This window comes from Hymenobacter sp. BT18 (assembly GCF_012273015.1).
Taxonomy (GTDB): Bacteria; Bacteroidota; Bacteroidia; order Cytophagales; family Hymenobacteraceae; genus Hymenobacter; species Hymenobacter lutimineralis.
In genome coordinates, this window is sequence record NZ_CP050954.1 from 633,086 (window position 1) to 690,208 (window position 57,123).

The 57,123-nt window shown below is 60.8% G+C and carries 50 protein-coding genes, 1 tRNA gene and 2 pseudogenes (1 of these 53 running past the window's edge); 37 read left to right on the plus strand and 16 right to left on the minus strand.

Going from position 1 to position 57,123, the window contains the following annotated elements; genetic code table 11:
* Window positions 1-522: the 3' portion of an alpha/beta fold hydrolase gene (locus HER32_RS02660; RefSeq protein ID WP_168680330.1), read on the plus strand. Its footprint begins 174 nt before the window's first position; only the last 522 of its 696 coding nucleotides appear in the window; the start codon falls outside the window, past its left edge; its stop codon occupies window positions 520-522.
* Between the two features lie 154 nt (window positions 523-676).
* Here HER32_RS02660 and HER32_RS02665 read toward each other — a convergent pair whose 3' ends face one another.
* Window positions 677-1,249, minus strand: coding sequence for a hypothetical protein (locus HER32_RS02665; protein ID WP_149069215.1), 573 nt, complete (start codon window positions 1,247-1,249; stop codon window positions 677-679).
* Window positions 1,250-1,264: 15 nt separating this feature from the next.
* Window positions 1,265-2,059 carry a M48 family metallopeptidase gene (locus HER32_RS02670; protein WP_168680332.1) on the minus strand — a complete coding sequence of 265 codons (795 nt, stop codon included), beginning with the start codon at window positions 2,057-2,059 and terminating at the stop codon, window positions 1,265-1,267.
* A 199-nt stretch (window positions 2,060-2,258) separates the two neighbouring features.
* Here HER32_RS02670 and HER32_RS02675 point away from each other — a divergent pair, with 199 nt between their 5' ends.
* From HER32_RS02675 to HER32_RS02710, 8 genes are all read left to right on the plus strand, one after another.
* On the plus strand, window positions 2,259-2,873 hold the full coding sequence (locus HER32_RS02675) for a fumarylacetoacetate hydrolase family protein (RefSeq protein ID WP_168680334.1): 615 nt from the start codon (window positions 2,259-2,261) through the stop codon (window positions 2,871-2,873).
* Between the two features lie 120 nt (window positions 2,874-2,993).
* On the plus strand, window positions 2,994-5,000 hold the full coding sequence (locus HER32_RS02680) for a M23 family metallopeptidase (protein ID WP_149069212.1): 2,007 nt from the start codon (window positions 2,994-2,996) through the stop codon (window positions 4,998-5,000).
* Window positions 5,001-5,162: 162 nt separating this feature from the next.
* A complete protein-coding gene (locus HER32_RS02685) occupies window positions 5,163-5,747 on the plus strand; it encodes a lipocalin family protein (protein WP_149069211.1) in 585 nt (194 codons plus the stop codon).
* An 84-nt stretch (window positions 5,748-5,831) separates the two neighbouring features.
* Window positions 5,832-6,281, plus strand: coding sequence for a thioredoxin-dependent thiol peroxidase (gene bcp, locus HER32_RS02690; RefSeq protein ID WP_149069210.1), 450 nt, complete (start codon window positions 5,832-5,834; stop codon window positions 6,279-6,281).
* A gap of 104 nt (window positions 6,282-6,385) precedes the next feature.
* Window positions 6,386-7,288 carry a transketolase gene (locus HER32_RS02695; RefSeq protein ID WP_168680336.1) on the plus strand — a complete coding sequence of 301 codons (903 nt, stop codon included), beginning with the start codon at window positions 6,386-6,388 and terminating at the stop codon, window positions 7,286-7,288.
* 89 nt (window positions 7,289-7,377) lie between these two features.
* A complete protein-coding gene (locus tag HER32_RS02700; RefSeq protein ID WP_149069208.1) occupies window positions 7,378-8,784 on the plus strand; it encodes a vWA domain-containing protein in 1,407 nt (468 codons plus the stop codon).
* Between the two features lie 56 nt (window positions 8,785-8,840).
* Complete coding sequence (locus HER32_RS02705; protein ID WP_168680338.1) at window positions 8,841-9,548, plus strand: phytanoyl-CoA dioxygenase family protein; 708 nt, start codon at window positions 8,841-8,843, stop codon at window positions 9,546-9,548.
* A 63-nt stretch (window positions 9,549-9,611) separates the two neighbouring features.
* Window positions 9,612-10,568, plus strand: a complete 957-nt coding sequence (locus HER32_RS02710; protein WP_168680340.1) for a transketolase family protein — start codon at window positions 9,612-9,614, stop codon at window positions 10,566-10,568.
* Window positions 10,569-10,673: 105 nt separating this feature from the next.
* Here the strand turns inward: HER32_RS02710 and HER32_RS02715 are convergent, their stop codons facing one another.
* Window positions 10,674-11,231, minus strand: coding sequence for a hypothetical protein (locus HER32_RS02715; RefSeq protein WP_149069205.1), 558 nt, complete (start codon window positions 11,229-11,231; stop codon window positions 10,674-10,676).
* A gap of 480 nt (window positions 11,232-11,711) precedes the next feature.
* Here HER32_RS02715 and HER32_RS02720 point away from each other — a divergent pair, with 480 nt between their 5' ends.
* Window positions 11,712-12,443 (plus strand): DUF481 domain-containing protein, encoded by a 732-nt coding sequence (locus tag HER32_RS02720; RefSeq protein WP_168680342.1) that lies wholly within the window; start codon window positions 11,712-11,714, stop codon window positions 12,441-12,443.
* A 145-nt stretch (window positions 12,444-12,588) separates the two neighbouring features.
* On the opposite strand, the gene HER32_RS02725 is transcribed toward HER32_RS02720, so the two are convergent.
* Together HER32_RS02725 and HER32_RS02730 are read right to left on the minus strand one after the other, a co-directional pair.
* Window positions 12,589-13,239, minus strand: a complete 651-nt coding sequence (locus HER32_RS02725) for a zinc ribbon domain-containing protein (RefSeq protein WP_197748864.1) — start codon at window positions 13,237-13,239, stop codon at window positions 12,589-12,591.
* 76 nt (window positions 13,240-13,315) lie between these two features.
* Window positions 13,316-14,146: a hypothetical protein gene (locus HER32_RS02730; RefSeq protein ID WP_168680344.1), complete on the minus strand. Its 831-nt coding sequence runs from the start codon at window positions 14,144-14,146 to the stop codon at window positions 13,316-13,318.
* A gap of 64 nt (window positions 14,147-14,210) precedes the next feature.
* On the opposite strand from HER32_RS02730, the gene HER32_RS02735 reads away from it, so the two are divergent.
* The 4 genes from HER32_RS02735 (at window position 14,211) to HER32_RS02750 (ending at window position 17,050) form a co-directional block, all read left to right on the plus strand.
* A complete protein-coding gene (locus HER32_RS02735) occupies window positions 14,211-14,756 on the plus strand; it encodes an RNA polymerase sigma factor (RefSeq protein WP_168680346.1) in 546 nt (181 codons plus the stop codon).
* A 38-nt stretch (window positions 14,757-14,794) separates the two neighbouring features.
* Window positions 14,795-15,229: a hypothetical protein gene (locus tag HER32_RS02740; protein WP_149069201.1), complete on the plus strand. Its 435-nt coding sequence runs from the start codon at window positions 14,795-14,797 to the stop codon at window positions 15,227-15,229.
* Between the two features lie 29 nt (window positions 15,230-15,258).
* On the plus strand, window positions 15,259-15,738 hold the full coding sequence (locus tag HER32_RS02745; protein WP_149069200.1) for a hypothetical protein: 480 nt from the start codon (window positions 15,259-15,261) through the stop codon (window positions 15,736-15,738).
* A gap of 100 nt (window positions 15,739-15,838) precedes the next feature.
* Complete coding sequence (locus HER32_RS02750; protein ID WP_168680348.1) at window positions 15,839-17,050, plus strand: aspartate aminotransferase family protein; 1,212 nt, start codon at window positions 15,839-15,841, stop codon at window positions 17,048-17,050.
* Window positions 17,051-17,067: 17 nt separating this feature from the next.
* Here HER32_RS02750 and HER32_RS02755 read toward each other — a convergent pair whose 3' ends face one another.
* Window positions 17,068-17,469 (minus strand): TerB family tellurite resistance protein, encoded by a 402-nt coding sequence (locus tag HER32_RS02755; protein WP_232066344.1) that lies wholly within the window; start codon window positions 17,467-17,469, stop codon window positions 17,068-17,070.
* 268 nt (window positions 17,470-17,737) lie between these two features.
* On the opposite strand from HER32_RS02755, the gene pfkA reads away from it, so the two are divergent.
* Window positions 17,738-18,709 (plus strand): 6-phosphofructokinase, encoded by a 972-nt coding sequence (gene pfkA / locus HER32_RS02760; RefSeq protein ID WP_149069197.1) that lies wholly within the window; start codon window positions 17,738-17,740, stop codon window positions 18,707-18,709.
* Window positions 18,710-18,901: 192 nt separating this feature from the next.
* Here pfkA and miaA read toward each other — a convergent pair whose 3' ends face one another.
* Window positions 18,902-19,849, minus strand: a complete 948-nt coding sequence (gene miaA / locus HER32_RS02765) for a tRNA (adenosine(37)-N6)-dimethylallyltransferase MiaA (protein ID WP_232066345.1) — start codon at window positions 19,847-19,849, stop codon at window positions 18,902-18,904.
* An 11-nt stretch (window positions 19,850-19,860) separates the two neighbouring features.
* A complete protein-coding gene (locus HER32_RS02770; protein WP_168680352.1) occupies window positions 19,861-20,997 on the minus strand; it encodes a glycosyltransferase in 1,137 nt (378 codons plus the stop codon).
* A 138-nt stretch (window positions 20,998-21,135) separates the two neighbouring features.
* Between HER32_RS02770 and HER32_RS02775 the strand changes: the two genes are divergently transcribed.
* The 5 genes from HER32_RS02775 to HER32_RS02795 all read left to right on the plus strand — a co-directional run bounded on the left by HER32_RS02775 (window position 21,136) and on the right by HER32_RS02795 (window position 28,745).
* Window positions 21,136-25,179, plus strand: a complete 4,044-nt coding sequence (locus tag HER32_RS02775; protein WP_168680354.1) for a PAS domain S-box protein — start codon at window positions 21,136-21,138, stop codon at window positions 25,177-25,179.
* A 62-nt stretch (window positions 25,180-25,241) separates the two neighbouring features.
* Entirely contained in the window at window positions 25,242-25,619 is a 378-nt protein-coding gene (locus tag HER32_RS02780; protein ID WP_149069193.1) for a response regulator, read from the plus strand.
* Between the two features lie 121 nt (window positions 25,620-25,740).
* Window positions 25,741-26,508, plus strand: coding sequence for an MBL fold metallo-hydrolase (locus HER32_RS02785; RefSeq protein ID WP_149069192.1), 768 nt, complete (start codon window positions 25,741-25,743; stop codon window positions 26,506-26,508).
* A gap of 92 nt (window positions 26,509-26,600) precedes the next feature.
* The gene (locus HER32_RS02790; protein ID WP_149069191.1) at window positions 26,601-27,125 is read left to right on the plus strand and encodes a hypothetical protein; all 525 of its coding nucleotides are present in this window, start codon (window positions 26,601-26,603) and stop codon (window positions 27,123-27,125) included.
* Window positions 27,126-27,161: 36 nt separating this feature from the next.
* Complete coding sequence (locus HER32_RS02795; RefSeq protein WP_168680356.1) at window positions 27,162-28,745, plus strand: NFACT RNA binding domain-containing protein; 1,584 nt, start codon at window positions 27,162-27,164, stop codon at window positions 28,743-28,745.
* Window positions 28,746-28,820: 75 nt separating this feature from the next.
* On the opposite strand, the gene HER32_RS02800 is transcribed toward HER32_RS02795, so the two are convergent.
* Window positions 28,821-28,902, minus strand: a tRNA-Leu gene (locus tag HER32_RS02800).
* Between the two features lie 302 nt (window positions 28,903-29,204).
* Between HER32_RS02800 and HER32_RS02805 the strand changes: the two genes are divergently transcribed.
* From HER32_RS02805 to HER32_RS02825, 5 genes are all read left to right on the plus strand, one after another.
* Entirely contained in the window at window positions 29,205-29,669 is a 465-nt protein-coding gene (locus tag HER32_RS02805; RefSeq protein WP_168680358.1) for a low affinity iron permease family protein, read from the plus strand.
* A 109-nt stretch (window positions 29,670-29,778) separates the two neighbouring features.
* Complete coding sequence (locus HER32_RS02810; protein ID WP_168680360.1) at window positions 29,779-31,239, plus strand: hypothetical protein; 1,461 nt, start codon at window positions 29,779-29,781, stop codon at window positions 31,237-31,239.
* A 10-nt stretch (window positions 31,240-31,249) separates the two neighbouring features.
* Complete coding sequence (locus tag HER32_RS02815; RefSeq protein ID WP_168680362.1) at window positions 31,250-31,804, plus strand: DUF6705 family protein; 555 nt, start codon at window positions 31,250-31,252, stop codon at window positions 31,802-31,804.
* A complete protein-coding gene (locus tag HER32_RS02820; protein ID WP_168680364.1) occupies window positions 31,804-32,355 on the plus strand; it encodes a DUF6705 family protein in 552 nt (183 codons plus the stop codon). The genes HER32_RS02815 and HER32_RS02820 overlap by 1 nt, the downstream gene beginning before the upstream one ends.
* Window positions 32,352-32,924 (plus strand): DUF6705 family protein, encoded by a 573-nt coding sequence (locus HER32_RS02825; protein WP_168680366.1) that lies wholly within the window; start codon window positions 32,352-32,354, stop codon window positions 32,922-32,924. The genes HER32_RS02820 and HER32_RS02825 overlap by 4 nt, the downstream gene beginning before the upstream one ends.
* 152 nt (window positions 32,925-33,076) lie before the next feature.
* Here HER32_RS02825 and HER32_RS02830 read toward each other — a convergent pair whose 3' ends face one another.
* Window positions 33,077-33,733, minus strand: coding sequence for a Dps family protein (locus tag HER32_RS02830; protein WP_149069188.1), 657 nt, complete (start codon window positions 33,731-33,733; stop codon window positions 33,077-33,079).
* A gap of 105 nt (window positions 33,734-33,838) precedes the next feature.
* Between HER32_RS02830 and HER32_RS02835 the strand changes: the two genes are divergently transcribed.
* The 5 genes from HER32_RS02835 (at window position 33,839) to HER32_RS02855 (ending at window position 40,992) form a co-directional block, all read left to right on the plus strand.
* On the plus strand, window positions 33,839-34,540 hold the full coding sequence (locus tag HER32_RS02835; RefSeq protein WP_168680368.1) for a VIT1/CCC1 transporter family protein: 702 nt from the start codon (window positions 33,839-33,841) through the stop codon (window positions 34,538-34,540).
* Window positions 34,541-34,980: 440 nt separating this feature from the next.
* Window positions 34,981-35,505, plus strand: coding sequence for an MOSC domain-containing protein (locus tag HER32_RS02840; protein ID WP_168680370.1), 525 nt, complete (start codon window positions 34,981-34,983; stop codon window positions 35,503-35,505).
* Window positions 35,506-35,644: 139 nt separating this feature from the next.
* The gene (locus HER32_RS02845) at window positions 35,645-35,869 is read left to right on the plus strand and encodes a hypothetical protein (protein WP_168680373.1); all 225 of its coding nucleotides are present in this window, start codon (window positions 35,645-35,647) and stop codon (window positions 35,867-35,869) included.
* Between the two features lie 431 nt (window positions 35,870-36,300).
* Window positions 36,301-40,707 carry a DUF4394 domain-containing protein gene (locus HER32_RS02850; RefSeq protein WP_168680375.1) on the plus strand — a complete coding sequence of 1,469 codons (4,407 nt, stop codon included), beginning with the start codon at window positions 36,301-36,303 and terminating at the stop codon, window positions 40,705-40,707.
* Window positions 40,708-40,779: 72 nt separating this feature from the next.
* A complete protein-coding gene (locus tag HER32_RS02855; RefSeq protein WP_168680377.1) occupies window positions 40,780-40,992 on the plus strand; it encodes a PID-CTERM protein-sorting domain-containing protein in 213 nt (70 codons plus the stop codon).
* Between the two features lie 129 nt (window positions 40,993-41,121).
* Here the strand turns inward: HER32_RS02855 and HER32_RS02860 are convergent, their stop codons facing one another.
* On the minus strand, window positions 41,122-42,558 hold the full coding sequence (locus tag HER32_RS02860) for an RtcB family protein (protein ID WP_149069178.1): 1,437 nt from the start codon (window positions 42,556-42,558) through the stop codon (window positions 41,122-41,124).
* A 333-nt stretch (window positions 42,559-42,891) separates the two neighbouring features.
* Between HER32_RS02860 and HER32_RS20180 the strand changes: the two are divergent.
* Window positions 42,892-43,146, plus strand: a pseudogene (locus tag HER32_RS20180) (endonuclease domain-containing protein); the annotation flags it as partial.
* Between the two features lie 122 nt (window positions 43,147-43,268).
* Here the strand turns inward: HER32_RS20180 and HER32_RS02870 are convergent.
* Window positions 43,269-44,672 carry an RtcB family protein gene (locus HER32_RS02870; RefSeq protein WP_168680379.1) on the minus strand — a complete coding sequence of 468 codons (1,404 nt, stop codon included), beginning with the start codon at window positions 44,670-44,672 and terminating at the stop codon, window positions 43,269-43,271.
* Window positions 44,673-46,108: 1,436 nt separating this feature from the next.
* On the opposite strand from HER32_RS02870, the pseudogene HER32_RS02875 reads away from it, so the two are divergent.
* Window positions 46,109-46,876: pseudogene (locus tag HER32_RS02875) on the plus strand (IS5 family transposase); the annotation flags it as partial.
* A gap of 29 nt (window positions 46,877-46,905) precedes the next feature.
* On the opposite strand, the gene HER32_RS02880 reads toward HER32_RS02875, so the two are convergent.
* The 3 genes from HER32_RS02880 to HER32_RS02890 form a co-directional block, all read right to left on the minus strand.
* Entirely contained in the window at window positions 46,906-47,739 is an 834-nt protein-coding gene (locus HER32_RS02880; RefSeq protein ID WP_168680383.1) for a TIGR02452 family protein, read from the minus strand.
* A gap of 126 nt (window positions 47,740-47,865) precedes the next feature.
* A complete protein-coding gene (locus tag HER32_RS02885) occupies window positions 47,866-49,395 on the minus strand; it encodes a TROVE domain-containing protein (RefSeq protein WP_168680385.1) in 1,530 nt (509 codons plus the stop codon).
* An 80-nt stretch (window positions 49,396-49,475) separates the two neighbouring features.
* The gene (locus HER32_RS02890; protein ID WP_168680387.1) at window positions 49,476-50,777 is read right to left on the minus strand and encodes a PcfJ domain-containing protein; all 1,302 of its coding nucleotides are present in this window, start codon (window positions 50,775-50,777) and stop codon (window positions 49,476-49,478) included.
* Between the two features lie 936 nt (window positions 50,778-51,713).
* Between HER32_RS02890 and HER32_RS02895 the strand changes: the two genes are divergently transcribed.
* The 3 genes from HER32_RS02895 (at window position 51,714) to HER32_RS02905 (ending at window position 54,320) form a co-directional block, all read left to right on the plus strand.
* Entirely contained in the window at window positions 51,714-52,109 is a 396-nt protein-coding gene (locus HER32_RS02895) for an NUDIX hydrolase (RefSeq protein WP_168680389.1), read from the plus strand.
* Between the two features lie 74 nt (window positions 52,110-52,183).
* Window positions 52,184-53,086 carry a histone deacetylase gene (locus tag HER32_RS02900; RefSeq protein WP_168680391.1) on the plus strand — a complete coding sequence of 301 codons (903 nt, stop codon included), beginning with the start codon at window positions 52,184-52,186 and terminating at the stop codon, window positions 53,084-53,086.
* A 214-nt stretch (window positions 53,087-53,300) separates the two neighbouring features.
* Window positions 53,301-54,320, plus strand: a complete 1,020-nt coding sequence (locus HER32_RS02905) for a J domain-containing protein (RefSeq protein WP_168680393.1) — start codon at window positions 53,301-53,303, stop codon at window positions 54,318-54,320.
* A 112-nt stretch (window positions 54,321-54,432) separates the two neighbouring features.
* Here HER32_RS02905 and HER32_RS02910 read toward each other — a convergent pair whose 3' ends face one another.
* Complete coding sequence (locus tag HER32_RS02910; RefSeq protein WP_168680395.1) at window positions 54,433-55,311, minus strand: alpha/beta fold hydrolase; 879 nt, start codon at window positions 55,309-55,311, stop codon at window positions 54,433-54,435.
* Window positions 55,312-55,532: 221 nt separating this feature from the next.
* Between HER32_RS02910 and HER32_RS02915 the strand changes: the two genes are divergently transcribed.
* Window positions 55,533-56,150: a hypothetical protein gene (locus HER32_RS02915; protein WP_149069169.1), complete on the plus strand. Its 618-nt coding sequence runs from the start codon at window positions 55,533-55,535 to the stop codon at window positions 56,148-56,150.
* Window positions 56,151-56,486: 336 nt separating this feature from the next.
* The gene (locus HER32_RS02920; RefSeq protein WP_168680397.1) at window positions 56,487-56,981 is read left to right on the plus strand and encodes a ferritin-like domain-containing protein; all 495 of its coding nucleotides are present in this window, start codon (window positions 56,487-56,489) and stop codon (window positions 56,979-56,981) included.
* Window positions 56,982-57,123 lie beyond the last annotated feature (142 nt).

The following is a 57,123-nucleotide window of genomic DNA, read 5'->3' on the forward strand; positions in this document are numbered from 1 at the left end:
CTTCAGTTTCTGGACGAGCAGCGTTGGGAGGCGGCCCACGTATTCGGCTACAGCATGGGGGGCTACGCGGCGTTGGTAGCGGCCACTCAGGCTCCGGCACGCTTTCGCAGCATCACTACGCTGGGTACTACGTTTGGCTGGTCGCCAGCCATGGCCGCGCAGGCTACGGCTTTTCTGGATGCCGGGAAGATGCGCGCGAAGGTGCCGCAGTACGCGGCTCATTTAGAGGAGCTGCACGCGCCTACTTCCCTGCCCGCGCTGCTGGAAGCCACCAGCGCGCTCATGCGGGGCCTCGGCGACGCGCCCCCACTCACCCAGGCTAACTTAAGCACCTTGAAAGTACCCGTGCAGGTGCTAGTGGGCGAGCTGGATACCACGGCCGGGGTAGATGCCTCCCAGCAGTTCGCCGGCTACCTGCCCCAGGCCGTGTTCGAAATCATCATGAACACGCCGCACCCGTTGGAGAAAGTAAATCCCGATTTGCTGGCTTCCCGCGTGGCGCAGTTTGCCGGGCAGTTTTAGGTTTAAGTTGCTGCATAAAGAAGGCCCGCCAATTGGCGGGCCTTCTTTATTTATCGGTCACTGGTCCGGGCTTGGGCCGGCGCTTGTCGGTGGTGACGAGCAGAGCCAACGCCGTGAGCGAAAGGCGCAGAATCCATTTGCGGCTGAGCATGGCTTAGCGGAAAAAGGTGTTGTTGTCTTTCACCGTCAGGTCGCAGGAGGAGCCGCCGGTGTTTTCCTCGCAGGTAGTACCCACGATTTTATTGCCCTGGAAGTTGAAAAAGCAGAACGTACAGCCCGTACCCTGCAGAATATACCGCTCCGTGTTCGAGCTTAAGTACAGAGAGTTGTCGGTGGACTTACGCAGAGGAATAGCCATTCCGCGGAACATGCCATCCTTCAAACCCAGGCCCACCAGATAGTATATCGGGGCATCCTTGGGCTTCTCCTGCACTTTTCGGATAACCACTTTGTCGACCACCGTACCATCGCCAAACTCCCGGATGAAGTTGCGGGTAAGCTGGTCGCGCGGAACGGAGTACTGGGTTTTGCCCTCGGCAATTTCGGCCACCAGCTTGCTAGTAGCTTCCAGCTGGCGCTGCTCGGTTTTGGTGGGGTCGTTCACCGGAGAGCTGACCTCGGGAAAGGCCTGCCGCCGGGAAGTTTCGCAGCTGCTGAGCAGGCCCGCCGAGAGCAGGAGCAAACCCGTCAAGAGCCGGGTAGTGTGACCGAAGGAAGGAACGTACATGTGAGCGGGCGGCAATTAGCGGGCGGTGTAATACTTGCGGGCCTCGGGCAGCTCCTTCTGAATGTCGGCAATGCGGGTGCCGTTGGAAGGGTGCGTAGAGAGAAACTCGGGCGGCGAAGCAGAGTTTTCGCGGGCATCCATGCGCTGCCAGAACTGCACGGCCCCATCAGGGTTGTAGCCGGCAATGGCCATGAAAATCAGCCCGAGGTGGTCGGCTTCCGACTCTTGGTTACGCCCAAACTTCAGCAGCCCAATCTGGCCGCCAACGCCGACGGCCTGCAGAAACACGTTTTGCGTGGCCGAGGGATTCTGGCCTACGGCCGTGGACACGACCGTGCCCAGGCCCTGGGCGGCCATCTGCTGGCTCATCCGCTCGGAGCTGTGGCGGGCTACGGCGTGGGCAATTTCGTGGCCCATAACCACGGCCAGGCCGTTTTCGTCCTGGGTGATGGGTAGAATGCCCGTGTACACGGCTACTTTGCCGCCGGGCATACACCAGGCATTTTCCTGCTTGTCGTCGATGAGGTTAAACGCCCAGGCGTAGCCCTCGAGCTGGGCCTGCTGGCCCTGCTGGCGGAAGTACTGCTCCACGGCCTGCTGGATGCGCTGGCCCACGCGTTTCACCATAGCGGCCTGGGCGCCGCTGGACACCACTCGGCTGGAAGCCAATACTTTCTGGTACTCCTGGGCCGCCATGGTATTCATTTCCGTTTCAGAAACCAGGCTGAGCTGGCGGCGGCCGGTGATGGGAACAGTGGAGCAGGCGGCTGCCATAAACAGGCACCCGGCCAAAGCAATTTTCTTAAACATGGGAACGAAGCTAGGAAAAGCGTGGAAAGAAGCCCGACGGGTACCCCGTTGCGGGCCCTTGGGTTTCGTGGGGTGCTATACGTGAAGCAGCGGGCAAAATGTTTGATTTAGGGGTCTTGGGCGCTTAGGGGCTTAGGGTCTTGCCTTTCGTTCTGATACCTTCGTTTATTGGCTTTCCCCCGACTTCAAGTCCTCCGATATGAAAATCCTTTGCATTGGCCGCAACTACGCCGAACATATAGCCGAGCTCCAAAACGAAACGCCCGACGCCCCCGTCATCTTTGCCAAGCCCGATACGGCCCTGCTCCAGCGCAACCAGCCTTTCTTCCTGCCCGACTTTTCCCAGGACATTCACCACGAGGTGGAGCTGGTGCTGCGCATCTGCAAAAACGGCAAGAACATCGAGGATAAATTTGCCCCTACCTACTTTGATGCCATCGGCCTGGGCATCGACTTTACGGCCCGCGACCTGCAAAGCAAGCTCAAAAGCAAAGGCCTGCCCTGGGAGTTGGCCAAGGGCTTTGATGGCTCGGCCCCCATTTCCCAGGAGTTCAAACCCGTGGCCGACTTCCCGGACCTGAAGAACATTGCTTTTCGGCTGGAGGTGAACGGCGAGGTACGCCAGCAGGGCAACTCCGGCCTGATGCTACACGACTTCTCCAAGATCATCAGCTACATCTCCCGGTTTATCACCTTGAAAATGGGGGACTTGATTTTCACCGGCACTCCCAGCGGCGTTGGCCCGGTGCGCATCGGCGACCAGCTGGCCGGGTTTATCGGGGAAGAGAAGATGTTTGATCTGGCCGTGAAATAAGGGCAGGCCGCCTGGGACTTTTTCTGGGACCAGGCGGCCTTCTGTATCCTATTCCGCCGTTTTTTTCGTTGAAGCCCCAAACCCGGGTTGCTTTGTGCGAGCCGCTTACCTATTGCTTGAATGCCTGATTTCTTGACTTCCCGGTCGCACCGCTTGCTGGGCGTGGCCTTGCCTTTTCTGTTGCTGATGGGCCTGCGCCCATCTTCCTGCGGTGGCCAGGAGCCCGATTCTACCGAAAAGCCCAAGCCAGCCGCCACCGCACCCGGGGCAGTGGACGCGCCTACCGCCGTGGCAGTAGCCAAAGACTATTTCCTGCTGCCCATCAAGCCCGGCCAGCAAAACTTTCTGGCCGCCAGCATGGGCGAGCTGCGCCCCAACCACTTCCACGGTGGCCTCGACATCAAAACCGATGGGCGCGTGGATTTGCCCGTGTACGCTGCCGCCGACGGCTACATTTCCCGCCTCAAGCAAAGCTCCTTTGGCTACGGCAATGTGCTCTACATCACCCACCCCAACGGGCTGACCACGGTGTACGGGCACCTCAACCATTTTCGGGGGCCGGTAGCCGATGAGCTCCGCCGCCAGCAGTACCAGAAGCAGACCTACGAGCTGGAGCTGTTCTTTCAGCCGGGCCAGTTTGCCGTGAAGCGCGGGGAAGTAGTAGCCCTATCCGGTAACACGGGCGGCTCGGCGGGCCCCCACCTGCACTGGGAAGTGCGCGACGCCCAGGACAACCAGCTGAACCCCCTGCAGTGGGGCGGCTTTTCCGAAATTCAGGACCACGTTTCCCCTACTGTGGTGGCCGCTGCCGTGGAGCCCCTCAGCATCGATGCCCGGGTGCAGGGCCGGTTTGAGAAGCGCCTGTTTACGCCCACCGGCACCCCCGGCGCGGGCTATACAGTGCCCGACACCATTCCGGCCTTCGGCACCGTCGGGCTGCTGCTGCAGGCGTTTGACCGCTTCGACCAGGCCTGGAACAAGAATGGCCTGTACCGCGTGGCCGTGAGCGTGAACGGCCAGCCTTTCTATTTCCACGTCATCAACGGCGTAGGCTTTCCCACCGAAACCCGGGAAGTCAACCAGCACATCGACTACGAGTACCTGATGACCTCGCGCCGCACCCTGGAAAAGCTGTGGGTGGATGACGGCAACCAGATGCGCATCTACAAAACCGGCCCGGGCAAAGGCAAGCTGCGGGTAGAAGCCGGCAAGGTGTACGACGTGGTAATGCGCCTGGAGGATGCTTACGGCAATGCCACGCCCCTGCACTTGGTGCTGCGCGGCCAGGAACCCGAATACTGGCAAACCCGCAGTGCCGCTGTGCGCAAGCCCACCCTGCGCTACGACGTGCTGCGCAATATTCTGCGCGTGACCGTGGATGATACTTCCCGCCAGGCCCCCAACGTCACGCTCACCCGCGGCAGCCGGCAGCGCCAGCTGCGCCCCAGCTACACCGACCAGAGCCGCACTGTGTACCTCTACGACCTGCGCGCCGGCCTCCCCGATTCCATCAACTTCCCCGGCCTGCGGCGGCCTCAGGTTTTCGACCGGGTAGCGGCCATTCCGGCCGGACAGGAGCAGCTGTTTGCCACGCCCTACATCAACCTCGCGTTTGGGCCGCGCACCACCTATGATACGCTCTACCTGCAAACGACGTACAAAGACGGACTGTGGCGGGTGCAAAGCGCCGTGACGCCCGTGCAGGAAGCCATGCGCGTCACGCTCAAACCCGAAACCCCGGTAGCCGACAAAGCCCGCACGGCGGCCTGCCTGATTCGGGGCAACGCGCGCATCTGGCAAAGTGGCCAGTGGGACGGGGAGCAGTTTAGCTTCAACACCCGCATCTTCGGCCAGTTTAAGCTGGTGACCGATAAGACGCCGCCCTCGGGTCGGCTGGTCAGCAAGGGCGCGGCGGGCGTCGTGTTCAAGGTTGGCGACGACCTCTCGGGCCTGGCCAGCTACCGGCTGGAAGTAAATGGGCAGTTTCGGATGCTGCGTTTTGAGCACAAGAACTCCACCCTGTTCTCGGAGCGCGACGACAAGCTGGGCCCGCCCCTGCGCGGCCCAGCTACCCTCACCCTGCGGGATATGGCCGGCAATGAAAAAGTCATTAGCATGACGCTGTAATAGCCCGTCAGGAATCAGTAAAGGGGCCGCACATAATGCGGCCCCTTTGCTTTGTATGCTGCTCCGTCTTGTAGAAACAGACTGCTAACAGGCTGACCGAAAGCCAAGCTTTACTTCCCGTCCGATTCTGCGTATAGTTGGGCTCTGATTCATTCTGCGTCTATGGCTTCGATTCCCAAATTCCCCAAACGCCGTCAGCCTGTGTTATTAGCTGGCGCGGCTGCCACTATTGCTGCCGGAGTTGCCGTGTATGCCTACGCCCGCCGCAAGCTGCACCCGCCCCTGCCCACCGTGGCCCACGTAGACTTGCACCGTTACGCCGGCCTCTGGTACGAAATTGCACGCCTGCCCACTCGCTTCGAGAAAGGCTGCCAACACGTGACGGCCGAGTACAAGCTGCGCCCCGATGGCAAAGTCAACGTGCGCAATACCTGCCACAAAGAAGGGCTGAACGGGCCGGCGGAAACGGCTACGGCCGTGGCCCGCGCCGTAGATTCCAGCAATGCCCGCCTGAAGGTGCAGTTCTTCTGGCCCTTCGAGGGCGACTATTGGATACTGGCCCTCGACCACTCCGACTACCGCTATGCCCTGGTGGGAGAACCCAGCCGCAAAAACCTGTGGCTGCTGAGCCGCACGCCCCACCTGGAGCGCAACCTGCGCGACCAGCTTGTCGCCCGCGCTAAAGAGTTGGGCTTCCCAGTAGAGAACCTGATTTATACGCCCCAGCCCGTAGCCGGCAAACCCTAGATTTACCAATGGCCCACGCCGTAGCCAGGGGGCGAAGTCAGCCGGCGGCTGGCAAAAGCCAATCTTCTGCCCTACCTTCGTGGCATGGCAGTACCCCAAGTTGGCGAGCGGGCTCCCGCCTTCGAAGCCAAAGATCAACACGGTGCCTTGCACCGCCTCCAGGACTACGCGGGCCGCAAAGTGGCCCTCTACTTCTACCCCAAGGACGATACCAGCGGGTGCACGGCTCAGGCCTGCAACCTGCGCGACAACTACCCCGCTTTGCTGGCGGCCGGCATCCAGGTGCTGGGCGTGAGCATCGATTCGGAAAAGTCGCACCAGAAGTTTGCGGCCAAGTACGAGTTGCCTTTCCCGCTGCTGGTCGACGAGGATAAGCGCCTGGTAGAAGCCTATGGCGTGTGGCAGGAGAAATCCATGTATGGCCGCAAGTACATGGGCACCATGCGCTACACGTTTGTCATTGATGAAGAGGGCCGCATTGAAAAAGTATTGACGAAAGTCGACACCAAAAACCACACGGCTCAGCTCCTATAATCTGTTGAAAGCCCCGCCCGTTTGGTGGGGCTTTTTTTGTGCGTGGCCCAGCCGGGCCAACTTCCTACCTTTGCTTTCCTAACCCCATTTCTCAACCCGACCCCATGTCGCAGGATACGTCTTTCGCCGCTTCATCCGCCACTTCCACCCCCTCGGCCAGCACTTCGGTAGCCGAGCTGAAACAGATTGCCGCCCAGGTGCGGCGCGACATCGTGCGCATGGTGCACGCCGTCAACTCCGGCCACCCCGGCGGCTCCCTGGGCTGCACGGACCTGCTGGTGTCGCTCTTTTTCAAGGTGATGAAGCACACGCCCCAGCCGTTTGACATGGATGGCCGCAACCAAGATCTGTTTTTCCTGTCGAACGGGCACATTTCGCCGGTGTTCTACTCGGTGCTGGCTCGCTCGGGCTACTTCCCGGTAAGCGAGCTGGCCACGTTCCGCAAGCTCAACTCCCGCCTCCAGGGCCACCCCGCCACCCATGAGCACCTGCCCGGCGTGCGCATCGCCTCGGGCTCTTTGGGCCAGGGCCTGAGCGTGGCCACCGGCGCGGCCCAGGCGAAGAAGCTGAATGGCGACGACCGGACGGTATTTGTGCTGATGGGTGACGGCGAGCTGGAAGAAGGCCAGGTGTGGGAAGCGGCCATGTACGCGCCCCACCACAAAGTCGATAACCTCATTGCCTTCGTAGACCGCAACGGCCAACAGATTGACGGCCCTACGGACAAGGTAATGCACCTCGGCGACCTGCGCGCCAAGTTCGAAAGCTTCGGCTGGCGCGTGCTCGAAACCGACGGCAACGACTTCGAGAAGCTGCTGCCTTCCATTGAAGAAGCGCAAAGCCTGCTCGGCCAGGGCCAGCCCGTGCTGGTGCTGATGGATACGCAGATGGGCTTTGGCGTCGACTTCATGATGGGTTCCCACAAGTGGCACGGCGTAGCGCCCAACAACGAGCAGCTGGAAATTGCCCTGCAGCAGCTGGCTGTAGAAAAGGCCGGGGACTACTAGTTTTTTGTAGACACTGCTTTCTGAGCGGCAGCAGAAGCCAAGCCGGGCTTCTGCTGCTTCCGCCACCGTTTGCCGCGCTTCGTAGCCCTATGTCCCACCCCGTTCGCACCCTGTTCCTGCTGCTCACTGGCTGGCTGTGGCTGGCCGGGCCGCTGCGTGCCCAGCAGGCGCCGCCTTCCACCCAGCCCCGCACCACCCGCATCCTGTTTGTGCTGGATGCCTCGGGCTCGATGCAGGCACCCTGGGAAGGGCAGCAGCGCTGGGACATTGCCAAGGATCTGCTCTCCAAGATGGTGGACTCCTTGAACGCCTACCCCAACCTGGAGCTGGCGTTGCGGGCCTACGGGCACCAGCACGACAACAAGGAAAACAACTGCGAAGACTCGCGCTTGGAAGTACCGTTTGCGCGCAAAAATGCGGGGGCCATCAAGCAGCGGCTGCAGCAGCTGAAGCCCCAGGGCAACACGCCCATCACCTACTCTCTGCAGCAGTCGGCCGGTGACTTTCCGGCCGATAAGGCCGCCCGCAACGTGCTTATCCTGATTACCGACGGGCTAGAGTCGTGCAAGGGCGACCCGTGCGCTACGTCCCTGGCTTTGCAGCGCAAGCGCATCTTCCTCAAGCCTTTCGTAATTGGCATTGGGGCCGAGCGGGAGTTTGGCAAGCAGCTGGAGTGCCTGGGCACCTACTACAATGCCGCCGACGTGAAGACGTTCCGCACGATTCTCAACGACGTCATTGCCCAGACACTAGCCCGCACCACTGTGGCCGTGAACCTGACCGACGACCTGGGCCGGGGCGTGGAGTCGAACGTGAATATGACGTTCATCAACAACGTGACGGAAACGCCGGAGTACAACTACATTCACTGGCGCGACCAGAAAGGCCAGCCCGATGTGCTGGACGTAGACCCGCTGCAGAGCTACGACCTGGTGATTAACACTGTGCCGGCCGTGCGTCACCAGAACCTGGCCATCAAGCCCGGCAAGGCCAATGTGCTCAACTTCAAAGTTCCTCAGGGCACGCTGGTGCTGCAAGGTCCCCAGCTCACGCCCAACCCCTACGGGCGCGTGCAGGCCGTGGTGCGGCAGGCCGGCAACCCGGCCACGCTCATTTCCCGCTCCTTTGGCACCCGCCAGAAGCTGCTGGCCGGCAACTACGAGGTGGAGCTGCTCACGCTGCCCCGCCAGCTGCGCCGCGTCACCATCACCCAGGGCCGCGAAACGGTGGTTACCTACGACGCTCCCGGCACGCTGAACATCATCAGCGACCTGAAAGGCTACGGCAGCATCTACCGCCTGAACTCCGACGATACCCAAACCTGGCTTTACAACCTGCCCGAGGGCGCCAGCAGCAAAATCAACCTGCCCATGCAGCCGGGCACCTACCGCTTGGTGTTCCGCACCAGCACGGCCACCGGCAGCAAGTTCACCGACACGCGCTCCTTCACCATCAAATCCGGCCAAACCACGTCGGTTAGCATTTTCGGAAAATGAGCGTGCAGCTAAAGGAAATAGCGAACAGTAGCTCAACTGAATCTGAGGCAGCTGAAGTGGCCGCTCAACTTGCTACGGCTGGCCATGCTACGTTGCCGAACGTCTTCTCTCCCGAGGAAATAGCGGTCTTGCTTCGCCACATTGAAGCGGCCGAAGCGTCCTCTCCCAACTTCCGCCGCAGCCAGGATGTATTTGCCATCCGCAACCTGCTGGGCGAACTGCCCCAGCTACAGGAGCTACTGTTGACGCCCCTGCTTCGGACGATGCTGGCTTACTTGTTTCCCGATCAGGTACCACACCTCGTTAAGGCCATTTACTTTGATAAACCGGCTGGCTCCAACTGGCTAGTGGCCTGGCATCAGGATGTGATGGTAGCCGTAGACCGACGGCTTGACTTACCTGGATTTGGCCCCTGGAGCACGAAAAGTGGCGAAACCACCGTGTTGCCACCGCGCGAAATCCTGGAAAGCATCATCACCCTGCGCCTGCACCTCAACGACTGTGACGCCACCAACGGCGCTCTGCGCGTGGTGCCCGGCTCCCACCGCCACGGCGTCATTCCCAACGACCAGCATCCTGCTTTTACGCCTCACGCCGTAACCTGCGACGTTCCCGCAGGTAGCGTTATGCTGATGCAGCCCCTTACGCTTCACGCGTCCAACCGCATCACCAGCTCCCGCCCCCGCCGGGTCATCCATCTGGCGTTCAGCGCCGCTGAACTGCCCGCAGGCTTGCAGTGGCGGGAAAAGCTGTCTTTATCCTGAACCCTGCGCAATGCGCGTCAACCATTACAAAATAAAGTCCCTAAGCCCCCAAGTCCCAACTCAATGAAAGACTTCCCCTACACCGAATCGAAAGATACCCGCAGCGGCTTTGGCGCGGGCCTGCACGAGCTAGGCAAAACCAACCCCAATGTGGTAGCCCTCTGCGCCGACCTCATTGGCTCCCTGAAGATGGATGCCTTCGTGAAGGACTTTCCCGAGCGGTTTTTCCAGGTAGGCATCGCCGAGGCCAACATGATGGGCCTGGCTGCCGGCCTCACCATCGGGGGCAAAATTCCCTTCACCGGTACCTTCGCTAACTTCAGCACCGGCCGCGTGTACGACCAAATCCGCCAGAGCATTGCTTACTCGGGCAAGAACGTGAAGATCTGCGCTTCGCACGCGGGCCTTACGCTGGGTGAAGACGGCGCCACCCACCAGATTCTGGAGGACCTCGGGCTGATGAAGATGCTGCCCCACATGACCGTCATCAACCCCTGCGACTATAACCAGACCAAGGCGGCCACGCTGGCCATTGCCGAGCACGAAGGCCCCGTGTACCTGCGCTTTGGCCGCCCCGTAGTGCCCAACTTCACCCCCGCCGACCAGACGTTTGAAATCGGCAAGGGCATTGTGCTGAACGAAGGTGCCGACGTGAGCATCTTCGCCACGGGCCACCTGGTTTGGAAGGCCATCCTGGCTGGCAAGCTGCTGGCGGAGAAAGGCATCAACGCCGAAATCATCAACATCCACACCATCAAGCCCCTGGATGCGCAGCTGGTGCTGGAATCGGCGCGCAAGACGCGCTGCGTGGTAACGGCCGAAGAGCACCAGATGAACGGCGGCCTCGGCGACTCCATTGCCCAACTGCTGGCCCGCGAGGAGCCCCTGCCCCTGGAAATGGTGGCTGTAAACGACTCCTTCGGTGAGTCCGGCACGCCCGACCAGCTGATGGAAAAGTACGAGCTCAACGAAGCCGCCATCGTGCGCGCCGTAGAAAAAGTAATGGCCCGCCGGAAATAAGCTAGTACGGCTTCTTTAAAAAAGAGGATCCTGCTATTTTATATTGCAGGATCCTCTTTTTTAAAGAATATTCCTTTTAAAGAATATTCCTTCCTTTCAGGAGTTTTATTTATTCGCCGATAATTTCCGAGCAACATTCATTGCTATATATAACACTCCAGGTCGAATCAATAAATATAATACTGCACTTATTAACGCAAATATCAAACCGATACCAACTGGAAGAACCCCACCAAAGGTATAGGTCATTCCGATAATAAAGCCAAGAAGACACTCTGCCCGATAAAGTTGAAAGAACAGTGCTGCCGGGAAAAGCAGCAGAATCATGTTGCCTGCTAGATCTGTATAGCCAAAGCTAAAAAAGACAGATAGCAGCACGCCGAATATTAGCGCACCAGCGAACCTGTAAAGTACATACTGTTGATAATCCGACGTTTCATAGGGCTCATTTTGATGAGTAATCATTTTTTGAACACGGTATACCAGAAACCAGGTTAAACAAGGCAGTAATAGTCCGCCCCACCAATTTGAGATTCCCGGCAAGTCTTTATTGTTCAAAATATGATGGCTTGGTACTCCGCCATGAGAATAATCCCAAGCTAAGAGCGACCATATCGCAAATGTTACTATTGCTGTACTATATAAACGAATCTTAAAGAACATCCTCTTGTCCATGTAACCCGATTTTAGACTGCCTGATTAACCGATTTATACCCAAACGATAACAGCTGTATATACGAGGATACAGTCGTATACACGTTTCGTAAACCGCTCTTTAGTGCGCAATGTACTTGCATAAAGCAAACATACAGCAGCGTGCCCCACAAAGTAGTTAATCAGCAGAGACCCACGAGTTGAGTGGGGCTACTGTACCCCAGCAAACGTCGAATAAATCCGTACTCGCTTTCAGAATGGTGGAAAATAATGCAGCCTGACCGGGCTGGCAGATGCCTACCCGGTGAGCGGCCTGGGCGAACTATTCGTAAGCTACGCTCCCTGTTCGGCCCTACTAATCACGGTCCTTCAAACAAATAGATGAGCGAGCAACCAGCCCAGACTTTTTGACTTTTTCCACCGTGTAGTAAAGGCCATTCCGCCCAAGGCTACCTTTGCCGACAAGCCTCTCTTGCGGCTTGCCCTCCGATGCGTTTTTACTTGTTTACTACTTTCCTGCTGCTACTTAGTGGTGCGGCCTCCCCCGCCCTAGCCCAACGGCCCGACACTACCATCATCCGCTACAGCGGGCAGCTGACGGGCCAGTACACCTCGGGGGGCGTGAACCGGGCGCTGTTTTCGACGGTGCACAATGTGACGCTGCTGCGCGGCATGCACTTCGGAGCGCCCGTGATGGGTAGCTTCGCGTTCGGCAAGCAGGACCGGCGGCTCAAGGAGCGGGAATTTCTGCTCAACGCCACGCCCTACTATTGGAAAGGCCACTTCCGCTTCTACGGCATCGGGGGCTACGAGCGCAGCAACCTGCGCGGCATCGACAACCGCACGCAGCTGGGTGCCGGGCCCGGCTGGGCGTTTTACCAGGATTCACTAGGGCGCGAGGTAGCCCTGAGCAACCTCATCATCCGGGAGGCCACGTATTTTAAGGACAACTCCAGCCGCATTGTCACGCGCAGCTCGGCCCGCCTGAAGGTGGCATACAACTACCATATCTTCAGCCTCACGGCCAACACGTTCTACCTGCCCAACCTGCAGAACTTCGACGACTACCGCTTTAGCCAGCTCACGACGCTGGCCCTGCGCTTCACTCCCCGCTTCGCCATCACGGGCACCTACAACTATACTTTTGAAAGCCGCGTGCTGGAAGGCAAACCCAACGATAATACCAACGTGACCGTGGGCGTGGCCTACAGCACGAAATAGATTGAACAATAGAAGTAGTAATCGTCATGCAGAGGCCGGAGGCTGATGCATCTTGGGTGCTGATATATGGATTACCTCCACAGCGTCAGCTTGCGAAATGCTTCGGCCTCCGGCCTCTGCCATGACTACTCAGTTTATTCTATCCTTACTGTTTCGCCCCGCACTCGGCGCAGAACCGCTGTTCGGCTTTGACGGCGGCGCCACAGTCGCCGCAGAACTTGGCTTTGGTGACTGCTGCCGCGTTGGTGGTGCCGCACTCCGGGCAGAATTTCTGGCCAGGGGCTAGCTTGGCGCTGCACTTGGGGCACTGTACCAAGCTGGCGCGGCCAAGGAAATCCAGGTCTTTGGTGTAGTCCTGTTCCCGGGTTTTGGTATGAATCTGTTCCCGGGCCGCCTGCCGCTGTTGGGCGGTTAGCTCCTCCTGCTCGTCGGGGGCACAGTCTTCGCAGAGGCCGGCCGAGTGGTTCCAGCACACATCGGGGCACACCCAGTGGCCGCAACGGGTACATTGCTTGAAGTAGGTTTTGCCTTCCTGCACGGCCGTTTCCAAGGCGTCGTCGTGGGCCTTGCCGCCGATGGCGCGCTGCACGTGGTAGGCTGCATTGCCGGCATCGGAGAAATGCCCCCCGAAGAGGCTGCCAGCTGCCCGCAACAGTTCACCGGCAATGCCCACCTTGTTGGGCACAAACCGTGACATGTGACCATTGCGGCACTTGTCGCAGTAGAATTTAAACTGGAAGCCCTTATCGGTGCTGAGGTCGTCGTGGTTGGCCACGAACTGAATCATATTGCTCATAGCAGTGGGTAGAAGTAGTCGGCGGGCTTAAAAGTAGCAGTTCTCAATAGTTATTTCTATTTCGTTCCTAGGCACACTATTTCCACCACGCTTTATCTCGTTGGTAACCTCCACCTTTAAACGCCTGCCAGCCGTTGGCCCAATACTTTTCCTGTGGGCTGAACTCTCCTGCGCCTTGGTCGAAGTCACCGCTGTTGGGCATCCGGTAGTCACCCCAGTTGCAGCGTTTCACCTGCCCGGTTTTATACGATTGCCAGGTGCCCACAAACTGGTTGTTCTCGTAATTATCCGAGTAGTTCTGCAGGTCGTTATAGTACAGTTTGCCGTGGCGGTCCTGGTACCATTGCGTGCAGAGTACCCCTCGAAACACGCCGGCAGTTGGTTGCCCTTCTGGCTCCCGCAGCTCGTATTCGACCAGTGCTATTCCTGCTTTCACGGCCTTGGTAGGCATATCATCAGCGGCTCTTGGGCGGGCCTTGTTTTCCCGCACGTGCAGCAGCACGAAGGTGCCTTGAAACCCAGTTATGTTTGTGCCGACTTTAGCCTTGCCCGTGACGGTGTAGCGGCCCGGTTGCTGTGCATCGGGCCGTATCGTCAGGAGTTTTACCTGTAAGCGCCGGTAGCCGTCCCCAATAAAGCCAAACACCAAATCAGGGTCAGAGTGCAGCCAAAGTGGGGCAAATGACCGCGCCGTGTACTGGCGACTAAGCTCAGTTGGCTTCAAATCCGAACTGGCCAGCACTTGCCGACGGTACTGCTCGCTTTCAGAAGGCAAGGTGGCGACGCCCGTAAGCAGAAACACAAGGGCTGCTTTGGTTGAAAAGCTGACTAACATCGAATAGAACGGATGTACAGGTAACGTGAGACTCGGCAAGGTATAAAGATGACTATTTTCGTGTATCCTCATTAAACCTGTTCTCCTTCGGCGCCTCTAACCCCACACAGTCCGCCTCTCCCCTACCTTCACCTGCTTGGAAGACCAGGAAATCCTCCGCAAGTTCCATGACCCGGCCTCCCGTAACGTGGCCTTCAACCAGCTGGTGCGCAAGTACCAAAGCAAGGTGTACTGGCACGTGCGCAAAATGGTGGTCGACCACGAGGATGCCGACGACCTGGTGCAGGATACCTTCGTGAAGGTGTGGAACCACCTGGAGAACTTTCGCCAGGATGCCTCCTTGTACACTTGGATTTACCGCATTGCTACCAACGAGTGTCTGAGCTTTCTGCAAAGCAAGCGGCGCAAATTCTTTCTGCCCCTCAACGACGTGGGCGCCGAGCTGGCGCAAAAGCTGGAAGCCGACGAAGAGCTGGCCGGCGACGAAGTGGAGCTGAAGCTGCAGAAAGCCATTTTGCGCCTGCCCGACAAACAGCGGCTGGTCTTCAACCTGCGCTACTACGATGAAATGCCCTACGAGCAGATGGCCGACGTAACGGGCACTTCCGTAGGCGCGCTCAAAGCCTCGTATCACCATGCCGCCAAAAAAGTGGAGCAGTACGTGAACGAACATTTCTCTTAACGATTAAACCCCGGGGCCTTCCGCCTCTCTAACCGCCCATGAACACGCCTTTCCGTTTGGACGAACACCGGCGCCGCCCCCACCCGCCGCTGACGCCTCCCCCAGACCGCTATTTTGAGCAGCTGCCCACCCGCCTGATGCAGCGCGTGCAGCCGGCTTCGGCCCCGGCCTGGGGCTGGCTCTCGGCCTTGTCGGCGCCGCTGCGCACGGCCCTGGCTTCCGTAGTGGTGCTGGGTGGCTTTGCCGCATCCTTTTTTCTGAGCCCGGCACCTGCGGCAACGTCGTCGCTGGCTCAGGTTCCCCAGGAAGAGCTGGTCCAATACCTGCTGGCAACTGACCAACGCCTAACCCTGGCCGACCTGGCCGAGTTACCGGCCGCCGTGGCCGTCAGCAACACCGCTTACCTGGAGGCTACACCGGCCGAGGTACAGCGCGAACTGGACGCCCTTCCCATCGACGAAGCCTATCTATAAGTTACTCATTCCAACTTGCCTCTCACCCCATGAGCTACCTCAAATACCTTACTCTGGCCCTGACGCTGCTGATCCTGCCGCTGGCATCGGAGGCGCAGACCGGCCGCCGCGGCGAGCGGCTTAGTCAGCTGGAAAACGCTAAAATTGCCTACCTCACCGATAAGCTGGCCCTTACCCAGGACCAGGCCCAGCGCTTCTGGCCGGTGTACAACGAGTACAGCGACAAGCGCCGGGACCTGAACCGCCGCCAGCGCCAGCTGCGCACCGACAACCCCGATGCCCTCACCGACCAGCAGCTGCGCGATAATATCCGGCAGGTGCTGGCCCTGCGCCAGCAGGAAGTCGACCTGGAGAAAGACTACGTGGAGCGGTTTCAGAAGGTCATCAGCCTCCGGCAAACGGCCCGTTTGTTTATTGCCGAGCGGCAGTTCACCAAGGAAGTGCTGCAGCGCGTGGCCGACCGGCGTGGCGGGCGGCCCGGGCCGCCACCGGGTGGTCTGGACGAATAAGCTAACGTTACTGAAAACATGAAAAAGGCTGCCTCGGCAGCCTTTTTCGGGTCCCGGTCAGTCGTGGTGTACCTTTGCGGCCCCACGCTGTTACTTCCATATGCTCACCCCACGCCAATTATTCCTGCGTCATCAGGCCCAAACCTCTGACTTTCCGCTGCTGCTTGAAATTGAGCGGGCGGAAGGCGTGTTCATGTACGGCCCCGACGGGCGGCCTTACCTGGATTTAATTTCCGGCATCGGCGTCAGCAACGTGGGGCACCGCCACCCCCGCGTGCTACAGGCCATCCAGCACCAGCTCGATAAGTACCTGCACCTGATGGTGTACGGGGAGCTGGTGCAGGCCCCGCCGGCCGAGCTGGCCCACGCCCTGCACCAAACCCTGCCGGCCCGCCTCGACTCGGTTTACTTCACCAACTCCGGCACCGAAGCCGTGGAGGGGGCCCTCAAGCTGGCCAAGCGCCATACCGGCCGCACCGGTCTGGTCAGCTGCCACCGCGCCTACCATGGCTCTACCCAGGGGGCGCTGTCCGTCACGGGCTCCGAAGACTTCAAGCGCAGCTACCGCCCCCTGTTGCCCGACGTGCAGCATATCGAGTTTAACGATCTGACAGACCTGCAGCTGATTACCGAGCACACGGCAGCCGTTATCGTGGAAACAGTGCAGGGAGAGGCGGGTGTGCGGGTACCGGAGGCCGGTTACCTTACGGCGCTGCGCCAGCGCTGCACGGCGGTGGGTGCCCTGCTGATTCTGGACGAAATTCAGTGTGGCTTTGGGCGTACCGGTACCTTCTGGGCCTTCGAGCAGTTTGGCATTGAGCCCGATATTCTGCTCACCGCCAAAGGCATGGGCGGCGGCATGCCCATCGGGGCCTTCATTGCGCCCCAGGAAATCATGGCCGGCTTCAAGAGCAACCCCATTTTGGGGCACCTGACTACGTTCGGGGGTCATCCGGTATCGTGCGCGGCGGCGCTGGCCACGCTGCGCGTAATTCAGGAGGAGCAACTGCTGGCGGGCGTAACGGCAAAAGCCGCCCTGTTTCGGCGGCTTTTGCGGCACCCGGCCATTCAGGAAGTACGCGGGTGTGGCCTGCTGATGGCCGTGGAATTCGATTCGTTTGCCGTGCTCAAGCCGATTATCGACCGTGCCCTGGCCCACGAGGGCATCCTCACGGACTGGTTTCTGTTCTGCGACAACTCTCTGCGCCTTGCTCCCCCGCTTACTATCACCCACGCGGAAATAGAACAGGCCTGCGCGGCCCTGCTCCGCGCCGTATCCTTCGTTACGGGCCAAGAGCAGGGGGCTGCGTAAGGCAGCTACGGGCCTGCTTAGTGCTGGCCCAGTCCTTCGTTGTAGTTTAGAAAGCTCTGCGACTCTTCTTTGATCTGGTCGCGGGGCAGGCCGTCTTTCACGCCCAGGGAAATCTTGCGCACCAGCACGCCTACTATAGCCTTGCGGAAGCCCAGCTTTTCGGCCATATCGATGCAAAAGTCCATTTCGTGGTCGTCCACCACGCCGTCGGCCAGCATCATGTCTACTAGGTCAAAAATCTGGTCAAACCGCTCCGAATCATTGTCGGGCACCAGCATGGCGCGGTCGGTGGCGCTGGCCACAATGGAGCGTACATCATCGGCGCGCATGCCGTTTTTCTTCCCCACTGCCACAATGAAGTTCATCTCGCGCTCATCGATGTGACCATCGGCTTTGGCCAGCGCAGCCAGGTTGGCCAAATGGCTTTTGACTTTTTTTGTCTGTTCGCTTTCGAAAAAACCAAACATAGCAGTGGGAATGCTTAAAACGGTGAAAATGAGGAAGACTAGACGGCTGCAAAAGGCATAGGACAGGATGGGGAATATAGCAGTCCGGCCGTCAGCAAGCAATACGCAATTGCTGAAAAAATAGCCAACTCTACAATTTCCAAGTTGATTTTAACGTACTTCGCAGCATTTGCGTGGCCTGACTGCCTGGCCCATCTGCTTAGTACTTGGCACCTGAACAATGAAACGAATAGGAGTTTTTACCAGCGGCGGCGATTCGCCGGGCATGAACGCCTGTATCCGCGCCGTGGTCCGCACGGCCGTTTACCACGGAATTGAAGTATACGGCATCATGCGCGGCTACAGCGGCATGATTAAAGGCGAGTTTGTCCGCCTCGATTCGGCCTCGGTGTCCAATACCATTCAGAAGGGCGGCACCATTCTCAAATCGGCCCGCTCGCAGAAGTTCATGACCAAGGAAGGCCGCCAGCAGGCCTTCGACCAGCTCGTCAACAACGGCATTGAGGGCCTGGTGGCCATCGGTGGTAACGGCACCTTTACCGGGGCAACGCTTTTCGAGGAAGAATTCGGCATTCCCACTGTGGGTGCGCCTGGCACTATCGACAACGACCTGTACGGCACCGATTACACCATCGGTTACGACACGGCCGTAAACACGGCCCTGGAGGCCATCGACAAAATCCGGGATACGGCCGACTCGCACGACCGGTGCTTTTTTGTGGAAGTAATGGGCCGCGACTCAGGCTACATTGCTATTCCCTGCGCCATCGGGGGCGGGGCCGAAATTGTGATGGTTCCCGAAACCAAGCTGTCCACCGAAGCCGTCATCGACAGCCTGCGCACCAGCTGGGACCGGTCCAAGACCTCATTTATCGTAGTGGTGGCTGAGGGCGACGAGGAAGGCAACGCCCACCTGGTCGCCCAGCAGGTGAAGGCTGCTATTCCGCAGCTCGACACCCGCGTAACCATCATTGGCCACATCCAGCGCGGCGGTGCCCCCTCCGCCGCCGACCGTATGCTGGCTTCGCAGATCGGTATTGCCGCCGTGGAAGGCCTGATGAACGGCATGCGCAACGTCATGGCCGGTATTGTGGACCGCAAGCTGGTGTACACGCCTTTCAAAGACACCATCTACAAGAAGAAACTCATCAACCAAAGCTTTATGCGCATGGTGGATATCCTGAGCGTATAGATTCTGCTTTCGCGAAATAGCCAAGGCGAAGCCTGAATATTGGGAGCAGTCATGCAACTGACTTTTCAATATTCAGGCTTCGTCTTAGCTATTTCGAGCTATGTCAAGCATGCGTGAGACCTTGGCGCTAACGTTGAACAGCAGAACCGCGCTGGGTTGGCCTAGCGCCCTCCGCTGGCTGTAACACGCTGACTACAAGCCGGCGGGGAGATTAGAGGCAGACATCAGCATTGGCCCAATGGCAGCTTCGGCCTGATCCGGGTGCAGCCACTGGTAGTCGGTATCCCGGCGCAGCCAGGTGAGCTGGCGCTTGGCGTAGTGCCGCGTGTTGCGCTTGAGCAGGCGCACAGCCTCGGCGTAGTCGTAGTGCCCGTCGAAGTAGTCGAACAGCTCCTTATAGCCCACGGTCTGCAGGGCGTTGTGGTGGCGGTGCGGGTACAAGGCGCGGGCTTCGGCCTCCAGGCCCTGGGCCAGCATCTGGTCCATCCGCTCGTCGATGCGCTGGTACAGTTCCTCCCGCTCCCGGGTCAGTGCCACCTTCACCGTACGAAAAGGCCGCGGCGCGGCTCCGGCCTGATGAAAGGAGCTGAACGCCTGCCCGGTGCCGCGGCATATCTCCAGGGCCCGCACCACCCGCTGGTGGTTTTGCCGGTCGATGCGCTGGTACGTGACGGGGTCGAGGCGGGCCAGCTCGGCCACCAAAGGCTCCAGCCCTTGCGCCGCCAGCTCCTGGTGCAGCTGCTCCCGTACTTCCGGCGCTACTTTCGGCACATCGTCGAAGCCTTCGGTTACGGCCTGCAGGTACAGCCCGGAGCCGCCCGTGAGGATAACGACCGGGTGCAGCGCAAACAGCCGGTTCAGTACCGCCAGGGCATCCTGCTCGTAGCGGCCGGCGTTGTAGTCCTCCAGAATGGAGTGCGAGTCGATGAAGTGATGGGGCACGCCCTGCATCTCGGCCGGCGTGGGCTTGGCCGTGCCTATCGTCAGCTCGCGAAAGAACTGGCGCGAATCGGCCGACACAATTTCCGTTTTCAGCTGCTGGGCCAGGCGCACGCACAAGGCCGTTTTGCCCACCGCCGTAGGGCCGGAAATAACCAGTAGAGTAGGTTGGGCAGTGGCGTTTTCTTTCTGTGGCAGCACGGGAATTGGCATCAGGAGTTTCTGGTCGATGTGGGTGGGACCTGCCCCGGCAGCAGCGCGTCGTATAAGGCCAGTAGGTGCATTTCTTCCTGCTGCCAGTTGAGCGTGGTGCGCACTTGGCGGCAATTATCGGCCAACTCCTGGTAGTGCGCCTCGTCGCCGCCGGGCAGGAGGCGGGTAAGGGCAGCGGCCAGGGCGGCGGGTTGCAGGTCGGGCACCAGATCGGCTACCGGGCATTGGGCGTTCAGGGCCCGGTACTCGGGGAAGTCGATAACCACCTGCGGTACGCCGGCGTGCAGGTAGTCGAAAAACTTATTTGCCAGGGAGTAGTAGTAGCTCAGTCCCCGGTTTTCGAGCAGCAGCACCCCTACCCGGGCCTGTCGGGTAAGCTGACGCAGCTCCGCGGGCAGCACATACCCGCGAAAGGAAACTTTGCCGCTGGCCAGCAAACCCAGCTGCGCCGCGCGGGCCCGCAGCTCCACCGATAAGTCGCCCTCCCCGCACAAAACCAGTTGGCCCCGTACGTTCGGCATGGCTTCCAGCAGCGCCTCCAGCCCTCGGCCTTCGTTTAATACTCCTTGGTACAGAATCAGGCTGTTGTTGGGCACGGGCGGAGCCGCCTCCACCGTGAGGCGGCTGATATTGCGAATCACCTCGAAAGTACGCCCGTAGCGCTGCCGGAAAACGGCGGCCAGCGCCGGCCCCACCGTATAGGCCAACGAGGCCCGGGGCACAATAAACTTTTCTACCTGCCGCCACACCCACTGCACGGCCGGGCGGCGCACCACTTCGGGCATTTCCGTGAACAGTTCGTGGGCATCGTATACGAAAGGCTGGCCGCCCAGACGGGCCCGCAGCCACACGGGCAGGGCCGTGTCCAGGTCGATGGCGCACCAGACTGCCGCACGCTGGGTAAGCAGGTACGCCAGCAGCCGCAAGGTAAATTCCAGGTAAAACAGCTTCCCCTTGGTAAACCAGCAGCTCAGGCGGTGCTGCTGGTACGGCTGCGGGGTGAGCGGCAACGACTGGGGCAGCTCCCGGCCCACCAGCAGCACCGTATACCCCTGCCCGGCCAAGGAGCCGCAGATACGCTGCATCCGCTGGTCGTAGTTCAGGTCGGTGGTGACGGCAAAAAGGAGACGGGGCATGGCGGAACTCATCCAGACTCCGCATTATTCGGCGGCCGCACACGGCGGATTCGGGATATTTTGACAAATTTAAGCAGTCAACCACTCCCGCACAGCGCCCAGTTCACCCACGCTGCTCTTCTGACCTTTCTTTCCTGCATGGCCACCCGTCCTCCGTCCGCTGCCCTGGCTGCCTCAGCCCCCGACCAGGAGCCTCTGTATCAGGCTCTTTTCGATGGCGCGAACGATGCTATTCTGCTCTACGACGAGCAGGCCACGCTGGTAGACTGCAACCGGACTGCCCTGGGGTTGCTGGGCACCACCCGACCGGTGCTGCTTTCCTCGGGGCTCGTGGGCTTCATGGCCAGCCGGGAAAATGGGCCGGAAAATGCCTGGTCGTCGGCCGAGGAACTCCGGCAGGCTATTCTGACCACGGCCCAAACGGGGCAGCCGTTTTCTAAAAGCTGGCAGGGCCACCGCGCCGACCATTCGGAGCTGACCACCTGGACCACCCTGCACCGGGTAGAGCTGCCCACCGGCCCGCGCGTGCAGCTCACCTTGCGCAGCCTGTCGACCGGGGAAGGCCAGCCGCCCACCCCAAATCCCGCCCTGGTGCGGGAGCATAGCCGCCTGCAGCTGCGCGACCTGCTGAGCCGGGCGGGCCTGAGCTACGTGCTGCTGGCCCCCGATGGCCGGGTGCTGGACGTCAACGACTACTTCCTGGAATACACCGAGTACACCCGGGCCGAAGTGCTGGGCGGCCTCTACCACGACTTTTTTGCGTTGCCCGAGGAGCGGTCCATGCGTCTCGAAACGTTTGAAGCCAGTATGCGCTCCGGGCGCCTGCAGGACTACTACGAGCGGGCCATTCCCACCAAATCGGGGCAGCAGCGCATGGTGTTCTGGCACGCCGAGTTCGTGTACGACGCGGCCGAGCAGATTACGGGCGTGTTCCTGGTGGGCCGCGACATGACGGACCGCCAGATTACGGCCCGCGCCCTGAGCGACAACCGCAACCGCCTCCAGGACTTTCTCGACAATGCCCACGACCTGATTCAGAACCTGAGCGTGGACAACCGTTTCCTGTTCGTGAACAAGGCCTGGAAGGAAAAGCTGGGCTACGAGGACGAAGACCTGCCCAGCCTCACCCTCGCCGATGTGGTACACCCCTACTACAAGGCCAAGCTGATGTACCAGCTGCGCAACCTGTACAAGGGCGAAAAGGTGAACAAGCTGGAAACCGTGTTTCTGACCAAAACCGGCAAGCCCGTGCACCTCATTGGCTCCATTTCCTGCTCCTGGCAGGACGATGAGCCCGTGGCTACCCGCGCCATCCTGCACGATATCACGGAGCGCATCAAGGCTGAGCGGCTCCAGAAAGTGTACTACAGCATTGCCAACCTAGCCATCAGTGCCAAGGACTTGCACTCCCTGTACGGGGCCATCCACCGGGAGCTGAGCAAAATCATTGAAACCAACAACTTCTACATTGCCCTCTGCGACGACGACCGCACGCAGCTGCAGTTTGCCTACTTCGTCGACCAGTTTACCCAGGGCGAAAAGGCGTTGATGTCGCGGCCGTTTTCCTCAGGTATCTCCGAGTACATCATCCGCACGGGCCGGCCCCAGTACCTGCTGCGCGAGGATCTGCAGAACCTGATCAGCAACGGCACCATCACGGCCTTTGGCTCCATGCCCGAGGTGATGCTCTGCTCACCGCTGAGCGTGGGCGAGCGGATCATCGGCATCATTGCCGTGCAGGACTACCAGAAAGCCGACGCGTATGCTTCCTCGGACATCGAGATTCTGCACTTTATCTCCAACCAGGTGGCCCTGGCCATTGAGCGCAAGCGCAATGAGGTGCAGATCAACAAGCAGAACGCCCGCCTGAACGCCATCTTCGAGAGCGGCAACCACTTGATGTGGTCGGTGGATATGCAGGCCCGCCTTACCTCCTTCAACCGCAACTACGCGGCGTATTTCCTGCGGCGCAACGGCGTGTACCCCACCCTGAACGTGAACCTGATGCAGGCCGACGTGACGATGATGGACTCGGCACCCCGTTCGGCGTTCGTGGAAAACTACCGCAAGGCCTTTCAGGGGCAGCCGCGCCGCTTTGAGGTGCAGCTGCGCGACGCCCGGGGGCAGGAATCCTGGCGCGAGATTTACCTCAACCCCATCTACCTCGACGATGGCACGTTCGAGGAAATTTCGGGCATTGCCCACGACATCACCGACAAGAAAAACTCCCAGCTGGAGCTGGTAGCCCAGGAAGAGAAGTTCCGCGCCATCTTCGAGTCGTTCCAGGATGTGTACTATCGCACAGACGGGCAGGGTATTCTCACCTTGGTCAGCCCCTCGGTGTACGATATGCTGGGCTACACCCCGGAGGAGGTGATTGGCACGCCCATCATGGACTATTACATGGATGCCAACGACCGGGCGGCCCTGCTCAAGGCCATTGCCGAGCTCAACGAAGTGCGCAACTACGAAATCGATATGCGCCACAAAACCGGCTACCCGGTCAGTGTGCTCATCAATGCCCGGCGGGTGAAGGATGGCGTGGCGGGCACTGAGGGCATTGGGCGCGACATCTCCGAGCTCAAGCAGATGCAGGACGACCTGCGCCGCGCCAAGGACGAGGCCGAAACGTCTCTGCACGCCAAAACGCAGTTTCTGGCCAACATGAGCCACGAGCTGCGCACGCCAATGAACGGTATCATTGGCATGATTGACCTGCTCCACCAGACGGTGTCCTCGCCCGAGCAGGAAGACTACGTGGATACGCTGCGCAAATCCTCGGACGCGCTGCTGGCCATCCTGAACGACATTCTGGACCTGTCGAAAATCCAGGCTGGCAAGCTGGTGCTTCACCTCACTGGCATCGACCTGTATTACACGCTCGACAAGATTCACTCCCTGTTTGCGAACCGCGCCCAGCAGAAGGACCTGCTCTTCACCTACCACGTGAGCGAGGATACGCCCCGCTTTATCCGGACGGATGAAACGCGCCTGCTGCAGATGCTGAGCAACCTGACCTCCAACGCCATCAAGTTCACGCCCGAGGGCGGGGTGCACATTGCCGTGACCACCCGCGCCCAAACCGGGGACGACTACACGCTACGGTTTGAGGTGCAGGACTCCGGCATCGGCATCACGGAGGAAAATGCCAAGCTGCTGTTCACCAACTTCACCCAGCTCGACAACGGCGCCACCAAAGCCTTTGGCGGCACGGGCCTGGGCCTGGCCATCAGCAAGCAGCTGGCCGAGATGCTGGGCGGGCAGATTGGGGTGGAGTCGCGCCTGGGCAAGGGCAGCACCTTCTGGTTTGAGATCAGCTGCCAGGTGGCCCTCAACGAGGAAGAAATTGTGCAGCAGCGCCTATCCTCCCGCGACCGGAGCCAGCTGGAAATTGAGCGGTTTGCCACGGCCCCGCAGGTGCTGCTCGTCGACGACAACCCCATCAACCAGAAAGTGGCCGAGCGCCTGCTCGAAAAGCTGGGCTGCCGCATTGATGTGGCCGGCGACGGGTTCGAGGCCATTGCCCGCGCCACCGGCGACACCCGCTATGACCTCATTTTCATGGACATTCAGATGCCGGAAATGGACGGGGTAACGGCCATGCGCGAAATTCGGCGGCAGCTGGGCGACCAGTGCCCGCCCGTGGTGGCCATGACGGCTTATTCCATGAAGGAAGATGCCGAACGCTTCGTGCAGGAAGGCATGGACGACTACGTATCGAAGCCGGTGAAAACCCAGGACTTGTACAGCGTGCTGGTCCGCTGGCGCGCCCCGGGCGAAAAGCCCCCCGTACCGGTAGCCGTAGCCGGGCCCGAGCCCACGGGCGCAGTAGCCGCGGCCGCGGCCCTGGACGTGGAAGTCCTGCAGCAGCTGCAGGAACTGGGCGGCGCCGAGTTTGCCGCCCAGCTCTACGCCGACTTCGAGCAGGAAGCCGGTCAGCTGCTGGAAGAATCGGCAGCCCTGCTGCAGGAAGACCAGTTTTCCAAGATTTTACCCCACGTACACCAGCTCAAAGGCACGGGCTTCACGCTTGGCCTGAATCAGTTAGGGGAAATGGCCAAAAAGCTGGAGCACGACATCCGCCAGGGCCATTTATCCCAAGTAAAATCGGACTTTGTACTACTTCAAGAATTTTTCCGCCATTTTGCAGAAACCTACGTTACCCTGACCGGCGTAGCGTAGCCAATACCGTTACCTAAGACCCGCTCACTCACCTCTCCCCATCCCCTACTTCTTTCTTTCTCATGGCCGACTATAAGACGATTCTGATTGCCGAAGACAGCTCCGTAATTCTGAATCTGACCAAGAAAATTCTGGAATTACAGAAATATAAAATTGTATCCGCCAAGAACGGCGGCGAAGTAATGAAGCAGGTCGAGTCCCAGGACATTGACTGCGTACTGATGGATATCAACATTCCGGTGAAAGACGGCATGGAGTGCACCCGCGAAATCCGTCGGCACACTGACCCGCGCATTGCCGCTATTCCCGTTATTGCCATTACCGGCAACGCCAACAACTACTCCATGGAGCAGTTCCGCGAGGCCGGCGTGACGGACTACCTGCCCAAGCCCCTCGATTTCGACGCCCTGGTGCGCGTGGTGAAGCAGTATGTAGGTTAGTTTTCGGGGACTTGGGGTCTTGGGGACTTGGGGTCTTGGTATCTGTTCAACGAAACATTGTTTTTCAGAACGTCAACCAAGACCCTAAGTCCCCAAGACCCCAAGTCCCCATTTTTCCAGTATGCAGATTACCTTCCTCGGAACCGGCACCTCGCAGGGGGTGCCCGTGATTGGGTGCCCGTGCGCCGTGTGCCGCTCCCTCGACTACCGCGACAAGCGGCTGCGGGTGTCGGTGCATCTGCAGGTACAGGGCAAAAGCATCATCATCGACTCCGGTCCCGACTTCCGCCAGCAGGCTCTGCGCGAGTACATCCAGCACCTCGATGCGCTGGTGTTCACCCATGAGCACAAAGACCACACCGCCGGCCTCGACGACATTCGGGCCTACAACTTCCGCCAGCAGCAGGACATGCCCGTGTACGCCGAGCCCCGGGTGCTGGAGCAGCTCAAGCAGGAGTACGCCTACATCTTCGCCGAGCACCGCTACCCGGGTATTCCGCAGGTGCAGCTGCAACCCATTCTGAGCGACACCGAAACTTTCCTGGTAGAAGGCGTGCCGTTTGAGCCCATTCGTGCCCTCCACTACAAGCTGCCGGTGCTGGGGTTTCGCGTCGGTAACTTTACGTACGTGACGGACGCCAACTACCTCTCGCCCGAGGCTTTGGAGCAGATGCGCGGCTCGGAGGTGATTGTGCTCAACGCCCTGCGCCACGAAAAGCATATTTCGCACTTCACCCTGCAGGAAGCCGTGGATATCCTCACGGACCTGGCGCCCAAGCGGGCTTACCTCACCCACATCAGCCACCAGCTGGGCCGCCACCGCGAGGTAGAAGCCACGTTGCCTTCGTTTATCCGGCTGGCGTACGACGGGCTGCGGTTGGCCCTATAACCCTGCAATATCAGTGCTGGGGCCCAGAGCAGTGGGGCCGAGTGTAAATTCCTGCAAGATTCTGCCCGGCCAACCGTTAGGCAAGTAAAGTCATGCTTGGTAAACCAGCATACCTCGTAATTAGCCTGCTTGGCTGTACTTTTTCCGGCTGGGCGCAACGCCCTACTGAAAGCATGTATACCAGCCCGGGCACCCCGCTGATTGTACACAAACCCGTTACGCCGTACAACTCTAATACCTACCGCGCGCTGGCGCTATTCCCCCGCTACTGGCAAACCGCCGATTCGGCCAAGCAGCTGGCGGAGTACCGAGCGTTTCTGCACTCGGTATCCGGGCGAATACGGTTGCCGGATGCTTTCGTGTATCAGAATATTAAAACGTATGAATCCCTCGCCTCTTACGCACGGTTCGTTTTTCAGCTCATTATCAAACCAGATGGCACCTTAGCTGCTACGCTGGTTAGCAAAGAGTTCAGTAAGGACGGTAGCGAGTACTCAGCTGAATCTGTCCGCTTACTAGAGCAGTCAACTATCCGTACGCTCGGCACGTTACGTTTCGCCGCAGCCGCCACCCAGGACACCTTATTTCTTCCCGTAAATTTTGGCTTACCCCGCTAAAAACAGCCGGGCTGCCTGATCCGCTCTTCTCTACTTATGCACATTAACTATTACTTTCTGCGGCAATTGGCCCCGGCGCTTACCCGGCAACTAGCGGGCTATACCGTAGCCACGTGCTTTTCGCAGGAAAAGGATGAGTTGGTGATTGGTTTGACCAATGGCACGCAGGAGTTCTGGCTGAAAGCCCACTTAGCGGCGGCCGGGCCCCTGCTGGCCTTGCCCGAAACCTTTCACCGCGCCCGTCAGAACTCGGTAGATCTGCTGCTCGGCCTGCTGGGGTTGGCCGTGGAGTCCGTGCAGGCCTGGCCCCAGGACCGCGTGCTGCAGTTCAACTTCCGGGGCGGAGCCACCCTCCTCTTCAAGCTGTATAGTACCCGCCCCAACGCCGTATTTCGCCCCGCCCCCGATGCCCCGGCCGAGCTGTTTCATCAGCGCTACAGCCCCGATGCGGAGCTGCACCCCTTGGCTGCAACTTCGGCAGAAACCCCGGTGACAGTGCCCAGCCAAGGCCCAGAGGCAAACCCGCTGAAGGCCTACCCCAGCCTCGGCGACCTGCCGCCCGTGTACCTGCGCGCCCAGGGCTACAACGAAGCACCTTTAGCTGAAAAATGGGCCATGGTGCAGAGCGTGGTGCCGGAGCTGGAGCAGCCCGCCGCTTTCTACCTGATTCGGCTGGCCGGGCGCACCCGCCTGAGCTTGCTGCCCGTAGGCGAAGTAGAAGCCACGCTGCCGGCTGATAACCCCATAGCAGCGCTGCGCCGCTTTGTGCCCTTGCTGCAGGGCCGCCGGGCCTACGAGACGGAGCTGCGCCAGGTGCGCCAGCTGCTGGAGAAGCGTGCCGACGAGGCCAGCACCAGCGCCGCCCACGCCCGCCGCCGCCTCCACGCCCTGGAGCACGAGGCCGGCTACCGCCACACCGCCGACCTGATTATGGCCCATCTGCACCATATTCAGCCCGGGGCCCCTCAGGTAGCGGTGGAAGATTACCTCACCGGTGAGACGCGCATCATCAAGCTCAAAACCACCGAAACGCCCCAGCGCACCGCCCAGAACCTTTACCGCAAAGCCAAAAACCAGCAGCTCGAAACCCGCCAGCTGCAGGAACGCGCCGACCGCCGCGAAACCGAGGCGCTGGAGGCCCTGGAGCGGCTGGAGGAGCTGGCTGCCCTCCCGCCCGACGAGCTGCGCACCCTGCGCACCTGGCGCAAACAGCACGGCCTGGATGCCGCCACCGTGGCTAAACCAGCCCAGGAGTTGCCCTTCAAAGTGTTTGAGGATAGTGGCTTTACCATCCTGGTGGGACGCAATGCTCAGAACAACGACCTGCTCACCCAGCGCTATGCCCACAAGGACGACCTCTGGCTGCACGCCAAAGACGTAACCGGCTCCCACGTGGTGATTCGGCAGCGGCCGGGCCACCCCGTGCCGGAGCCCGTGCAGGAGCGCGCCGCCCAGCTGGCTGCCTGGTATTCCCGCCGCAAGAACGATTCGCTCTGCCCGGTTACCATCACGCCCAAGAAGTTTGTGCGCAAGCCCAAAGGTGCGGTGGCGGGCTCGGTGGCCGTGGAGCGGGAAAAAGTACTGCTGGTAGTGCCCGCCAACCCCTTTGAGCGGGAGTAGCTGCCGGGGGTGAACTGACGTAAAACAACACGTCCCGCTTCGGCAGGGCCAAAGCGGGACGTGTAACTATTTGCGTGCGCGCGGGGAGATTCGAACTCCCACACCCGAAGGCACCACCCCCTCAAGATGGCGTGTCTACCAGTTTCACCACGTGCGCAAAGGAATAGGCGAAGTCGGTAAGCAGGGCGAAAACCGTTGTTTTCGGCTTCGGTGAGGCGGCGAAGCGAGGGCAAAAGTAGGCACTGCGGTATACCAGTGCAAGCCTGGCTTGCTTTTTTTTGGGGAAAAGGGGCCACTACCCTATCTTTTTCCGACTCTTGCGGCTCATACTCAGCCACAAGCCCTGACTATCCCTTTATTCATTTTTCTTTCATGCCCGCGTGCTAACTCGGCATTTTGAGCGGCGACACGTTATTACCCGCCGCAGTTCGCTCTGTCTTTTTCCTTTATTTCTGCTGTATGCCTACGCCCCAGACTCCCGCGCCAAAGTCCGTTTTTGCCCGCCTGGCCGAACACATTACCCAGTTCGTTGGCTCTACCCTGGCTTTCTGCCTGGCCGTGGGCACGGTGCTGGTGTGGGCCGTCACGGGGCCCTTGTTTCACTACTCCGAAACCTGGCAGCTCGTCATCAATACCGGCACCACCATCATCACCTTTCTGATGGTGTTTCTCATTCAGCGCGCCCAAAACAAGGATTCCCTGGTCATGCACCTGAAGCTGAATGAGCTGCTGGCGGCCACCAAGGGCGCCAGCAACCGCCTCATCAACGCCCAGGACTTCACGGAGCACGAAATTCAGCTCCTGCACCAGTACTTCTGCCTGCTGGCTGAAAAAGCCAAAGCCGATCGCGACCTGGGCAAAACGCACTCGGTGGAGGAAGCCGAGGAAAACCACGCCGAAAAGCGCGCCGCCCACCGGGTCTGAACAGATTAAACAAATACTGTATACTTATTCTCCGATAAATCATCCTTTTCTTTAGCCACCATTTATTACTGACCGCCCCAGGTAGGCGGTTCCTTATTTCCTGCTGCTTATGCAAAACAGCTATACGTTGTTCCGGTATCTTCTCCTGCTGGTAGCGCTGCTGAGTGCGTGTACCAAGCAAAACGACCCTGCCCTGCCTGACCTGCGCACCACCCAAACCCGGCTCCAGCGCCTGAGTCCCGAGCTGGAACACCTCCGGCAGGCCTTTGTGGCTGGCCCCTACGCCCAACAGCTGACCGTTACGCTACCCGACAGCGCCCGGCTCTCCTGGGAGCCGCAGTGGGCGCAGACCTCGTACCGTTCCAGCCAGGGCCAGCCTACCAGTTGGTACGTGCCCCTGGCTCAGCCCGCCGTGCAGTGGGTGGGCGTGCGGAAGTACCTGCTGATCCGGCAGGTAGGCGGCGTGCTAGAGTTCAACGAAGCTACTTTTCTCTTCGATGAGCACGCCAATACCCCCGCTACGGCCAGCCCCAGCGCCTTTTTTGCCACCTTCACCGGGATACTGCGGGTGCGCAACCTGGCCACGGGCGGCGAGTTTCCGGTCGTTTACCGCCAGGGACGTCGGCAGGCCCTGGCCGGGCGGGCTGCCCCGACGGGCCAGGCCACGGCCGCCCAGACGGCCTCCTGCTACACGATGGTCTACTGCGACTGGACCGGGTACTGCATCAGCGAATCGACGGTGCTGGTGTACGGGGCCGCCACCGCCGGGCTCGGCTACTGCCAGTCGCCACCGGAGGATGGGGTGGGATGTTCCAACATTACCTGGACGTTGACGAACTCCAACAGCCAGACCGCCTGCTCCCCCGACCCGCCCTATGACCCCGGCACCCCCGGCGACCCTGGCACTCCCACCGAGCCCACCACCCCAACTGCCCCTGTAAACACGCCTTGCCAGGGAATGAAGACCCTAAGCCAGCAAACGCCCTTTCAACAAGCCGAAGCTACGCTGATAGCGAAAGCAGCTAATCCCCTCGAACATGGCTATACATACAGCAACAGTAGTGATGCTTCCTCCTACGTGTATGGGGTGCAGAATTCTAATGAAATTTCTCTATACCTGAGTCATAACAACAATATGGAAGGAACAATGCATACACATCCTCCAGGAGGGCTACTATTCTTCTCAGGTACCGATTTGCAGAGCCTCTACGATGATATTATCAATAACCGGGTGAAAGACCCAGCCGCTTTCACTATTACTATCTTCGGTGCAAATGGATTGGATTATGCTATCCGAATTCAAGACCTACAACAGTTCAAAGAATTTGGGAAGGCTTGGTTGGAGAATGACGATAAAGTGCGAATGTTAGAATATGTTTACTATCAAGATACTGTAAACGGCATTGCTAGCACAAGCACAACAACAGCAACTCGCGAAAAGGCAGCCCTATCCATGCTCAGAGGTGAGAAAGCTGGCTTGGTAGTGTTCAAGCAGGACCGAAACTCTAATAATTGGTCGCAACTTGCTTTAGATAGTAATAATAGTGTACTCTCTGTTCCGTGTCCTTAATCTTACACATATGCTTCAGCGCTTTTTCTTCTTCTACCTTCTGTGTTTGCTTATAGTGGTTCAAGGTCATGCGCAGCAGGTTGGAAAACCCAGCCAGCCCGCGGGAACCGTCATCACAAAGCCCCTGCCCGAGGAGGGAGGTGAACCGCCCGCCCCGGCACTGCCGGCTGAGAAATTCCTGGGTATATGGGAATGGCGCTCCGGCACCACCGTTTTCCGGCTGCAACTAAGCCGTGACCCGTATTTTCTACTGCCCAACGGCAAAACCCTGCCGACTATCGTTGGACAACATAGCTATACCCGCAACGGCATACTGGTAGAAACCTCATTGAATAAAGAGATGACTGTGCTGGCTAAGCCAACAACGGGTAACATCCTTTCTGGCACTTATAAGGAATTGACTAAGAAAACCTGGGGCTGGGTAACTCTTACTATCCTTCCTACTGCGCCCAATAAAATGACCTTTGCATTAAAGCAGAAAGAAGGCGCCGTAACCGGCACGGCCCCTATCCCAACCGTGGGCTTCACCGTACCCAGCACCATGACGCTCACCCGCGTACCCTAATGCGCTACCTGGCTGTACTTGGCCTGTGCCTGCTGGGGTCTTACTCACAAGGTCATGCGCAGCAGGGCGCAAAACCCCGCCCGCCTGCGGGAACCGTCATTACCAAGCCCCTACACGAGGAGGGAGATAAGCTGCCCTCCCCGGTGCTGCCGGCCGAAAAATTTCTAAGCACGTGGGAATGGCGCTCCGGCACCACCGTTTTCCGGCTACAACTAAGCCGTAACCTTAATTTGCTATTACCCAATGGCAAATCTGTTCCGGCAATTGTTGGGCAACATTCTTATACTCGTAATAGAATCCTTAAAGAAACTTCGCTCAACAAGAAGATGACGGTGCTTGCCAAACCGGTGGCAGGTAATATTCTCTCCGGTATTTTTACTGACCTGACGAAAAACAAGTCTGGCTGGCTAACGATTTCCGTCATGCCCACAACGCCCAACAAAATGTCCTGGGTTTTAGAGCCAAAGGAAGGCGCCGTAACCGGCAACGCTCCTATGCCCGCCGCCGGTTTTACCGTGCCCACGACCATGACGCTCACCCGCGTGCTATGATGCGCGGCCTGGTTACATTCATACTATACCTGCTGAGTGCTTATGCCCAGGCCTATGCGCAACCGGGCGCGAAACCCCGCCAAGCCGCAGGAACCGTCATCACCAAGCTGCTACCCAGGGATGAGCCGCCCGCCCCGGTGCTGCCCGCCGAGCAGTTCCTGGGTACGTGGGAATGGCGCTCCGGCACTGATGTCTTCCGTGTCACTTTCACCCGGAACCGATTTTATCAGCTGCCCAACGGCACCTCCATGCATGTAGTAATTGGCCGCCACTGGTACACCCGCAGTGGTGTTATCATTGAAAATTCGACCACTAATAGCTTAGCCTTACGCTATGGGCACACTCTGCTTGGGCGCCTCCACGAGGATTGGAGTATAGATATGGGCTTCACGGATCTGACAAAAAATAAACCAGGTAGAGCCCAACTAACAATTAATCCAACCACCCCGAATAAGCTGCAGTTTACACTTCGTGAGTTGGAAGGCGGTATGCTGGCCCTGCCCAACACCCCGACCCCGGCCGCCGGCTTCACCATCCCTACCACCATGACCCTTACCCGCGTACCCTAGCCTTTCGTCCATTCCGAGCGCAGCGCGGAATCTGGGACAGGTCCTGAATAGCTATACCAGCTACCCCAGATTCCGCGCTACGCTCGGAATGACAAAAAAGCAGCCCGACCAGATGGCCGGGCTGCGTTCGTTACTGACGGGGCTACCGGGGCCTACGAGCGGGCCAGCGGGGTATCCACCACGTGCTCCGACACGAACCACACCTGCAGCTCGTTGGTGCGCAGCACATTGCTTACCACCAGGTCGTTGGTACCGTCGTCGCCGGCGTCGTCGGCTTTTTTGGCGTAGTCGTGGCAGTTCTTGAGGATGATCTGGTGGGCCTCCAACAGGCGCGATACCTGCACGGGAGCTTCTTCGCGGTCTTTGGGGGGGCGCGGAATGGTAGTCAGCTCGGCTACGTCGGCAGCCATGGCTACGGCCACGCCGCCCAGGATCTGAATCCGCTCGGCAATCATGTCAATCAGGGCATCCTGCTCCTCGTAGTGCTTGTCGTAGAGCAGGTGCAGCTGGTAGAAGGTGGGGCCCACTACCTGCCAGTGGTGCTTTTTGTACATGTCGCGGATGGAGCACGTATCGGCCAGCAGCTGGTTGAGCATATCTACGCTTTCCTGGCGGGTTTTGGCGTCGAGGCCGATGGGCAGGCGCTGCGACACGGTGCCGTACTTCTGCAGGGGCGCGGGGGCGTTGAACTGCTGGTTGAGGATGGGCTGCACGCTGGGGGCAGCGGCCTGGCCATTGGCGGACGAGGAAGCCGCAGCTGCTTTCTGTTGGGCGGCGGGCTTTTTGGGAGCAGTGGTTTTGGTTGCCATGATGGGGTTCGGGGAATGAGAGGCGCCGGGTACGATACGCGGCGGCCGAGCTTTTCTTACGCAAGCTTTCCGGGGAGGTTGAGCGAATCTGCTTACTTTCCGGCCATGAAGCACCAGCACCCGCACCCCGAGGAGCACCTCACCAGCTCGGCCATGCTCCAGGATATCGTCATTGGCCTCTCCGACGGGCTCACGGTGCCCTTTGCCCTGGCCGCGGGCCTGAGTGGAGCGGTGGATTCGTCGGGCTTGGTCATTACGGCGGGGCTGGCCGAAATTGTGGCGGGCTCCATCGCCATGGGTCTGGGCGGCTACCTGGCCGGGCGCACCGAGGTAGAGCACTACCAGGCCGAGCTAGCCCGCGAGTACCGCGAAGTAGCCGAAGTGCCCCACGTGGAGCGCGCCGAGGTAGACGAGCTGCTGGCCGAAATGGGCCTCTCCCCCGCCACCCGCGCCCAGGCCGTAGCAGAACTCACCGCTGACCCCGACCAGTGGGTGCGCTTCATGATGAAGTATGAGCTGGGCCTGGAAAAGCCCGACCCCCAGCAGGCCCGCAAAAGTGCCCTCACCATTGGGCTGGCCTACGCCCTGGGCGGACTGGTGCCCCTCACGGCCTATTTTTTCACGGTCACGCCCCGGGAAGGGCTGCTCTGGTCGGCGGTGATTACGCTGCTCTGCCTGCTGGTATTTGGCTACCTGAAAAGCCGCCTCACCGGCCAGCCGCCCGTACTAGGGGCCCTGCGCATGGCCGGCATCGGGGCCCTGGCCGCCGGCGCCGCCTTCCTCGTCGCCCGCTGGATAAGCGGCTGATGGGCTTCGCTAATGTGGGGGCGCTTCGCTAATGTGATTAATGGGCTAAGGTGGAGAATGTGAGAAATGTGCTAAGGTGTTGATGAATCGATGTGGGGGACGGCTAAGGCTAGAAGCTAAAAAATTAGCTCCCCTCCTTTTTGAAGGAGGGGTGGCCGCAGGCCGGGGTGGTTCCGCCTTCAGAACGACAGCTGGAGCTACTAAACAGCCCGCGCTAAGCACCTGTATAGACGACCAACTAACGCTGGCTTTCTAATTCTAGCTCAACCACCCCGGCCTCCGGCCACCCCTCCTTCAAAAAGGAGGGGAGTTTTCTAGCTTCTAACCCATTAGCGCCTCACATTTATCACATTAGCACATCAGCACATTAGCGAAGCGACCCACATTTTCCACATTCAACCTACATCAGCACATTCAAATCACATTAGCACATTAACCACATGGCTTTCCCTTTCTTCGGCGACGATAAATCGAAAATTGCCCAGCTGCTGGCGACCCTGCCCCAAACCGGCCGCGTGGAGTGGATTGGCCTGCGCCCGGCCCGGCGGGAGCCCTTGTTGAGCGTGGCCGAGGCCACCGTGGAAACCGACCACTACCTCGTGGGCGACCACGCCCGGCCCAAGCCCGGGGGCAAGCGGCAGATTACGCTTATCCAGCACGAGCACCTGGCCGCCGTGGCCGGCTACCTGGGCCTGCCCGAGGCCGTGGCCCCCGGCCGCCTGCGCCGCAACCTGGTGGTGAGCGGGCTGAATCTGCTGGCCCTGAAAAACCGCCGAATCCAGCTGGGCGCGGAAGTGGTGCTGGAAATTACCGGTGAGTGCCACCCCTGCTCCCGCATGGAGGAAGAGTTGGGCCCCGGGGGCTACAACGCCATGCGCGGGCACGGGGGCCTCACGGCCCGTATCGTGCAGGGTGGCACCCTGCGCGTGGGCGACGCGGTGCGGGTAGTGGGAGCAGGCGAATAGTTACTCATAAGTAACTTATAAGTAACCGGCGTCCTGAAACCCATCGTTATTATCTTACTAGGTTGGATTTGATCGTATTCACCTGTTGTATCGGCGTTAGTGTCACGAACTGGCCGAAGTACAGGGCCAGTTGCGCCAATTGCAGCAAAGCTTCGCCGCCCTGCCCGAAGCCGCCCGCCTGAAGTTGATTAACCTGACGGGCGAAGTGGCCGTGAAAGCCGAGGGCCTCACCAAGAAGGACTGGCAAAACTGGATTATCGGCGGCTTCATCAGCGCCATTACCAGTCTGGCCCTCAACCATACCCAGACCAGCGAAGTCCTGCGGCTGGTAAAGGCCGCATTTGGCGGACGATTTCTTCACTAAGGCCGCGCCCTTGGTCGAGCGGCCGGCTTGCTGTACGTTTTCAAGAGCTTCAAAAAAGGCAAAGCAAAACGCCAGGCCATTTACTTTAGCTTTTTTATCTTATCTGAAATCGTAAAGCAACTGCTCCTGCCTATGGCTACTACCGCGCTGCTGCCCCGCCTGCGGGCCTAGTTTGGCCTCAGCCAAACAGAGCTGGGCCGCTGCTTGTGCTAAGCAAAATGATGGTTTCGCAAGTAGAGCGGGACGTGCGCGGGCCGCCCTTGCCACCTCGGATTAATTATTTTTAACTCGCTTTTAATCCAACTTCGAAATCCGGTAGCTCAACCAGGTGCGTAGGAATTTTCACGCTCAGGCCGTCGTGCGTTGGCTACTGCAACCCACGCATGGCGGCATCAGCGGCGTGTCGTTTCCACCTTTTATCGTTGTTGAGTATGCCAACACCCCTACTCCCGCCACGGCTGCGCCTTCCGGGAACCTCCCCCACCTTCCGCCGCCTGGCGCTGAGCGCGGGGCTGCTGCTGGCTTCGGCCGGCGTGGCCTCGGCCCAAACCATCTACGGCCTGGCCGGCCCCGACAACTCCCGCCTGGTGAGCTTCGCGGCTGCCACGCCCGCCTCGCTTACCTCCACTGCCATTGCGGGTGTGGCCAGCGGCCAGCAGCTGGTGGGCCTCGACTTCCGGCCCGCCACCGGGGAGCTGTATGCCTTGGGCTACGATGCGGCCACGGCCGGCCTCAACGCCCAGCTCTACGTGCTTAGCCGCAGCACCGGAACCGCTACGGCCGTGGGCAGCGCCAGCCGCCTGGAGCTGGGCGGCAGCACCGAGCGCATCGGCTTCGACTTCAACCCCACCGTGGACCGCATCCGGATAGTGAGCACCAACGACGCCAACTACCGCCTGCACCCCACCACCGGCGCCATCGTGGATGGCAACGCCGCCCTGGCGGGCGTGCAGCCCGATGGCCCCCTGGCCTATGCCCCCGCCGATGCCAACGCGGGCCAGAACCCCGGGGTAGGCACGGCGGCCTACACCAACTCTTTTATCGGCAGCACGGCTACTACCCTGTATGTGCTCGACGAGCTGGCCGGCCGCCTGCTTATCCAAAGCCCGCCCAATGCCGGCACCCTCAACACGGTGGGCACCCTGCCTACCCCCACCAGTGCCTCGGCGGTGGATGCCGACGTGTACTTTGACCACGGTACCCGCACCAACGTGGCGTATCTGCTGGCCACGGCCAACCCCGGCCTCGGTCCGGACCGCTCTACCCTCTACCAGCTGAACCTGGACAACGGCGCGGTATCGGCTCCGGCCCTCGTGGGCGGCACCAGCGACCAGCTCACCGACATTGCCGTGCTGATTGACCGCACCACGCCGGCCCCCAGCGGGCAGCTGCTGTACGCCGTAAGCACCACCAACAACCTACTATCCTTTTATTCCGGTACGCCGGAGTTTATCAACACGGCCACGCCCATCACGGGTATTGCGGCCGGTCAGACGCTGGTAGGCACTGACTTCCGCCCCAACACCGGGCAGCTGTTCGGACTGGGCTACGACGCCGCTTCGGCGGGCTCCAACGCCCAGGTGTACAACATCGACCGCGCCACGGGCGTGGCTACGGCGGTGGGCACCGCCATCCGGCTGGAGCTGGGCAGCTCGGCGGCCGAAGTAAACGGCATTGGGTTTGACTTCAACCCCACCGTGGACCGCATCCGGGTGACGGGCCTGAACGCGACCAACTACCGACTGAACCCCAACAATGGCGCCCTGGTCATTGCCGACGGCAGCCTGAACTTCGGAGACGGTACCCCGGGGACGCCCACCATCGGCGCGGTGGCCTACACCAACTCCTACCCCGGCTCCACCAGCACCGAGCTCTACGACATCGACGGGGTCCGCAACCAGCTTTTCCTGCAAAGCAACCCCAACGCGGGCACGCTAACGGCCGTGAATACTAATGCGCTGTTTGCCGGGGCTAGCAGCACCAACATCGACCTGGACGTGTACTTCGACGCGGCGGCCCAGGTAAACCGGGCCTATGCCGTGTCGGATGGAGGCAGCGGCAGCCCGGCTGCGTTCAGCACCCTGTACGCGGTGAACCTGCCGGGGGCTACCACCAGCAGCCTGGGCGTGATTGGCGGGGGCATTGCCGTGCGCGACGTAGCGGCCTTCCTGAACGGGGCCGATGCCTCGGCGGCCCTCACCGGCCGCCTGCTCTACGGCGTAGCCGGCGGCAACCTTGTCTCGTTTGACTCGGGCAACCCCGGGGTCATTCGCACGGCCGTGAACATCACGGGGCTGGGCGCCGGCCAGGCCCTGGCCGGGGTGGATTTCCGTCCCGCTACCGGGGTGCTCTACGCCCTGGGCTATAATGCCACCACCCAGCAGGGCCAGCTCTACACCCTCAACACCACCACTGGCGCCCTCACGGCCGTGGGCGGCGTAAACGCCCTGGCCCTGGGCAGCAGCGGAGCCGGCATCGGCTTCGACTTCAACCCCGTGCCGGACCGGATTCGGGTAACCGGCGCCGGGGGCGCTAACTTCCGCCTGAACCCGGCCCTGGGTACCGACGCCGTGACCACGGATGGCACCACCGGCCGCAGCCTGAACGCGGCCGCCTACACCAACAACGACAACAACACGGCTACCGGCACCAAGCTCTACGCCTACGAGCCCGGCACCAACCAGCTCATCGACGTTACTTCTCCCAACGATGGGACTAATACGGTGCTGGGGGCATCCGGCATTACGGTGAGCGGGGGCGTTGACTTCGACATTTTCGCGGATCTGACCTCCCCGGCCACGCCCGTGAATACGGCTTACCTGGTGGCCACGCCCGCCAGCGCCACAACGGACAACCTGTACACCGTGAATCTGGCCAGCGGGGCCGCCTCCCTGGTGGGTCGCATCGGGGCGGGCTCCAACCTCACGGGCCTGGCCGCCTTTCTGGAAGCGGCTCCGGTGCTGTCTGGCGACCTGACCTGGACCGGGGCCCTCGGCTCTGACTGGGGCGTAGCCGGCAACTGGAGCCCGGCGCAGGTGCCCATGGCCACCAGCAACGTCGTCATTCCCAACGTGGCGAATGACCCCGTGGTCAGCAATGCCCAGCAGGCGGCTAACGTGACCCTGGGCAGCGGGGCTTCCCTCTTCACGGCCAACGGCGGCGTGCTGACGGTGAATGGCTCCTTCACCAACAACGGCGGCAGCACCGATGGGGCCGGCACCGGCGAAGTGCGCTTCAGCGGGGCCGCAGCCCAAACCATCAGCGGCTCCCTCACTAAGTTCCAGAACCTGACGGCCGGGCCGGCCGGGGTGCTGGCGGGCGGACCGGTGCAGGTGCAGCGCGTGCTGCAGCTCAACGGCAACCTGACGTCCAACGGCAACCTCACCCTGCTCTCCAACGACGCGGGCACGGCCCACGTGGTGAACAGCGGCGGCGCGGTGAGCGGCGCGGCCACCGTGCAGCGCACTATCACGTCGAGCAACAACGGCCTGGGCTACCGCCACTACGCCTCGCCGGTAACCGGCACCACGGTGGCCGATCTGGCGACCAGTGGTTTCGTGCCCGTGGTAAACCCCGGCTACAATTCCTCGCTCACGCCCGGCAGCGTGCAGCCCTACCCCACGGTGTTTGCCTACGACGAAAGCCGCCTCGCCAGCAGCCCGGCTACGGCGCTGGCCCCGTTCAGCAAGGGCTGGCTTTCGCCGGCCAGTCTGGGCAGCACCCTGGAGCCCGGCCGCGGCTACAGCGTAAACCTGCCCGGTACGGCCCAGGTAGACTTCGTGGGTACGCTCAACAACGGCACCCTTGCCCAAACCGGCCTCACCCGCTCCACCACCGACGTGGGCAGCTCCGGCTGGCACCTGCTCGGCAACCCCTACCCTTCCCCCATCGACTGGTCGGCTTTGTACCAGAGTGGGGCGGCGGGCCTGGATGGGGCCGTGTACATTTTTGCCTCCTCGGGTCAGTACAGCGGCACGTATAGCTCCTTCGTGAATGGGGTACCCTTCGGGGGGCAGAACATTGCCGTGGGCCAGGGCTTCTTTGTGCGGGTGACTACCCCCGGCACTACCGGCTCCCTCACCTTCAGCAACGATGCCCGTCTGACTTCCTACGCCAGCCCCGCCTTCCAGCGCGGCACCGCCGAGCAGCGCCCCCTGGTGCAGCTGGAGCTGCTGGGCCAGAACCAGGCCGATGCCGCCTACGCCTACTGGGAGCAAGGCGCTACTGCCGGCTTCGACGCCAAGTTTGACGCCGTGAAGTTCCCCGTACGCTCGGGCCTATCCCTGGCTTTGCTGGCTGGCACCGAGGAAATGAGCATCAGCGGCCTGCCTTCCCTGGATGCGGCCACGACCACGGAGCTGGCCCTGACGGTACGCGTGCCCCGGGCGGGCACCTACACCCTGCACGCCGCTCAGCTGCTGAACCTGCCGGCCGGCGTGAAAGCCTACCTGCGCGACGCCCAGACCGGCCAGCTCACCGACCTGAGTGCCCAGCCCCGCTACGCGTTCAGCACCACCGCCGACGGCCTCCAGGCCCCGCGCTTTACGCTGGTGCTCAGCGCCGGCAGCGTGCTGGCTACGGCCCCGGCTGCCCTGCGCGAGCAGGTAGCCCTCTACCCCAACCCCGCCCGCGACGCCGTGAGCGTGCTACTGCCCGCCAGCCTGCGGCAACAGTCGTTGGAAGCTCTGGTGGTGAACAGCCTGGGCCAGACGGTGCGGCGGCAGGCTCTGACCGGCAACCAGCGCAGCCTGAGCCTGCAAGGCCTCACCCCCGGCGTGTACACCGTGCAGCTGCGCACTGCCCAGGGCCTGATTGCCAAGCGTCTGGTGGTGCAATAGCATGTCGAAAGGGCCAGGGCAGTGGTTCTGGCCCTTTCGTTTTCCTTTTTCTGGCTAAAACTTCTGTTGTTGATGAAACGCTTTTCTCACTTGTTTCGCGCTGGTAGCCTAACGGCGGCGCTGCTCTGTATCACGAGTCTGGCTTTTGCCCAGGGTGAGCCCCCGGAAGGCGGTCCGGAACCCGACGCGCCGACCGCCGTGCCCATTGACGGGGGTGCTTCGCTGCTGCTGGCCGCCGGCGTAGGCCTGGGCCTCCGCCAGCTGCGACGTCGGCAGAAAGCCTGAGCAACCTGCTCGTATACCGCTTTTAAAAGAACGAGGCCCGGATGCATGCATCCGGGTCTCGTTCTTTTTCATCCGATAACGGGGAACTGATTCGCCCTGATCTTATCCGGGGTTAAACTCCTTCATTGCCTACTCGCCCCCGTACTTGCTTTTGCCCGCACCGCCGGCGTCCATGCGCACGATTTTAGGCTGGAAAGAGCCGAGCACGTCTACCAAGTCGCGCTGGTGCGCCATCACCTGGTGAATGTCTTTGTAGGCCATGGGGGCTTCATCGAGGCCCCCGCCGATCAGCTCCACGCCCTGGTCGCGCAACAGGCGGCGCAGCTCGCCTTCGCTTACCTGCAGTTTGGCCTGGGTGCGGGAAAGGCGCCGCCCCGCCCCGTGCGAAGCCGACTGAATGGAGTCCCGCTCCCCACGGCCGCGCACAATAAAGCCGGGCGCCGTCATGGAGCCTGGAATCACGCCCAGCACACCCTCTCCGGCCGGGGTAGCCCCCTTGCGGTGAACTATGGCCTCGCGCCCATCAGGCAATTGCTCTTTCCAGGCGAAGTTGTGGTGGTTTTCCACTTTGGCCAATACTTCCTGCCCCAGGGCCTTGCTCAAGCGGCGGTGGATGTCGTGGTGGCAGGCGGAGGCATAGTCCCCAGCCAGATTCATAGCGGCCCAGTACTCCTGCCCTTCCTGGGTGTCGAGGCCCAGCCAGGCCAGGTAGCGGGCCTCGGGCGGCAGCGGGCACTTATTCATGGCCACTTTGGTGTAGTGCTGGGCAATGGCTGCCCCCAGGCCCCGGGAGCCGGAGTGCGAAAGCAGCCCGAGGTACTGACCTATGGGCAAATTCAGGTCGTTGTCTTCGGCCGTAATGTCCACCACGCCCCACTCCACGAAGTGGTTGCCGGAGCCCGAGGACCCCAGCTGGTTAATGGCCGCTTCGCGCTTGCCCCGCACCACCCCGATTTCCCGGAACTCGGGCCGCTCCAGCACGGGGTCGTCGGCGGGGTTCTTGAACACTTCCTTACCTCCGAAGCGGGTGTGGTTGTGGAGCAGCTTTTTCAGCTCGTCGCGGCGCTGCTCCAGGTAGCGGGCCGGCACCTCGAACACCGATAAAGCCATGCGGCAGCCGATATCCATGCCTACCCCGTAGGGAATGACGGCGTTATCCACGGCCAGCACGCCCCCAATGGGCAAGCCATAGCCCTGGTGGGCATCGGGCATCAGGGCTCCGTCGATGGTGACGGGCAGCTGCATGGCAGTGTCCATCTGCTTGCGGGCCCCGTCTTCGATGAAGGCGTCGCCGTAGCGGCGGTAGTCCTTGATGCTGGGGTTGAGCTGCACGTCGCGGCTGGGCTGGGGCACCAGCTCCTGGGCCAGGGGCCGCCAGGTTTGGTCGCGCACGTACTTGAAAGGGTCGGCCTTGATTTCGCGCAGCAGGGCCAGGGCGCTGCCTTTATCGAGCCGGCGCAGCTCGCGCTGGTCGAGAATATCCAGCGCCAGACTGATCTGTTTATCATCGGTGAAGCCCAGTTGGCGCAGGTCTTTGCCGTGGAGCTTGTTGGTTGCTTTAGCCATAACGAAGAGCAAAGGGTGGAACTCCTCTAGCGCAAAGCCCCCGCTGCAGGTTGCGGTGCAGCTTGGTTGCGCGAAGCCAACTCCCCTCCTTTTTGAAGGAGGGGACGCGGCAGCTTGCTGCCGCTGGGGTGGTTGCGTCGTTCGCGCCGCCAGCGTGAAAGATCGTGCGGCGGTATATTCATCTGGCTTACTATATATTTATCCATCATGCCCAACACATTCCGTCACAACCGCCAGGAAATGAAGCCTCTCCGCCGCGAGCTGCGGAGCAACCTAACGCCCGCCGAAGCCACCCTCTGGAAGGCCCTGCAAAACGGGTAGCTCGACGGACGTAAGTTCCGTCGCCAGCACAGCGTAGGTTTGTATGTGCTGGACTTCTACTGCCCCGCCGAACGGCTGGCAGTGGAGCTGGACGGACAAGGGCACTTTGATGTTGTGGGCCAGGGGCGTGATGAAATACGCACGGCCTATTTGCACAGTGTTGGAATCCGCGTGCTACGCGTGGAGAATAAGTTGGTGTTTAAGCAGCTGGCTTGGGTGCTGCAAAGCATCCGGCAGGCATTTCAGGAGTCTAACAGGCTGGAGTAACCCCCAGAGTACTCCTGACAGCGCGGACGGCTCAACCACCCCAGCCGCCGCTGAAGCGGCGACGTCCCCTCCTTTGGTAAGGAGGGGAGTTTGTCGTTCTTGCTTTTGAGCAGCGCCTCCACCTACGCGGCTCCGTCCATCCGCACAATTTTGGGCGTGAAGGTGCCAAGCACATCTACCAGGTCCTGCTGGCTTTCCATCACGGTGTGGATGTCTTTGTAGGCCTGCGGGGCTTCGTCGAGGCCGCCGCCAATGAGCTCGACGCCGTGTTGCTGCAGGTGGCGGCGCACGTCGGCTTCGCCCAGCTCGGCTTTAGCTCGGGTACGCGACATCAGCCGGCCCGCCCCGTGGGAGGCAGAGCCGAGCGAATCGGCCACGCCCCGGCCGCGCACGATGAAACCGGGCGCGGTCATGGAGCCGGGGATGATGCCCAGCACGCCTTTGCCAGCCGGGGTAGCGCCCTTGCGGTGCAAAATCACCTCCCGGCCATCAGCGAGGCGCTCCTTCCAGGCGAAGTTGTGGTGGTTTTCCACTTTCGCCAGGGGCCGCTCGCCCAAGGCCCGGGCCACGCGCTGGTGAATCTGGTGGTGACAGGCGGAGGCGTAGTCCCCGGCCAGGTTCATGGCCGCCCAGTACTCTTGGCCGCCCTCAGAGTCGAGCGTGAGCCAGGCTAGATGCTGGGCTTCAGCCGGCAACTTGCAGACGTCCTTGGCCAGGTTGGTGTAGTGCTGAGCCACAGCTGCGCCCAGCCCCCGGGAGCCGGAGTGCGAAAGCAGCCCCAGGTACTGGCCCACCGGCACGCCCATTTCGTTGGTCGCGTCGGTGATTTCGACGATGCCAAACTCCACAAAGTGGTTGCCGGAACCCGAGGTGCCAATCTGCGCAATGGCCGACTCGTGCTTGTTGCGCAGGAAGGGAATGGCAGTAAACTCGTCGCGCTCCAGCACCTCGTGGCCCATTTTCTGGCCGTGGCGGAACACGTCCCGGTTGCCGAACTTGGTAGTAGTCAGCAGCACGTTGCGCAGCTCCTGCACCCGCTGGGCGAGGTACTGGGGAGGCAAGGCGAAGACGGACAAAGCCATCCGGCAGCCGATATCCACGCCCACGGCGTAGGGAATCACAGCGTTGTCGGTGGCCAGCACGCCGCCGATGGGCAGGCCATAGCCAAAGTGGGCGTCGGGCATGAGGGCCCCGGCCACCGTCACGGGCAGCTTCATGGCCGTTTCCATCTGGTGGATGGCCCCGGCATCAATGTGCTCGGCCCCGAACGTGACGTAGGGCTTGCGCTCGGTGAGGGCAATGTGGCGGCTGGGTGCGGGCAGCAGCGCAGCAGCGGTGTGACTCCAGTCGAGGTCGGTGAGAAAGTTGCTGGGGGTTTGCAGAATGAGGTTGAGCAGCGCCAGCTGATCGGTATGCGAGAGGCGCTTGAGGTGTTTGCGCTGCAGTTGGGCCAGCGCCAGCCCAATGGCCCGACCTTCGGGAAATCCGAGCTGGCGAAGGTCGTTGCCGCGTAATTGATTGGCCATAATGGTCGGTGCGAACGAAGTCGCGTGAGGTTGAAAGAAAAGCGTTGACGAGCGGTACCTGGCAGAGCCAGGCAATAGCATGTCACGCATCAAAATGCTGATGCAGAGCCATAATGATGGCCTTGCTCAGCAGCCGAGGCTGCCGCGCCGAGCACAGCTCAGCGTAATGGTTACTATCCCGCAAAAGCCGGAGCAACAGGCCGACCCGCGCACATTGGGGCACACCAGAGGTATACTACCCGACAAGACAGGTCGAAGTAACGCGGGCCTACGGCATCCGGCCGGGAAGGCTGGTAGGTTCGGGCAAGGGGTACAGGTGAGCAGCCTCAAATTTTCAGTCGAAGGAATGCTGCCCGACGCCACCTTGCCCGCCCCACCCCTGATTGGGCTATCCACGCGCCGCCGTTATGTGCTCTAACCAGCTGAGTTACTGCTCTCGAAGAAGCAGGGAGGCCTCGAACCCCCGACCCCATTTACTAAATCGAAGTATGGCGGCGCTACGGCACCAATCAGGAAAAAGCTGCTTACCAGGGCAACAGGGCGGCGGGCGAATCAGCTCTTTAGACCACTCAGCCACATTATCTCGGTGGAGACAATGACAGGATTCGAACCTGCGAAACCCTTTTGAGATTTAACGAAGTAACGCCCGCCTACGGCACCCGGTAAACAGATGAAAAAACGTTGGGGCGACAGGGCGCCCAGCCTACATATCCTGCTCTACCAGACTGAGCTACCGCCGCCGAAGCTGCGGGCGGGATTCGAACCCGCGACCCGGGCAGTAGAAGTGCGAAGTAAGGCCGAGCTACGGCACCCAACGAGGTATTAAAAACGGAGCAACAAACGCCCGGCCTAACGAGGCTGCCCTACCAATTCACGTATACGCAACGCCGGGTAGGCGCTACTTCGGGAGTCGAACCCGCGACAGGCCTCTATTTATGGTACGAAGGAAGGCCGCGCTACGGCATCCGTTTTTTGTGGTACTAGTCGCCGGGGTAAAAAAGGCCCCACATCTGCTCTACCATTGAGCTACGGGCCCAGATGTTTGCTACTGGTGGGCCCGATAAGAGTCGAACTTATAACACGAAGTATGTGAAGGCCACGACACCCGGCGAAGGTATCGGCGGCAGGCGCAAGCAAGGACAGGGGCAACGGGTTGGAAGGCTTCATAGGGAATCGAACCCCGGGCGTGGCTCTTGGTCCACTGCCCTCAACCAGACGAAGAAACGCCCTCCGACGGCACCCGGCCGCCTGCTTGGCCGCGGCGAAAGGAAACAGGCAATAAATCTGACCAGCCTACCAATACTCCGTGGTATGAGCACGGCGAAGAACTCAATCTTCCATCGCAGTTAGGCGAAGCATGGCTGATCTACGGCACTGTTTCCAAAAAATTTATGAGTAGGGTTTCATTCTAGAGAGTGTGGACAGTGGGGCTAGCTTTGCGGCATGTTGCGCCGCCACGAGTTAACCGAGCGAGAATGGAAATTGGTCGAACCACACACGTTGGGCCAGCCGGGCACCAGTGGGGGCACGGGCCGCGACAACCGGCAATTCGTCAACGCAGTGGTGTACCGCGTGCGCACGGGCTGCAGTTGGCGCGACCTGCCCGAGCGGTTCGGGCCGTGGAACACGGTAGCGCGGCGCTTCCGCCGCTGGGCCAAAGCGGGCGTGTGGCAGGCCTTGTTCGGTGCCGTACAGGAACCGGACTACGCCTGGGTGCTGGTGGATTCGACCACGGTCAAGGCGCACAAAGCAGCGGCCGGGCAAAAAAAAGCGACGCCGCGACGGAAGCGCTAGGCCGCAGCCGCGGCGGCTTGTCCACGAAGGTGCACGCCGTCGTGGACGCGCTGGGCAACTGCCTGCGCCTGGTGCTCACGCCCGGCCAGCAAGCCGATTGCACGCAACTGCCCGGGCTGCTGGCCTGCCTGCCCCAAGCGCCCGGCGCGGTGGTGGCCGACCGGGCGTACGACACCAACGCGGTGCTGGCCGCCGTGGCCGCGTGCGGGGCCACGCCGGTCATTCCGGCCAGAACCCTGCGCAAACACCCGCGCCACCACGACCCCAACCTGTACGCCGACCGCAACAAAGCCGAACGGTTCTTCGGCCGCCTCAAAGAAGCGCGCGGTTTCGCTACCCGCTACGAGAAAACCGCTTCCTCCTTTTTGGCCCTGGCGCATCTGCTGGCTGCCCTCGATTGGATGCGCTGACTGTCCACACTCTCTAGTAAAAAGGTTGGTCAGGTAAGAGCTTGTTTAAAAGCCTGCAAGGTTGAATAAGGCAGTTTCGGGTCGAACACCGCGAAATCGATGCGCTGGAACTGGTTACGAACCGCTGGCTCGGCCAGGGCTTCGGCAAACAGCTCCGCAATCTGCGCGGGGTCGTTGCCGAAAACGCCGCATCCCCAGGCTCCGAGCACCAGGGCCTCGCACCCGTTTTGGGCAGCCACTGCCAGCACCTGCCGAATCCGGCGCTGCATGGTGGGCACCAGCTGGTCGAGTAGCTCCGGGTTGTTGCGGCGCAGTGCCCCGGCATTCACCGCCGGCGCGGTGATGATGTCCACTTGATACGGCTCAGCCAGCCACTCGCCTTCATCCGTCAGCAGCACCGGCACGCCGGGTGAGAAGATAAGGTAGTCACTGTACAGGCCGTTGAGGTGGGCATTGTGCTGGTACATTTCGGTGAACTGCGCTATGCACGGATATAGCCCCGTGGAGCGGGCCAAGCTTTCTTCCTGGGCCTGACTGCCGCCCAAAAAGCCCCCACCCGGATTCCGGGCCGATGCAAAGTTCAGACAGGCAACCCGCTGGTACTGGCTGACAAGATCAGACGCCGCCGCGAGCGTGGTGGCATTGTATACCCGCACTTCTGCCGGCTTGGCAGCAGCTTCATTGATGACTTTAGGGGCCAACAAAGCCGCGGCATCCTCTGGCCGATACAAGCGGCTTTCGGCTTCGGCAGTACGTTGCCAGCTGCCAATATCTACTTGGGTACCAGTGGCCGTTTGGTAGCTTCCCTGCTTTAACGCGTGGAGCGTTTGGCGGGCTATTTCCTGTCGTTGTTCGCGGTTCATGATGAAAGGTAAAGTTGATTTTGTGGGCGGCGGCCCGGATTGACCGCCGCCCGGCCGCGTAGTGTTAGTAGTTCATAACCATCGGAGGTAACGATAAGCACACAAGCAATTCAGCCTAGAATAGCCCTACAGCTCAATTCGCTGGATTTCGGTGAGGGCAGTGCCGCCGTTTTCCAGGGCCTGGAGCACGTCGAACACTTTATCGGACCAGCCGGCAATGAGCGCCACCCCGTCGGCTTCGTGTACCTGCACCGGGGCTGTGCCGTGGCCGGCTAGGTCGAAGAGGTACAGGCGGGCCTGGGGCGCCACCGTGCGGCGGTACTGCCGCCACACCGTAGCCAGGGAGGCCTCGTTGCCGGTGCTGTCCCAGAGCTGGCAGTCGGTGAAGATCATCACCTTATCCACCCGCTCGTTGTGGCGGATCAGGTCCTGCACTACCAGGTGACCGTTGGTGCTGTAGCCTACCTCGCCTTCGCGGCGGTAGAGCTCCTGCACGTTGCGCAGCACCTGGCCCTGGGGCAAGGCCACCCGCTTCCAGGTGTTGCCGAACATGCCGGTTACCACGTGGGCGCAGCGGCTTTGCAGCAGCATGCCCAGCACCAGGCCCACATCGTAGAGCAGCACTTTGCTGCGCTGCGACACCGGCTGCTGCATGGAGCCCGACACGTCGCAGGCTACTACCACCCGGGTTTCGGGGCCGAAGCCGCGCAGGTTGGCAATGGAGTGGCCAATGGCCGTTTCCAGCGCCGCCAGCAAGACCCCTACGTGCCCCGACTTCACGGTCAGCAACTCGCGGTAGGCGGCCAGGTAGCGGAACGGCAGCTGCTTGCTACGCGCCACCGCCGTGGCATCGGTGAGGGCAGTCACTACCTGCGCCATAGCCCCGGCCGAAACTTCGGCTTCAAGGATGTTGCGCAGGTTGCGCAGCAAGGCCATGTAGCCCAGCTTGCCGCTCCCAATCAGCTCTTCCCACTTCTGGCGGAAGGCCGCTGGCCGTTCCGCCGCCGTGGCGTAGCTTGCCTGCCCCAGGGCCGAAAGCTCGGTTTCCCAGGTATAGGGCGTGGGCAGCTCCCCGCGCACCAGCTGGTCAAACAGGTGTTGCTGCTCGGGGCTTTTGGCGGCAGGGTGCACCAGAAACAGGGCGTCGCGGAGGCGCACCTGCCCGGCCCGGTCGTACTTGGCCAGCTGGTAGCCGTCGAAGCGGTTGAACGCCAGCGCCAGGCCTTTCTGCAGCTGCTTCGACAGACGGTTGAGCTGCTTGGTACCCTGGCGCTGGTTGGCCAGGGCGTAGAAAGCCAGCAGCTCCGTGATTTCGTCGGCGCGCTGCACGATGCGGGCTACCAGGCGGCTCACCAAGTTGTCGCCCCGATGAATTTGAGCCAGCTCCACGGCTAGTACCAGGGGCACGGTGCGCAGGTAGAGCTTTTCACGAGCGTACACGGCCAGCTGCGCCACAAAACGCGGGTCGTTGCGGGCCACCAGCTCGCGAAGGCGCTGCAGGCGGGTATCGGCTTTTTCGTAGTACTGGTCGCTGAGGGCAGCCGTGGCAACGGCGGCGTACAGCTCCAGGGCTGGCGTGAGTTGGTAAGCCACGGCCCCCTCGTGGTTCACCACGGCGGCCGGCTGAGTTTTGCGGAAGCTAAAGTTGAAACGCATGAGGGAAGTGGGTTTTGGTTATTCGTTGTTCGTTTATTAAGTATTTGCTGGCCGCTTATGGCAAGACCAGCAGCTGACCTTTAGTACAGGTGCTTTGGCACCAGCAGGCGGTTTTCATTGGCCCAGCGCTGCACCCAGCTCAACTCCTCATCATTCATGCGCCGGTTGAACACGCCCCGGGCTTGCACGATGGTGCGGTTGGCCAGCACCTCGAGGGTAAGGGCCCGCACGCCTCCAACGGTGAGCGAGAAGATGCCGCAGCGGCCCCGCACGCAGGCTTGCACATAGGTGGAAACGCAGTGCCGCTGAGCCCAGCCCTCCCGGAGCAAGTCGCGGTAAGTGCGCAGTTGGGTAATCTGCACTTTGCCCGGCCCGCCCCCGTTGAAATCGGCTACCGCTAGGGGTTCCCAGGTAGTAGCTGCTGTAATGTCGACACCCTCTTCGGGTATTGGCGGAAGGCGGGCTACCTGACGGTGCCACTGCTCCGTTTGGTGCAGCACACTCGCCATGGAGCGCCCCTTGAGCGTGAAGCCGGGTTGTGGCGGCTCCAGTGGCAGGCCTACGCTCCGCTTCTGGTGAATCCAGTCGCAAACCGGGCCGAAACGCCACATATCAACTGCGGGAGCAGCCCGAAAAAAGTCGACTACGGTTAGCCAGAAGCTGTCGTCGCGCCCGATTTCCCGGCCCAGCCGCGAGTCCAGCACCGGTCCCAGCCAGCTTAGCGCGTCACGGTCGGCAAGCTGGGCGTAGCGTAGGGCTTCCAGAAACGTGCAGTTTGCCGGGGCTTGTCGCAGGTGGTGCTCCAGCTTGCGGGTCAGCGTCAGTGGGAGTCCCTGAAACTTGCGCAACGCCAGGCCTTGCCCAAGGTGGAGCGTAAGCCGCGGAATGTCGATACCCTCGTACAGCCGGCCCGCTATCCAGGAGTTCAGCACCCAGGCTGGCACGTCGCCATACTGGTCGAACAGGTGGCGAACCAGGCTTTCCAGCTGCCGGAATGGGTTTCGGCTGCGGGGTTTCCAGTCGGCCAGCTCGCGCCGGCGCTGGGGATAGTGCTTGCCGATGGCAGCCAGGGCCTGACAAAGCTCGGGGCGCCACAGCAGCTCGCTGCGTTGGTCGGCCAGGGCCAGCAGCACTTTTCGCTGCCGCTGGCTTACTTCCTCCGGCTGATTGAGGATGCAGGCTTCGTAGAACGGAAGCAACACACAGTCGGTGCCGAGTTGGGCCTGTACGGCCGTCAAAGGGCCGCCCTGGTTAAATAAGTATTCTACCTGCTGGCGGAGCGGCCATTTGCGCCAGTAGAGGCGCCGGGCTGCCGCCAGCACAATTACTGCTTGCTCGGCTTGCCAGGCTTCGTGGGATAATGGTTTGTGACGGTTAGCCATCGGTCGGGGTTGCCCTCGCGGGGTCGTTTACCGATTGAAAAATCAGAAGAGGTTGGCGCCGGGGGCGCGCTGGGATAAAGCAGAATCCGGAAACCTTCGTACATGACAAATCGAAAAAAAGGACGTAAAAAATCAGCCAGCTATTCGCGCACGAATACTGCTATTTTGGAAGTTATTTTATTTGAAAACCGTGGACAATATTCTTCCTTATTACCTCAATAAAGGCAATAAAACAGGAAATAAAACCCGGAATTTAATTCGATTTTAGCTAGCCGATTTTACTCTATTTCTCTTTTCGTCGCCGCGTTTTCGGCGTCGGTTAAGTAGACACGTAGCCCGTATGCAGCCCACGTGGCACCGGGTACTGAACACCCGATTGCGGGCGACAATGGAGCGGAGCTGGTTGGGCGTAAGCATGGGAGAAAGGAGAATGGGTAACAGATAGTTGAAAAACAAAACGCCCGAATCTGGTGGGATTCGGGCGTTTTGCGGAGGATGATTCTATGGATAGAACTTCACCTTGCTGCTAGCGCGCCGAACCCCGGCTGGATCTTGCTATCCAGCATTGATGGGGTACCTGCTAATTTATTGTAGTGCCGGCGCATGACGAGGGAAGTGGTAGAAGTCGGTGACGTTTGGGTCTTTGAACGGGTCAAAGGTAGAAAGGTTATTTTACTTCATCCAAATTTTTTATAAAATATTTTAAATATTTTTTCAAACAAAATTCAAATCATAACACATTTCACACCTATCGTATATTATTTATTAAACAGACACGGTTTATCAGCATTTGCTTAAGAACAGCTCCATACTCTTACAAAACCCCTAACAACGAAATATTCCGACCAGGCCTTGTACCTTACTACGGCTGATGGGTGAGCGGGCACGGCCTGCGAACCTATACTCAGGTACTATCCCCCAACCACTGCGCTTCTGATGATTGATAAAATAGCTTGGCTACACCTGCAAAACGGCAGCGTGCTAAGTGCCCGTAGTCGGGGCAAGGACTGCTTTTACTTTCCTGGCGGTAAGCGGGAAACGGGCGAAACGGATACACAGGCCTTGGTACGCGAGATAAAAGAGGAGCTGACCGTCACTCTGGACCCCACTACACTTCGTTATGTGGGTACGTTTGAGGCCCAAGCCTACGGGCATGCGGCCGGCGTAATGGTGCGCATGACGTGCTACCTAGCCCAGTATGAAGGCCAGTTGGAGCCGGCCGCCGAAATCGAGGAAATTGCCTGGCTGACGTACCAAGACCGTCACCGGGTGTCCGCGGTAGATCAAATTATCTTCGACTGGCTTCGGGAACGGCAACTCTTGGCCGATTGAGTGGTGGCAGCGCAATGCCTGCCTCAGCATGCGGCCACAAACCAGTCGAGCCCTCAGACGTAGAAGCAGCTTCCATGCCCTGCCTTGCTTCCTCCGAAAACTACTCCATCACGCTGCCCGACGGCCACCGCTTTCCCATTGCCAAGTACGCCCTGATTCGGGAGCAGCTGCTGTGGCAGGGCGTTGCGCAGCCCGCCGATATCTACGACCCGGGCCTGGCTTCCGAGGAAGACATTCTGCGCGTGCACTCGGCCGAGTACTGGCACAAGGTAAAGGAGCTGCGCCTCTCCCCCGCCGAGGTGCGCCGGCTGGGCTTGCCCCAGAGCCCCGAGCTGGTGCGCCGCTCCCTAAGCAGCGTGGCCGGCACGGTAGAGTCGGCGCGGCGGGCCCTGCAGGATGGCATTGGCCTGAGTCTGGCCGGCGGCACCCACCACGCGTTCCGGGACCGGGGCGAAGGGTTTTGCGTGCTCAACGACATTGCCGTGGCCGCCGCTCACCTGCTTCATCACCAGCTGGCCCGGCAAATCCTGGTGGTGGACCTGGACGTGCATCAGGGCGACGGCACGGCCAGCATCTTCCGGCACGAGCCGCGCGTGTTCACCTTTTCCATGCACGCGGGGGCCAACTACCCCCTGCGCAAAGAGCAGTCGGACCTGGACGTGGCCCTGGAGCTGGGCTCCGACGATGCCACTTACCTGCGCATTCTGCAAGAAACGCTGCCGCGGCTGCTAAGCGAGGTGCAGCCTGATTTTATCTTCTTTCAGGCCGGGGTAGATGTGCTGGCTACCGATAAGCTGGGCAAGCTGGCCCTCACCCAAGCCGGCTGCCGCCAGCGTGACGAATACGTGCTGGGTTTATGCCGCCAGCATGAGCTGCCTGTGGCCGTAAGCATGGGCGGCGGCTACTCCGAGCTGCTGCGCGACATCGTGGACGCGCACTGCAACACATTCCGGGTAGCCTACGAGCTGTATGGGTGAGGGGAATGTGGGGAATGTGCTAATGTGAAGAATGTGCGGAGGTGCTAATGCCTTTCGGCGAGCAGGTGGCGCATCAGGCCAGGGACGACGCCATCCGTCCCGGGCAACGTGCCCGGCCCTGCAAAGCGAAAAGCCCCCTGACGTCAGAGGGGCACCTCCGCACATTCCCCACATTCTCCACCTCAGCACATTCTCCTCCCCTACCTTTGCGGGCATGAACCTGCACAACCCGCTCACCGACCTGCCTGCCGCCAATCAGCTGCCTACGCCCGCGCCCGCCGAAGCACCCGGTACTCCGGCTCAGCAAGCGTTTCGGGAGGCGGTGGCGCAGGTTGAAGGTTTGCGCCAGCGGCTGCGGGACCTGCAGCAGGAGCAGGCCGAGGCACGCCGGCGCTACTGGCAGCAGGTAGGGCCCGCCGCCCAGGAAGTGGTGCGCGCCCGTCAGGCGCTGTTCGCGCCGCTGGAAGAAGCCTTGCTGCTGGGCTACTTCAGCCGCCTGGAGGAGCAGCAGATTACGGCTTTGCTGGTGGGCAATGCCCGCGCCCTGCAAAACCGGTTCGGGGAAGATGCCGCCGAAATCCTGCGCAAGTACGCCCCGCGCCGCCGCGCCGACGAGGACGACAACGCCCCGGACGAAGACGCTCCTGCTCCCGCGCCCGAACCGTTCGACCCCACCCTGCCCCCGCACGAGCAGGCCGCAGCCGCGGCCCGTGCCCGGCGCAAAACCAAGCAGCAGAAAGCCGAGGAAGCCGCCGCCGCACAAACCCGTACTCAGGAGCAGCTGCTCTTGTCGAACACCAAAACCCTGTACCGCCAACTGGCCCGCACCCACCACCCCGATCTGACTCAGGACGAAGCCATTCGGGAGCAGCGCACTCAGCTCATGCAGCGCATCACGGAGGCCTACGAAACCAACGACCTCTACACCCTGCTCCAGCTCCTGTCCGAGTCGGCCCCCGCGGCGGCCACCGACGAAACGCTGCTGCTGCGCTACACCCAGGCCCTGCACCAGCAGCAGCTAGAGTTGAAAACCCAGCTGAACGAGCTGAAATTCGGCGACAACGGCTTTAGCGGCACTACCGGCAAAAAGCGCGAGCAGGAAATCCGCCAGCTCAAGCGCCACCTCCGGGCCGAGGCCGAGTATCTCCACCACGTCCACCGCCTGATTCAGGACCCCAGCGGCCTGCGCGAAGTACTCCGCGAGCTAGCCGCCGAGGGCCACGACACAGTGTGAGAGGGGAAAATGAATGGTTAGGACAACCCAGGCTGTCATGCTTCATCTGGCGTCCGTGAAGCCGAAGCATCTCTACCGCTTCGCTCGGAATGACGTGCTGAGTTCCCTGCCTTTACCCTAATAATGCCACTACCTCCCCTATCACCGCATCATCCCGCATGATGCGGTTGTGGCCCAGGCCGGTAGTAGGGTGAAACATCAAGCCCGGCCAGTTGGCAGCAATTTCCTCGGCCTCGGCGAAGGGGATGCTTTCGTCGGCGTGGTCGTGGAAAAGCAGGGCGCGGCCGGCGGGAAAGTGGCACCCCACCTGCATGAGGCTGAAGCTTTCGGCGTCGCGGCCCTGCTGCTCCTGGATGTAGCGGCCCATGCGTGCTACTACGGCATTCGGAAGATGCAGAAAGGCCGCGAAACGCTGGGCCACGGCCGTGGTGCTGCCCGGGGCGGCCAGTAGGACCAGGCGCGGCAGCTGCCCTCCGGTGGCTTGGTTGAACTGCACCGGCACGCCCACAGTAGCAGCGGCCCCAAAGGAGTGCGCGACAACCGCATACACCTCGCCCAGGCTGTCGGCCACGGCTTGGATGGCACGGGCAAAGGCCGGCAGCGTAGTGCGCGAGCCGCTGGAGGCCCCGTGGGCCGGTCCATCGAGGGCCACTACGCGGTAGCCCGCCGCCACCAGCCCGGCCGCCATAGCTCCCCAGAAGCTGGCCCGGTGCTCCCAGCCGTGGACCAGCAGCACGGTGCGCCGGCCGGTGGGGTTCCACTCGTAGGCTGCGATGGTATAGGGCCCGCTCGGCACCGTGAAGCGCCGCGCCCCGGCCAGGGCCGCTGCTTCCCAAAGCTTCTCCGGCAGCCGCCGTGGCGTGGTGAAGATGCGCCAGGCCGCCCCAAACGCCCATTCCGTGGATACGGCCGCCTGCAGGCGCAGCTTCAGGCGCAGCAGTTTCAGGGCAGCGGGCTCTGGCGGGGTGGTTTGAACAAGGCCTTTGGTCATGCGGCAAAGCTACGCAGGGATGAAGTTGGGCAGGTCGCACAGCAGGGGCTTGCTTGGATGGTCATCGTTTAGGCTGGCGCTGCCTCAGCTTAGCTACGTGGGAGTAGGCAGCTTGGCAACCCCATCTGGGGCCCAGGATACTTAGTCGGTGCAACTTCCGGGGGCTAAAGCGGCTCTACTCTTTGGCCCCGCCCACGGCCCGCCCTTGCCCATCTTATACTATGCCCATATTTCCACGCCCCGCCTTGCTTCTGCTTGGCATTGTGGGGCTTATTTCCTGTCAGAAAGAGGCTGCTATGGCCCCCGCCCCCGAACAAGTGGTTCCCCTACGCGTGGGCAACACGTGGATGTACCAACGCTACTATTTTGATGACAACGGGGCCGTTACCGACAGCACTATTTTCACGCGCACAGTGCTGCGCGACACGCTTATTAATCAGAGTACCTGGTATATTCTCAGCAACCGCGACATTGTTCAGAACAACCAGAACGGGTACGTGCGCTACAACCCCAGCGACCCGGCCGGCATCATCCTCTACGCCAACGCCCGCTTTGGTGGCTCCATTGGCTACGGCTACGAATACCCCACCTACACCTTGTGGGTGATGACGTGGCGGGCCCCCGCGCCGGCCCCCGTCGCTACCTCCCGCCACCGTTACAACGCCATTCGTTACGCTATAGAGTGGCAGTATCAGTACCACAACCAGAGTCCCCCCCTTGTGCAAAAGCGCGAGGAATATGTGACGCCGGGCCTGGGTATGGTGCACGCCAACTACTACGCCCGCGAAACCGGGCAGCTGCAGCAGCGGCTGGAGCTTCTCAGCTTCACGCAGCCCTAGTCACTGCCTTGCTCACCAGGCTTAGGCGGGAAAGCTCTCGGCAGATGATGCCCGCTTGGAGCAGCCCTAAGGGGATGAAAACCCGGATTTCGCGGGGAAAACTGCGCAAATACTGCTACGTGTTTTCCGGGCGGCGGGCCCCAACTTTCCGCCACCACCGGCTAAAGTCTTGCTCAGCAGCACCTTGCCCCTTAGCCCGAGTCATGAAACCATAGCCTGGGCTGAGGGGGCGTTTAACGTGCCCGGGCATCCCGCGTATGCTGCTTGACCAGGTGGGGAAGCACTCCTTCCCTTCTCCCGGCCGAACCACCTACGCCCACCTTTTTCTACCTCGTTATGTTCGACAAACTGGAAACCCTCGACGATTTGTTCGAAATGCAGCTCAAGGACCTGTATAGCGCCGAAAATCAACTGCTAAAGGCTTTGCCGCTGATGGCGGAGAAAGCCAAGGATGGCCGCCTGCGGGCCGGATTCAGCAAGCACCTGCACGAAACCGAAACGCAGGTAAAGCGCCTCGAAAGAATTGGCAAAGCCCTAAACCTCGACCTGGAGGGCCATACCTGCAAGGCCATGGCCGGGCTGATTGCGGAAGGCCAGGAAACTATGTCGGAGCGGGCTACGGAGGAAGTGATGGATGCGGCCCTGATTGCCGCCGCGCAGCGCATCGAGCACTACGAAATTTCGGGCTACGGCACGGCTGCTCATTTTGCCGGGCGCCTCGGCCACGAGCAGGCCGCCGAGCTGCTGCGCCAGACCCTGGACGAGGAGCAGCTGACGGACACCAAGCTCAATGACTTAGCCAAGAACTACCTCAACCGCAAAGCAGAGTAACCTCCGGCTTCGGTCATGGCACCAACAAAAATGCCCGCTGCTAGCGGGCATTTTTCGTGAGGCTAAGTGGAAAAAGCAGCTGTACCAGCCAAACTGTTGCGTGCTCCGTAATTAACCGGAGGAAAAAACCAGCTTTCCAGCC

Excerpts from the sequence above, each read along its gene's own strand:
- HER32_RS02795 (WP_168680356.1), top strand. The coding sequence starts at position 27,162 with ATGCACATTAACTATTACTTTCTGCGGCAATTGGCCCCGGCGCTTACC.
- HER32_RS02775 (WP_168680354.1), top strand. The coding sequence starts at position 21,136 with ATGGCCACCCGTCCTCCGTCCGCTGCCCTGGCTGCCTCAGCCCCCGAC.
- HER32_RS02750 (WP_168680348.1), top strand. The coding sequence starts at position 15,839 with ATGCTCACCCCACGCCAATTATTCCTGCGTCATCAGGCCCAAACCTCT.
- HER32_RS02785 (WP_149069192.1), top strand. The coding sequence starts at position 25,741 with ATGCAGATTACCTTCCTCGGAACCGGCACCTCGCAGGGGGTGCCCGTG.
- HER32_RS02825 (WP_168680366.1), top strand. The coding sequence starts at position 32,352 with ATGATGCGCGGCCTGGTTACATTCATACTATACCTGCTGAGTGCTTAT.
- HER32_RS02830 (WP_149069188.1), bottom strand. The coding sequence starts at position 33,733 with ATGGCAACCAAAACCACTGCTCCCAAAAAGCCCGCCGCCCAACAGAAA.
- HER32_RS02715 (WP_149069205.1), bottom strand. The coding sequence starts at position 11,231 with ATGTTCTTTAAGATTCGTTTATATAGTACAGCAATAGTAACATTTGCG.
- HER32_RS02840 (WP_168680370.1), top strand. The coding sequence starts at position 34,981 with ATGGCTTTCCCTTTCTTCGGCGACGATAAATCGAAAATTGCCCAGCTG.
- HER32_RS02900 (WP_168680391.1), top strand. The coding sequence starts at position 52,184 with ATGCCCTGCCTTGCTTCCTCCGAAAACTACTCCATCACGCTGCCCGAC.
- pfkA (WP_149069197.1), top strand. The coding sequence starts at position 17,738 with ATGAAACGAATAGGAGTTTTTACCAGCGGCGGCGATTCGCCGGGCATG.
- HER32_RS02790 (WP_149069191.1), top strand. The coding sequence starts at position 26,601 with ATGCTTGGTAAACCAGCATACCTCGTAATTAGCCTGCTTGGCTGTACT.
- HER32_RS02820 (WP_168680364.1), top strand. The coding sequence starts at position 31,804 with ATGCGCTACCTGGCTGTACTTGGCCTGTGCCTGCTGGGGTCTTACTCA.
- HER32_RS02670 (WP_168680332.1), bottom strand. The coding sequence starts at position 2,059 with ATGTTTAAGAAAATTGCTTTGGCCGGGTGCCTGTTTATGGCAGCCGCC.
- HER32_RS02815 (WP_168680362.1), top strand. The coding sequence starts at position 31,250 with ATGCTTCAGCGCTTTTTCTTCTTCTACCTTCTGTGTTTGCTTATAGTG.
- HER32_RS02665 (WP_149069215.1), bottom strand. The coding sequence starts at position 1,249 with ATGTACGTTCCTTCCTTCGGTCACACTACCCGGCTCTTGACGGGTTTG.
- HER32_RS02805 (WP_168680358.1), top strand. The coding sequence starts at position 29,205 with ATGCCTACGCCCCAGACTCCCGCGCCAAAGTCCGTTTTTGCCCGCCTG.
- HER32_RS02730 (WP_168680344.1), bottom strand. The coding sequence starts at position 14,146 with ATGAGGATACACGAAAATAGTCATCTTTATACCTTGCCGAGTCTCACG.
- HER32_RS02725 (WP_197748864.1), bottom strand. The coding sequence starts at position 13,239 with ATGAGCAATATGATTCAGTTCGTGGCCAACCACGACGACCTCAGCACC.
- HER32_RS02850 (WP_168680375.1), top strand. The coding sequence starts at position 36,301 with ATGCCAACACCCCTACTCCCGCCACGGCTGCGCCTTCCGGGAACCTCC.
- HER32_RS02920 (WP_168680397.1), top strand. The coding sequence starts at position 56,487 with ATGTTCGACAAACTGGAAACCCTCGACGATTTGTTCGAAATGCAGCTC.
- HER32_RS02695 (WP_168680336.1), top strand. The coding sequence starts at position 6,386 with ATGTCGCAGGATACGTCTTTCGCCGCTTCATCCGCCACTTCCACCCCC.
- HER32_RS02855 (WP_168680377.1), top strand. The coding sequence starts at position 40,780 with ATGAAACGCTTTTCTCACTTGTTTCGCGCTGGTAGCCTAACGGCGGCG.
- HER32_RS02910 (WP_168680395.1), bottom strand. The coding sequence starts at position 55,311 with ATGACCAAAGGCCTTGTTCAAACCACCCCGCCAGAGCCCGCTGCCCTG.
- HER32_RS02700 (WP_149069208.1), top strand. The coding sequence starts at position 7,378 with ATGTCCCACCCCGTTCGCACCCTGTTCCTGCTGCTCACTGGCTGGCTG.
- HER32_RS02740 (WP_149069201.1), top strand. The coding sequence starts at position 14,795 with ATGAACACGCCTTTCCGTTTGGACGAACACCGGCGCCGCCCCCACCCG.
- HER32_RS02675 (WP_168680334.1), top strand. The coding sequence starts at position 2,259 with ATGAAAATCCTTTGCATTGGCCGCAACTACGCCGAACATATAGCCGAG.
- HER32_RS02860 (WP_149069178.1), bottom strand. The coding sequence starts at position 42,558 with ATGGCTAAAGCAACCAACAAGCTCCACGGCAAAGACCTGCGCCAACTG.
- HER32_RS02880 (WP_168680383.1), bottom strand. The coding sequence starts at position 47,739 with ATGAACCGCGAACAACGACAGGAAATAGCCCGCCAAACGCTCCACGCG.
- HER32_RS02745 (WP_149069200.1), top strand. The coding sequence starts at position 15,259 with ATGAGCTACCTCAAATACCTTACTCTGGCCCTGACGCTGCTGATCCTG.
- HER32_RS02895 (WP_168680389.1), top strand. The coding sequence starts at position 51,714 with ATGATTGATAAAATAGCTTGGCTACACCTGCAAAACGGCAGCGTGCTA.
- bcp (WP_149069210.1), top strand. The coding sequence starts at position 5,832 with ATGGCAGTACCCCAAGTTGGCGAGCGGGCTCCCGCCTTCGAAGCCAAA.
- HER32_RS02780 (WP_149069193.1), top strand. The coding sequence starts at position 25,242 with ATGGCCGACTATAAGACGATTCTGATTGCCGAAGACAGCTCCGTAATT.
- HER32_RS02905 (WP_168680393.1), top strand. The coding sequence starts at position 53,301 with ATGAACCTGCACAACCCGCTCACCGACCTGCCTGCCGCCAATCAGCTG.
- HER32_RS02885 (WP_168680385.1), bottom strand. The coding sequence starts at position 49,395 with ATGCGTTTCAACTTTAGCTTCCGCAAAACTCAGCCGGCCGCCGTGGTG.
- HER32_RS02710 (WP_168680340.1), top strand. The coding sequence starts at position 9,612 with ATGAAAGACTTCCCCTACACCGAATCGAAAGATACCCGCAGCGGCTTT.
- HER32_RS02720 (WP_168680342.1), top strand. The coding sequence starts at position 11,712 with ATGCGTTTTTACTTGTTTACTACTTTCCTGCTGCTACTTAGTGGTGCG.
- HER32_RS02835 (WP_168680368.1), top strand. The coding sequence starts at position 33,839 with ATGAAGCACCAGCACCCGCACCCCGAGGAGCACCTCACCAGCTCGGCC.
- HER32_RS02680 (WP_149069212.1), top strand. The coding sequence starts at position 2,994 with ATGCCTGATTTCTTGACTTCCCGGTCGCACCGCTTGCTGGGCGTGGCC.
- HER32_RS02890 (WP_168680387.1), bottom strand. The coding sequence starts at position 50,777 with ATGGCTAACCGTCACAAACCATTATCCCACGAAGCCTGGCAAGCCGAG.
- HER32_RS02810 (WP_168680360.1), top strand. The coding sequence starts at position 29,779 with ATGCAAAACAGCTATACGTTGTTCCGGTATCTTCTCCTGCTGGTAGCG.
- HER32_RS02870 (WP_168680379.1), bottom strand. The coding sequence starts at position 44,672 with ATGGCCAATCAATTACGCGGCAACGACCTTCGCCAGCTCGGATTTCCC.
- HER32_RS02915 (WP_149069169.1), top strand. The coding sequence starts at position 55,533 with ATGCCCATATTTCCACGCCCCGCCTTGCTTCTGCTTGGCATTGTGGGG.
- HER32_RS02770 (WP_168680352.1), bottom strand. The coding sequence starts at position 20,997 with ATGCCCCGTCTCCTTTTTGCCGTCACCACCGACCTGAACTACGACCAG.
- HER32_RS02685 (WP_149069211.1), top strand. The coding sequence starts at position 5,163 with ATGGCTTCGATTCCCAAATTCCCCAAACGCCGTCAGCCTGTGTTATTA.